At 60.8% G+C, this 57671-nt stretch carries 42 protein-coding genes (1 of these 42 running past the window's edge); 8 read left to right on the forward strand and 34 right to left on the reverse strand.

Features of this window, described 5'->3' with window-relative positions; all coding sequences use genetic code 11:
* Positions 1 to 431 carry the 5' portion of a hypothetical protein gene (locus CLV84_RS07075; protein ID WP_146088741.1) on the reverse strand. The gene continues 73 nt to the left of window position 1, outside the view, so only the first 431 of its 504 coding nucleotides appear in the window; the start codon lies at positions 429 to 431; its stop codon lies beyond the left edge, outside the window.
* Between the two features lie 262 nt (positions 432 to 693).
* Between CLV84_RS07075 and CLV84_RS07080 the strand changes: the two genes are divergently transcribed.
* Entirely contained in the window at positions 694 to 1275 is a 582-nt protein-coding gene (locus CLV84_RS07080; protein ID WP_104419017.1) for a hypothetical protein, read from the forward strand.
* Between the two features lie 25 nt (positions 1276 to 1300).
* Here the strand turns inward: CLV84_RS07080 and CLV84_RS07085 are convergent, their stop codons facing one another.
* From CLV84_RS07085 to CLV84_RS07115, 7 genes are all read right to left on the reverse strand, one after another.
* A complete protein-coding gene (locus CLV84_RS07085) occupies positions 1301 to 5140 on the reverse strand; it encodes a glycoside hydrolase family 97 catalytic domain-containing protein (protein WP_104419018.1) in 3840 nt (1279 codons plus the stop codon).
* Positions 5141 to 5162: 22 nt separating this feature from the next.
* A complete protein-coding gene (locus tag CLV84_RS07090; RefSeq protein WP_104419019.1) occupies positions 5163 to 7088 on the reverse strand; it encodes an alpha/beta hydrolase-fold protein in 1926 nt (641 codons plus the stop codon).
* Between the two features lie 29 nt (positions 7089 to 7117).
* Positions 7118 to 8266, reverse strand: coding sequence for an alpha/beta hydrolase (locus CLV84_RS07095; protein WP_104419020.1), 1149 nt, complete (start codon positions 8264 to 8266; stop codon positions 7118 to 7120).
* Positions 8267 to 8283: 17 nt separating this feature from the next.
* The gene (locus CLV84_RS07100; RefSeq protein ID WP_104419021.1) at positions 8284 to 9366 is read right to left on the reverse strand and encodes an alpha/beta hydrolase; all 1083 of its coding nucleotides are present in this window, start codon (positions 9364 to 9366) and stop codon (positions 8284 to 8286) included.
* On the reverse strand, positions 9363 to 10535 hold the full coding sequence (locus tag CLV84_RS07105) for an alpha/beta hydrolase (RefSeq protein WP_104419022.1): 1173 nt from the start codon (positions 10533 to 10535) through the stop codon (positions 9363 to 9365). The genes CLV84_RS07100 and CLV84_RS07105 overlap by 4 nt, the downstream gene beginning before the upstream one ends.
* A gap of 2 nt (positions 10536 to 10537) precedes the next feature.
* Positions 10538 to 12109, reverse strand: a complete 1572-nt coding sequence (locus tag CLV84_RS07110; RefSeq protein ID WP_104419023.1) for a glycoside hydrolase family 43 protein — start codon at positions 12107 to 12109, stop codon at positions 10538 to 10540.
* Between the two features lie 342 nt (positions 12110 to 12451).
* The gene (locus tag CLV84_RS07115) at positions 12452 to 15094 is read right to left on the reverse strand and encodes a DUF7133 domain-containing protein (protein WP_104419024.1); all 2643 of its coding nucleotides are present in this window, start codon (positions 15092 to 15094) and stop codon (positions 12452 to 12454) included.
* Positions 15095 to 15270: 176 nt separating this feature from the next.
* On the opposite strand from CLV84_RS07115, the gene CLV84_RS07120 reads away from it, so the two are divergent.
* Both CLV84_RS07120 and CLV84_RS07125 read left to right on the forward strand, forming a co-directional pair.
* Positions 15271 to 15744, forward strand: coding sequence for a (2Fe-2S)-binding protein (locus CLV84_RS07120; protein ID WP_104419025.1), 474 nt, complete (start codon positions 15271 to 15273; stop codon positions 15742 to 15744).
* A gap of 10 nt (positions 15745 to 15754) precedes the next feature.
* Positions 15755 to 18010: a xanthine dehydrogenase family protein molybdopterin-binding subunit gene (locus CLV84_RS07125; RefSeq protein ID WP_104419532.1), complete on the forward strand. Its 2256-nt coding sequence runs from the start codon at positions 15755 to 15757 to the stop codon at positions 18008 to 18010.
* A gap of 31 nt (positions 18011 to 18041) precedes the next feature.
* On the opposite strand, the gene CLV84_RS07130 is transcribed toward CLV84_RS07125, so the two are convergent.
* The 6 genes from CLV84_RS07130 to CLV84_RS07155 all read right to left on the reverse strand — a co-directional run bounded on the left by CLV84_RS07130 (position 18042) and on the right by CLV84_RS07155 (position 25997).
* Positions 18042 to 19616: a carboxylesterase/lipase family protein gene (locus CLV84_RS07130; protein ID WP_104419026.1), complete on the reverse strand. Its 1575-nt coding sequence runs from the start codon at positions 19614 to 19616 to the stop codon at positions 18042 to 18044.
* A 2-nt stretch (positions 19617 to 19618) separates the two neighbouring features.
* Positions 19619 to 20518: an alpha/beta hydrolase gene (locus CLV84_RS07135; protein WP_211295190.1), complete on the reverse strand. Its 900-nt coding sequence runs from the start codon at positions 20516 to 20518 to the stop codon at positions 19619 to 19621.
* 72 nt (positions 20519 to 20590) lie between these two features.
* A complete protein-coding gene (locus tag CLV84_RS07140) occupies positions 20591 to 21784 on the reverse strand; it encodes an amidohydrolase family protein (RefSeq protein WP_170067603.1) in 1194 nt (397 codons plus the stop codon).
* Positions 21785 to 22103: 319 nt separating this feature from the next.
* Entirely contained in the window at positions 22104 to 23414 is a 1311-nt protein-coding gene (locus tag CLV84_RS07145; protein ID WP_104419029.1) for a TolB-like translocation protein, read from the reverse strand.
* Between the two features lie 52 nt (positions 23415 to 23466).
* Entirely contained in the window at positions 23467 to 24849 is a 1383-nt protein-coding gene (locus CLV84_RS07150; RefSeq protein WP_104419030.1) for a glycoside hydrolase family 88/105 protein, read from the reverse strand.
* Positions 24850 to 24968: 119 nt separating this feature from the next.
* Positions 24969 to 25997: a hypothetical protein gene (locus tag CLV84_RS07155; protein WP_104419031.1), complete on the reverse strand. Its 1029-nt coding sequence runs from the start codon at positions 25995 to 25997 to the stop codon at positions 24969 to 24971.
* A 263-nt stretch (positions 25998 to 26260) separates the two neighbouring features.
* Here CLV84_RS07155 and CLV84_RS07160 point away from each other — a divergent pair, with 263 nt between their 5' ends.
* Entirely contained in the window at positions 26261 to 26935 is a 675-nt protein-coding gene (locus CLV84_RS07160; protein ID WP_104419032.1) for a hypothetical protein, read from the forward strand.
* A gap of 374 nt (positions 26936 to 27309) precedes the next feature.
* Here CLV84_RS07160 and CLV84_RS07165 read toward each other — a convergent pair whose 3' ends face one another.
* Together CLV84_RS07165 and CLV84_RS21805 are read right to left on the reverse strand one after the other, a co-directional pair.
* Positions 27310 to 28335, reverse strand: coding sequence for an amidohydrolase family protein (locus CLV84_RS07165; RefSeq protein WP_104419033.1), 1026 nt, complete (start codon positions 28333 to 28335; stop codon positions 27310 to 27312).
* A gap of 106 nt (positions 28336 to 28441) precedes the next feature.
* Complete coding sequence (locus tag CLV84_RS21805; protein WP_170067604.1) at positions 28442 to 28600, reverse strand: hypothetical protein; 159 nt, start codon at positions 28598 to 28600, stop codon at positions 28442 to 28444.
* A gap of 176 nt (positions 28601 to 28776) precedes the next feature.
* On the opposite strand from CLV84_RS21805, the gene CLV84_RS07170 reads away from it, so the two are divergent.
* A complete protein-coding gene (locus CLV84_RS07170; protein WP_104419034.1) occupies positions 28777 to 30006 on the forward strand; it encodes an adenylate/guanylate cyclase domain-containing protein in 1230 nt (409 codons plus the stop codon).
* Positions 30007 to 30249: 243 nt separating this feature from the next.
* Here the strand turns inward: CLV84_RS07170 and darG are convergent, their stop codons facing one another.
* From darG to CLV84_RS07240, 14 genes are all read right to left on the reverse strand, one after another.
* Complete coding sequence (gene darG / locus CLV84_RS07175) at positions 30250 to 31275, reverse strand: type II toxin-antitoxin system antitoxin DNA ADP-ribosyl glycohydrolase DarG (protein ID WP_104419035.1); 1026 nt, start codon at positions 31273 to 31275, stop codon at positions 30250 to 30252.
* A 12-nt stretch (positions 31276 to 31287) separates the two neighbouring features.
* Positions 31288 to 31941, reverse strand: coding sequence for a DUF4433 domain-containing protein (locus tag CLV84_RS07180; protein ID WP_104419036.1), 654 nt, complete (start codon positions 31939 to 31941; stop codon positions 31288 to 31290).
* A gap of 576 nt (positions 31942 to 32517) precedes the next feature.
* Positions 32518 to 32946 (reverse strand): hypothetical protein, encoded by a 429-nt coding sequence (locus tag CLV84_RS07185; RefSeq protein ID WP_104419037.1) that lies wholly within the window; start codon positions 32944 to 32946, stop codon positions 32518 to 32520.
* A gap of 137 nt (positions 32947 to 33083) precedes the next feature.
* A complete protein-coding gene (locus tag CLV84_RS07190) occupies positions 33084 to 33911 on the reverse strand; it encodes an arylamine N-acetyltransferase family protein (RefSeq protein ID WP_104419038.1) in 828 nt (275 codons plus the stop codon).
* A 507-nt stretch (positions 33912 to 34418) separates the two neighbouring features.
* Positions 34419 to 35015, reverse strand: a complete 597-nt coding sequence (locus tag CLV84_RS07195; RefSeq protein WP_104419039.1) for a GNAT family N-acetyltransferase — start codon at positions 35013 to 35015, stop codon at positions 34419 to 34421.
* An 83-nt stretch (positions 35016 to 35098) separates the two neighbouring features.
* A complete protein-coding gene (locus tag CLV84_RS07200; RefSeq protein WP_104419040.1) occupies positions 35099 to 35899 on the reverse strand; it encodes a nitrilase-related carbon-nitrogen hydrolase in 801 nt (266 codons plus the stop codon).
* A gap of 244 nt (positions 35900 to 36143) precedes the next feature.
* On the reverse strand, positions 36144 to 37865 hold the full coding sequence (locus tag CLV84_RS07205) for a GH39 family glycosyl hydrolase (RefSeq protein ID WP_104419041.1): 1722 nt from the start codon (positions 37863 to 37865) through the stop codon (positions 36144 to 36146).
* A 101-nt stretch (positions 37866 to 37966) separates the two neighbouring features.
* Positions 37967 to 38485 carry a hypothetical protein gene (locus CLV84_RS07210; RefSeq protein WP_104419042.1) on the reverse strand — a complete coding sequence of 173 codons (519 nt, stop codon included), beginning with the start codon at positions 38483 to 38485 and terminating at the stop codon, positions 37967 to 37969.
* 334 nt (positions 38486 to 38819) lie between these two features.
* On the reverse strand, positions 38820 to 39728 hold the full coding sequence (locus CLV84_RS07215) for an ABC transporter substrate-binding protein (RefSeq protein ID WP_104419043.1): 909 nt from the start codon (positions 39726 to 39728) through the stop codon (positions 38820 to 38822).
* 133 nt (positions 39729 to 39861) lie between these two features.
* Entirely contained in the window at positions 39862 to 40152 is a 291-nt protein-coding gene (locus tag CLV84_RS07220) for a hypothetical protein (RefSeq protein WP_104419044.1), read from the reverse strand.
* 221 nt (positions 40153 to 40373) lie between these two features.
* The gene (locus CLV84_RS07225) at positions 40374 to 41057 is read right to left on the reverse strand and encodes a hypothetical protein (protein ID WP_245911401.1); all 684 of its coding nucleotides are present in this window, start codon (positions 41055 to 41057) and stop codon (positions 40374 to 40376) included.
* A gap of 373 nt (positions 41058 to 41430) precedes the next feature.
* Entirely contained in the window at positions 41431 to 42282 is an 852-nt protein-coding gene (locus CLV84_RS07230; protein WP_104419045.1) for a methyltransferase family protein, read from the reverse strand.
* A gap of 156 nt (positions 42283 to 42438) precedes the next feature.
* A complete protein-coding gene (gene katG / locus CLV84_RS07235) occupies positions 42439 to 44736 on the reverse strand; it encodes a catalase/peroxidase HPI (RefSeq protein ID WP_104419046.1) in 2298 nt (765 codons plus the stop codon).
* Between the two features lie 149 nt (positions 44737 to 44885).
* Positions 44886 to 45599 (reverse strand): hypothetical protein, encoded by a 714-nt coding sequence (locus tag CLV84_RS07240; protein WP_104419047.1) that lies wholly within the window; start codon positions 45597 to 45599, stop codon positions 44886 to 44888.
* Positions 45600 to 45760: 161 nt separating this feature from the next.
* On the opposite strand from CLV84_RS07240, the gene CLV84_RS07245 reads away from it, so the two are divergent.
* Positions 45761 to 45925, forward strand: a complete 165-nt coding sequence (locus CLV84_RS07245) for a DUF1328 domain-containing protein (RefSeq protein WP_104419048.1) — start codon at positions 45761 to 45763, stop codon at positions 45923 to 45925.
* Positions 45926 to 46436: 511 nt separating this feature from the next.
* Positions 46437 to 48488, forward strand: a complete 2052-nt coding sequence (locus CLV84_RS07250; protein ID WP_104419049.1) for a prolyl oligopeptidase family serine peptidase — start codon at positions 46437 to 46439, stop codon at positions 48486 to 48488.
* A gap of 303 nt (positions 48489 to 48791) precedes the next feature.
* Here CLV84_RS07250 and CLV84_RS07255 read toward each other — a convergent pair whose 3' ends face one another.
* From CLV84_RS07255 to CLV84_RS07270, 3 genes are all read right to left on the reverse strand, one after another.
* On the reverse strand, positions 48792 to 49373 hold the full coding sequence (locus CLV84_RS07255; RefSeq protein WP_211295198.1) for a P-loop NTPase family protein: 582 nt from the start codon (positions 49371 to 49373) through the stop codon (positions 48792 to 48794).
* Positions 49374 to 49724: 351 nt separating this feature from the next.
* The gene (locus CLV84_RS07265; protein WP_104419051.1) at positions 49725 to 50363 is read right to left on the reverse strand and encodes a CatB-related O-acetyltransferase; all 639 of its coding nucleotides are present in this window, start codon (positions 50361 to 50363) and stop codon (positions 49725 to 49727) included.
* A gap of 127 nt (positions 50364 to 50490) precedes the next feature.
* Positions 50491 to 54009: a T9SS type A sorting domain-containing protein gene (locus tag CLV84_RS07270; RefSeq protein WP_104419052.1), complete on the reverse strand. Its 3519-nt coding sequence runs from the start codon at positions 54007 to 54009 to the stop codon at positions 50491 to 50493.
* Positions 54010 to 54506: 497 nt separating this feature from the next.
* Here CLV84_RS07270 and CLV84_RS07275 point away from each other — a divergent pair, with 497 nt between their 5' ends.
* The gene (locus tag CLV84_RS07275; RefSeq protein WP_104419053.1) at positions 54507 to 56396 is read left to right on the forward strand and encodes an amidophosphoribosyltransferase; all 1890 of its coding nucleotides are present in this window, start codon (positions 54507 to 54509) and stop codon (positions 56394 to 56396) included.
* Between the two features lie 130 nt (positions 56397 to 56526).
* On the opposite strand, the gene CLV84_RS07280 is transcribed toward CLV84_RS07275, so the two are convergent.
* Positions 56527 to 57642 (reverse strand): adenylate/guanylate cyclase domain-containing protein, encoded by a 1116-nt coding sequence (locus CLV84_RS07280; RefSeq protein ID WP_104419054.1) that lies wholly within the window; start codon positions 57640 to 57642, stop codon positions 56527 to 56529.
* Positions 57643 to 57671 lie beyond the last annotated feature (29 nt).

Below are 57671 nucleotides of genomic sequence, written 5' to 3' on the forward strand. Positions count from 1 at the left end.
TGGGCTTTGGTCATGACCAGTAAATTGGCATCCCGGGCCAGATCTGTAATTATGAGTTCCGCCGGGGCCAGTTCGTAGGTCCGTAGCACCTCCAGCGCGGAACGCTGTGCCGAATACAGTCCCCACTCCAGGGGTTCCTCGGCTTGTTCGTTCACCGAAGCGTAGCTGCCGATCGGTAGCAGGTGGGGGTACGAGAGGCTCTTGCGCAGACTACCGTCGGCGACGGCCCGGGCGATGAAATCGGTGAATTGCGCTTCGTAGCTCGGAAATCCCCTCGGCGGGCTGGGGGCGGTGATCGTATCCTGGTCCGAGGGGGCACTCCGAAAGGGGAAGGGAGTGCGGTCGAGAGGCCCGGCATCACCGCAGGCGAAGGTCAGCAACACGGTGGTCACGATCCACACCGCAGCTGAGCCACAGATGCATGGTAGCATGCCCCGAAGATAGAAACCGTTCGGTCGCTCCGGCGGGATAAAGTATGCCCCGCACCCGCCGGCGGGCACCGGGCTGAAGTCAAGCGTACGGGCGGTTCGCGCCCCGGGGAATAGCTCCCCTTTGCCGCGAAAATGCGTAGGCGAAACAGGCGAAAAATATTTCTTCCGCTTTGCAAAAAGCGAAATAATTTTGGATACCCACCCCGGCCATCCTGACGTCGTAGGTGCGATTTTGATCACTCACCACCTTAACGTTTCACCGATGACCAACTCGATTGTTCGGCTCGCGGTTTTTGTATTGTGTTTCATCCCTTTTTGTCTGGCGGGCCAGAACACGCCCTTAGCTCCTACGGTGCGCATGCTGCTCGAGGGGAACCTGGAGTACGGCGGAGATGACCTCGTCACCGTTTTCTTCACCAATGGAGAAGATCAGCGAATGACCGCCGGGCAGGGCGGTACGCTGGCCGTCGGCGGCGAGTATAAACCCACGGGCGTACCCCTGCTGCTTCGGGCCACCATTGGCATCAAGTACAATACCGAAGCTGCCGACAATGCCAACATCAATTTTGTGCGTTACCCGCTTAATGCCCTGGGCTACGTCACCTTTGCTAAAGGGTTCCGCGCCGGTGCCGGCCTAACCACGCACCTGGGGGCCAGACTCAAGGGAGACGGCTTCGTCGACGACGTCAAGTTCGACACCTCCCTGGGTACCCGCTTCGAGTTCGGTTGGAAATGGGTCGCCGTGACCTATACGCGGTTGACCTACGAGGCTCCGTTCGCGGGCAGCTTCGACGGCGGGTCGTTCGGCGTGTCCTTTTCTACGACGATTCCCGGCAGCTACTAGATACGGTGGCCGCCGACGGCGTCCGTTACTCCTCGAACACGAGTACGAAGCCGTCTTTCGGTCCCACCGATACGTTCCAGCTGCCCGCTGCCGGCACCTGAATCTCCTCCTCCCGGAAGGAGGGATCGTCCGCGGTGCCCCCCGGGCCGGCCGCGATCAGCGTGCCCGTCCGGCCGCCGAGCCAGCCGAGGTCAAGCTCGAGGTCTTTGGCGGAGTCCGCGCCGTTCAGCCCCGCTACGTACCAGCGGTCACCGTGGCGACGGGCCACTACGTAATGGCTGTTCGGGTCGCCGTCCACGAAGCGGACGTCCTCCCAGTAATTCGGCAATTCCCGCAGGAAGTCCCGGACGTACTCCGGTACTTTCTCCATTCCCTCGGGTTGCTCGGCGTAGTGCTGGATGCCGCTCAGCATCGCCACCGCCGTGGCCAGCTCGTAGGCCGCGGTAGTGGTGCGTTCCACCCGCCCGGGGATGCCGCCGAGGTTCACGGGGGTAAAGTCCATCGGGTCGTAGACGTTCCGGATCATGGCCGAGAGCACCATGTGCATCGGCGCCCGGTCGGCCGCCCCCTGCCCGAAGGTGATCATCTCGTAGCCGAAGACGGCTTCCGCCGTCATGTAGTTGGGGTAGGTACGGTGCAGTCCGCGGGGCAGGGTAGCGCCGTGGAAGTTGCACAGCAGGCCGTTGGCCGCCGCATCCTCCAGGACGCCGTGGTAGTAGGCGATCATCGACTGCCCGTCGCCGCCGAAGAAGTCGACCTTGATCCCCCGGACGCCCATATCGCGCAGCTTACCGAATTCCTCCATCCGGCTTTCGTGGGTCAGCAGCTTGTCCTTGGGCGTGAAGGGCACCGTGTTCCAGCTGCCGGCGCTGTTGTACCACAGCAGCAGTTCGACGTCTTTGGTCTTGGCGTAATCGGCCAGCAGGGCCACCGAGTCGTAGCCGATGGTCTGGTCCCAGCTGGCGTCGATGAGGCAGTACTGCCAGTCCATGTCGGCGGCGAAGTCGATGTAGTCGCGCTGTACGTCGTAGACCGTCCCGCCGTCCTTTTTCAGGATCCAGCTCCAGCTGGCCTTGCCGGGTTGGATCCAGTCGGTTTCCGTCGTCACGGCCGGCGCGGCCAGGTCGGTACCGAGGGTGGATTCCTGTACGGTGGCCAAATCCCCCAGGGCGATGATGCGCCAGGGCGTCCGCCACGGTAGGCTGCTTTCCGGGTTCAGGGTCGGCACCCCATTAGTGAAGACTTCCGGCTCCTGCGGGAAGTTGATCGCGTACTCCCCGTCGGGGCTGTACTGCTGCAGGGCCGTACCGCAGTAGGTGGTCCCCAGGTCGGCCTCCGTCAGCAGGATCCAGGTGTCCTGGTAGCGGAAGAGCGCCGGGTACACCCAGCCGTTGTCGCCGGGGGCGGGGGTGCCGACCGGGATGTCCGACATGTAGTGGGCCTCGTAGCTGGGGTTGGTATGCTCGAAGCCGCTCTGTGCCTCGGTCTTCGGCTGCAGCCAGGCCCGCGTACCCGCGCGGAAGGGGAAGGTCGTCGCCTCCCGGGTGATCTTCTTCACTTCCGTGGTCGTATCCGGGAAGACGTAGCGGAAGGCCACCCCGTCGTCCGCTACCCGGAAGACGATGTCCATGCGCTGTCCGTCGGCGTTCGCGGCGTGCCACGTCCGCTCGTTGGCCACGTAGCTGATTTGGTACTTCTTGGCGTTTTTGCTGGTGTAGCTGTCCCGCACTTCCCGTTCTTCGCTTTGGGCGACGGAGCGCAGGAGAGAAGCAAAATCGCCATCCTCGCGCACCACGCCCAGTTTACCTGCGTACAGCACCGGCTCGCCGTCCACTTCGATGGTGTAGGTGGCCGCTTCCAGGTCGACGATCGCCCGTATCCGGCCGTCCGGACTGCTCACCGCGCCCGTCTCGGCCGCGGCTTCCGGGACGTCGGTGCGGAACGGACGCGCGGGCAGGCCCGCCGCGTTATAGAAGTTGATGTCCTCCGGGGCGTCCGCCCAGGCGTAGCGGACCGCTTCCGGCGCCGCCACTTCCGGACTGCTCACGACGACCGTCTCGCCTTCGATGCGGGCCTCCGCCCGGACGAATTCACCGTCGGCGCCGGCGATGGCGAAGTGCCGCAGGGGAGTGCCGTCGGAAGACTCGAGTCCGCCGCCGACGTGGTCGAAGGACAACACCGCCGTGTTTCCCTTCACCGCCATGCTGCTGTAGACGGGCCCTTCGGCAATGACTTTGGCATCCCCGTATACGTCGCGTTGCGCCAGCAGGGCCAGGCGCTTGCCCACGTCCAGTTTATTGAGCGGGTGGATGTCGTTCCACTCACCGATGTCGATGGTGGTGGCCAGGCCCGTGTTGTTCAGGGATAAGATTTCCTCCTGCGCTTCGCGCATGCGTGCCCAGCCGCTCTCACCGGGTTGCTCCTGCGGCGTGCCGAAGTTGGGCAGCTGCACGGCCAAGAAGGGCAGGTCGGGGTCTTCCATTTCCTCCCGCCAGTTTTCGATCAGCCCCGGAAAGAGGGTAGCGTACTGCCGGTCGCGGCCGACGTTCGATTCGCCCTGGTACCAGAGCACCCCCTTCAGCGCGTAGGGCAGCAGCGGGGCGATCATGGCGTGGTACAGTCCCGTGGGCTTCCACTGGATGAAGGTAGGGCCCCGCAGCGGGTCCATTTCGCCGCCGCGGCGGTATTGCCATTCGCCGCTGAGGTCCACGGTGGTGGTACCGTCGGTAAGGGCGTAGGTCTTCTCGGGGATGAAACCGCCGCTGCCGCCGGAACTGACGACCCGCACGGCGATGGTATTCTCGCCGGTCTGCAGGATGCCGGCCGGGACGGTGTAGTTGCGCGGTACGTAGCGCGAGCCGAAGCCGCCGACGAAGGTGCCGTTGATCCACACCGAGTCCGCGTCGATGAGGTTGCCGAAGGGTAGTTGTACCTCCTTGCCGGTCAGGCCGGCGGGCACCTCGAAGCTGCGGCGGTACCATACCGAGCCGGGGGTGTCCCCCGCCTCCGTGTCGTTCCACAAAGCGGGCAGGGTGGTGGTGGACCAGTCGGCGTCATCGGCCGCCGGATCGCTCCAGGGGGTAGCGCCCGTGTAGCCGGCATCTTGGTCTTTCAGTTCCGCGTACCAGCCGCCGATGCGTTCGCGGTCGCTGCGGCGCACCTGGCTCACGTAGGCCGTATCCCGGTAGCGCAGGGCATCGTCGTAAAGGCCGGTGTAGTCCCGCAGGGCCTCCGGCGTCATCCAGGCTTCGGCCGGTGAGCCGCCCAGGCTGGCGTTGATGAGTCCCACCGGCACGTCGTAGCGTTCGTTGATCTCGCGGGCGAAAAAGTAGCCCACCGCCGTGAAGTTCCGGACGCTCTCGGGGTCGGCGCTGCTCCATTCCCCGCCGCCGTAATCCTCGCGCGGCCCCTGAAAATCGAATTCCTTCGGCACGTTGAACTGCCGGATGCGGTCGTTCGTGCTGGCGGCGATCTCGTCTTCGTATAGGCTCGCAACCATCCCCATGCTGTATTCCATATTCGACTGGCCGGAGCACAGCCATACGTCGCCGAAGAGGATGTCGGACAGCTCGATGGTGTTGCTGCCCGCTACGGTCATCGTGTAGGGACCGCCGGCGGGGTGGGCGGGCAACGTTGCGTGCCAGCACCCGTCGGCCGCCGGTTCGGCCGGGTAGGTTTTTCCGTCGAAGGTCACCGTCACGGTCTCCCCGGCGTCGGCCCAGCCCCATACGTCCACCTCGGTGTCGCGCTGTAGCACCATGCCGTCGCCGATCAGGCGGGGCAGCCGCACTTCCGCCCGCAGCAGGGGCGCGCAGAGCAGGAGCAATAGAAAAAGAGAAAGGCGGTGCGGGGTAGATCCGTACATAGATCGGGGAATTGGGAAAGGGCTACTTAAAGAGTTTCTGGGCGAATCCGTGCAGGTCGTGGCGCCAGACGGGCCAGGCGTGACCGCCGGCGTACTCGCTGTATTCGTATTCGACGCCGAGGTCGTCGAATTTCTGCATCATCACCTGGTTGTTCTTCCAGGCGATGTCCTCCTGGCCGCCCTGCGACAACCAGAAGACGTCGAGGTTCTCGTTGATCGCGTCGGCGTGTTCTTCCATGAAGGCGTATTCCGGCCCCGAGAGCTCGGTGTTGTCGGCCCACCAGCCGGAGCTGAAGACCCCGAGGGCGCTGAACAGGTCGGTGTTGCGCAGACCGGCGTGCAGCGTCTGCAGACCGCCCATGGACAGGCCGGCCAGCGCGCGGCTGTCGGCCTCGCCCTTCACGCGGTAAGTTTCCTCCACGAAGGGGATGACGGCGTTCTTCAGCTCGGCGGCGAAGGTCTCCATACTGCGGGTACCGAAGCCACCCGGACCGCCCGGACCGGTCACGTTGCCGTCCATCATTACGATCACCATCGGCTCGGCGTCGCCGGCGGCGATGAGGTTGTCGAGAATGAGGTCGGTCTTACCCTGGGTGGCCCAGCCGCGGTGATCCTCGCCACCCCCGTGGAGGAGGTAGAGGGCGGGGTATTCCGCGTCGCTATCGTCGTAGCCGGGCGGGGTGTAGACGTACATTTCGCGCCACCGGTTCAGGACGCCCGACCAGTACTTTTTAATGCGGATCTCGCCGTGGGGGACGTCCTTCAGGGCGTAGTAGTCGTCGTCGGGAAAGGGGATCTCGATGCCGCTGGCCATCCGCCCCATGCCGTAGAAGGTTTCGCTGGCGGGGTCCGCCACCGCCTTGCCGTCGATGAGCAGGGAGTAGTAGTGGAAGCCGCGGGTAATGGGCTCGGTGGTCACCGTCCAAAAGCCCTCCGCGTCTTTTTCCATGTCGTACTTCTGGCCGAGGTCCACCTGCACCGTTTCCGCTTCGGGCGCCTCGACCCGGAACATCACCCGGTTGTCGGGCAGGATCTGGGGGTAGCGGGCCCCGCGTACGTTCGTCTCGGCGGGGGTGCCGAGCAGGCTGTACTGGTCCAGGGTCGACTCGTCCACCGGCTTCCACAGGAAGCGGGAAAACATATACAGGCCGTTCTTCCACACCTTGAAGTCGTGGCCCCCCGGCTCGATGTAGTACACGTGGGGCACCTCGTTGCGGTAGAGGTAGTCGTGCAGCCGCTTGCTGAAGGTGATCAAGCCGTCGGTGTCGCCGCAGGAGATCCAGAGCAGGTTGAGCTGCTCGTCGGTTTTTTCCGGTTCCGGGACCAGTTCTTCCGGCGTCTTCGTGTTCGGGGCCGAGGAAAAGCCGCCGACGTACGAGAAGACATCGAGATTCTGCAGACCGAAGTTCAGCGACTGTCCGCCGCCCATAGACAGGCCGGCGATGGCCCGGTGCTCGCGGTCGGCGATGACGGGGTACTTCTTCTCTACGTAGGGGATGAGGCTACCCAGCAGGTCCTCCTCGAAGTCGGCGAAGGCCTGCACCTTGTCCGGCGCGAAGACGTTGCCCACCGCCCGGTCGTCTTCCATGGCGCGCCCGTTCGGCATGATGACGATCATCGGCTCCACCGCGCCCTCGGCGTAGAGGTTGTCCAGGATCACCTCGGGGTGACCGCCGTTGTACCACTCCATTTTATCGCCGCCGATGCCGTGCAGCAGGTACAGTACGGGGTACTCCTTTTTCTTGTCGTAACCCGGCGGGGTGTAAATGAGGGCCTGCCGCTTGGTGCCGACCGACTCCGATTTATAGGTAAAGGAGTCGACCACGCCGTGGGGGATGTCGGTGCGGGGCACGTCGAAGCCCGCCGGGGCCTCCATGACCAGGTCCTGGGCGAAAGCGCCCGTAACCGTCAGGAGAAGAAGGGAAAGTAGGAGCGAAAAGCGTTGCATACGGTTTCGTTTAAGCTTGCGGGGGGAGGTTATTCAAAGAGGAGGCTCGCGAACTGCCGCAGGGAGCGGCGCCAGGTCTGCCATTCGTGGCCGGTACCGGGCGATTCGTAGTAGACGTGGTCGATACCGGCGTCCTCCAGCATGCCGTGGAAGGCGTTCACCCCCTGGTACATGCGCTCGGGCTCGTCGGTGCCGATGCTGACGTACATGACCTTGACACGGTCGTTGAAGGCGTCCGCGTCGGCCCATACGCCGTCGTACATCTCGGTGAGGTTGCCGTCGCGCACGAAGGCCGCTCCGCTGAAGCCGCCGACGTAGGCGAATTTGTCGAGGTTGGTCATCGTGGTCTGGAAGGTCTGGAAGCCGCCCATCGACAGGCCGGCCATGGCGCGGTGCTCGCGGTCCGGGATGGTACGGAAGGTGGAATCCACCATCGGAATGATCTCCTCCACCAGTACTTCGGAGAAGACGTTGCCGCCCATGAAGCCGGCGTTCGGGTCCACTTCCCGGTCGGGGTCGGTGGCGTAGCCGCGGTCCATGACCACGATCATCGGTTCGGCCTCGCCACTTGCGATGAGGTTGTCCAGGATCAGGTCGGCCTTGCCCTGGTTCGGCCAGCCGGTCTCGTCCTCGCCGCCGCCGTGCTGCAGGTAGAGGACGGGGTAGCGGGTGTCCGTGTTATTGTCGTAACCCGGCGGCGTGTACACGTAGGCGCGGCGCCAGGCCTGGGTGATGTCGCTGTGGTAGTTTACCGAGCGGATCTGCCCGTGGGGCACGTGGTGCGGCTGGTAGTAGTCCATGTCCGTATCCGGAATGTCGATGCCGCTGGCCATGCGGCCCATGCCGTAGAAGGTCTGGCTGTTGGGGTCCATGAGCGGGATGCCGTCGGCGATCAACGAGTAGTAGTGGAAGCCTTCCACCACCGGCTCGGTGGTCACCGTCCAGTAGCCGCCGGTGTCCTGCTGCATATCGTACTTCTTCATCAGGTCGATCTGCAGGCTTTCGGCCTCGGGGGCGTGGATGCGGAACTTCACGCGCTTATCGGGCAGGATGCGGGGGTATTCCCGGCCGGGGATATTGGTGGAGGCGGGTACGCCTGCCTCTTCCGTCTGGGCGCCAAGAGTGGCGGATGCGAAGGTGACGAGGGTGAGTAGGAGGATAAAAATTCTGTGTTGCATAGTGATCGAGTTGTAGGTTAGCGGGCCGGCTGAAAGATTTGCCGCAGGGTGGTGGCCAGGTATTTTTTGCAGTTCATCCAGGTGTGGCCGCCGTCGGTGATGTGGGTTTCGAGCTCGATGCCCTCCGCCCGGAAATCCGCGATGTTCTGGAGGACGGATTCGTAGAGGAAGTCGTCGGTGCCCACGCTCAGGGTGAACAGCCTGAGGTTCTCGTTGATGGCTGCCGCGTCCGGTTCCCAGTCGCCGAAGTTCCGTTGGAACTCTTCGGTCCGCGTCCACGGCGCGTAGGAGCAGACGTAGGCGAATTTGTCGGTGTTCATGAGGCCGATGTTCAGGGTCTGCCCGCCGCCGACGGAGAAGCCCGCCACGGCCCGGTGTTCGGCGTCCCCTACGACGGGGAAATTCGCTTCGATGTAGGGAATGATGTCGTCGATCACGTCGCGGGTGAAGTCCGCCATCGGCGCCGGGCGCACGTTCCCGTAGGGCATCACGATCAGCATGGGCTCGGCCTGGCCGGCCGCGATGAGGTTGTCGGCGATGAAGTTCGCCCGCCCCACCTGGTACCAGGTTTCCTCGGTATCCGACCCGCCGTGGATGAGGTAGAGGACGGGGTAGCGTTGGTTACCGTTCATCTCGAAGCCGGGTGGCGTGTACACCAGCATCCGTCGCGTGGTGTCGAGCGTGGCGGATGGGTAGTATTCGTAGCGGACCTGCCCGTGCGGTACGTCCTGTAAGCTATGCACCTGCGCCCCGTCGCCCCGTACTTCCACGATGCTGCGTTTGAAGCGTTCGTTGGCGAATACGTGGGTGTTGTTCGGGTCCGCGAGCTGCACGCCGTCCTGCTCGAAGAAGTAGGGGTATATGTCGGGCTCGATGTCGGCTACGGTGGCCGTCCAGACCCCGTCGGCATCTCGGTCCATTATTTGAGGCGCGGCGAGGAACTCCCCGTGCAGCAGCACCGTGTCGGCATCCGGGGCGTAGTAGCGGAAGGTGTAGCTGCCATCGGCGTTCTCGTCGGGGGAACTCAGCCGCGGGGGGCGCTGGGCCGCCAGGCACCCCGAGAGGAGCAGGGTCAGCAGGATGGTCAGCGGACGGATCATTGGAACAGGAGTTGGGCGGTACGGGCGAGGTAGTCCTTGGTGTTCATCCAGGTGTGGCCGCCGCCGGAGATGTACTTGCGGTAGTCTACGCCATGTTCGTCCAGGTAGGCCATGAACTCCCGGACGTCCTCGTACAGGAAGTCTTCGTCGCCCACGCTCAGCCACAAAAGCTTCAACGAGTCGTTGGTCTGCGCGGCCTTCCCGGCGATGTCCGGAAAGCGCGATTCCATCAAATCGGTGTCCAGGTAGGCGCTGTAACTGCACACCCAGGCAAAGGTGTCCATATGCGAAAAGGCGGTTTGCAGGGTCTGTCCGCCGCCCCGCGAAAAGCCGCCGATGGCGCGGGATGTCCGGTCGGGACGGGTGCGGTAAGTAGCGTCGACGTAGGGGATCACGTTCTCCGTCAGGTCCTCGCCGAACTGGTCGATGCGCGCCACGGCCGCCTCCGTTTCCCGCGGCGGGTCGTCTGGTTTAGGCTCACCCCGCTGTTCGGCCACCGTGGCGGCGGGGTTGCCGTAGGGCATGACCACGATCATGGGCTCGGCGCGGCCTTCAGCGATCAGGTTGTCGAGGATGAGGTTGCTGCGCCCCGCTTTATACCAGGTCTCTTCGGTATCGGTGGTGCCGCTGATGAGGTAGTAGACCGGATAGCGGCGGTCCGGTTCCTCGTCGTAGCCCGGGGGCGTGTACACCAGCAGGCGGCCGGTGCTGCCCGCCACGGAGGGGTAGTAGGCGTAGGTGACCGTACCGTGGGGTACGTCGCGCAGATCGTGGATGAGGGAGGTGTCGGCGGGCACGTCCACCAGGCTGCCCCGGAAGCGCTCGTTGGGGAAGTAGTGCGGGTTGGCCGGGTCCTGCACCAGCACGCCGTCGACTTTGAAGGCGTAGGGGTAGATGTCCGGTTCGATCGGTCCGTAGGTGACCCGCCAGATGCCGTTACTGTCTTGCTCCATGGGCAGGTCGCGGGCGCCGAACTGCCCTCCGTCCAGCAGGACGGATTCCGCGTCGGGGGCGAGGTATTCGAGGGTAATCGTTCCGTCGGCGTGGACCTGCGGCGAGCGCGCCTGCGGGCCCCGCGGCGGCTGGGCGAAGGCATCGGCGGTCGCCGTGAGCAAAGCCGCGACCAGTAGGTTGCGAGGGGAAAGGAATCGATTGCGTAACACTCCCATTTTTAGCGTGCGGTTTCGTACGTATCGGTGATGCGGAACCAGTCGAAATCAGCGTAGCCTCCCGGTTCCTCGGTAGCGAAGGTGAAGAGCGCGAAGCGGTAGCCCATGAAGTGGGGCAGCGTATAGGGCATCTTCAGCGGTTCGCCGATGGCCGTCCACTCCTTGCCGTTCAGACTGTAGTAGAACTGGGCCTCGTCCTTGCGGTCGCGGAAGTCGCAGCTGGCACGGAAGTAGACCTTCTTGCCGGTGAAGGGCACGCCCTCCGTTTCCTCGGTGCCGTTTTCGGTGGCGCGCACCATGACGATCCGCTGCTCGCCGGCGTCCTGTTTGACGGCCACGTAGCCGTAGTTTTTCTGCAGCAGGCCTAACCCGGCCACGTCGCCGTCGTGGAGGTGGGAGACGTCCACCACGATGGAGCCGGTGCTCGTGGGACCCAGGGTGCGCTGGGTCAGGGTGTTCCGCGTCCGTACGAAGGTGGAGTCGGTTCGGCCGGTGCGCAGGCGCAGGTAGCCCTTGCGGTCCGTGACCGACCATAGGTCATTGACGGGATTGTGGTTCCACTGCCAGACGAGCCCCAGGTCCGGATCGTTCTTTTTTCGCTTGAACTCGTCGGAGGCCGCGATACCGGGGATCAGGCTGCGGTTGGCCGGGAGGTCCAGGGTGTCGGGCACCACGCCGTCGGTACCGAGCACCGGCCAGCCGTCTTCCCAGGTCACGGGTGTCAGGTAGGGGATGCGGCCCACGCCGCCGTTGTCGCGGAAGAGGTAGGCGTACCAGTCGCCCTCGGGGGTGTCGATGAGGCCGCCCTGGGCGATGCCGCGGTCCTGGAGGGCCACGCGTCCCTCCCAGGGTCCGGTGATTTGGTCAGCGCGGTGGATCACCACCGTCCGCATCCCGCCGCGCGGCCAGGTGATGTCGAAGAGGTAGTACTTCCCCTCGTGCTTGAAAAGCTGGGAGCCCTCCGCGCCGAGCATGATGTTGCCGCCGGCCGGGGCGCTGGCGTTCTCGAGGAGCACCGTGTCGAGGCCGCCGGATAAAGGCCCGCTGAGGTCCGGCCGCATCTCCTTCATGTACAGGGTACCCTGGCCCCAGATCATATAGGCGCGGCCGTCGTCGTCGAAGTACATCGTCAGGTCATGGTGGGAGGGGGTGAAGGTGGTTTCCTTCCAGGGACCGTTCTCGATATCCGGGGTGGAGTAGACATGCGTAAGCCCCGAGGTGGCCGAGAAAGTAGCCACGTAGTAGGTGCCGTCGTGGTACACCAGGCTACTGGCCCAGGAGCCGCGTCCGTAGGTGTTCTCGCCGTTCTCCAGGTTCATGGCGTCGTTGCTCACCAGGGTGTCGTAGGCGTAGCTGACGAGTTCCCAGTTGCTCAGGTCGGTCGACTTCATGATCGGCACCCCCGGGCTCATGTGCATCGTAGTGCTGCTCATGTAGTAGGTATCGCCCACCCGGATCATGGACATGTCGGGCACGTCGGCGTAGATCAGGGGATTGGTAGCGCGGTTGGGCTGCGCGGTCAGGCAGGCGGACAGGAGTAGCGGTGCCAGGAGGCCCAGGAGGTGTTGTTGCATAATCGATACCGGTTCCGCGCCGGCCGGGGCCTATCCGGGTGTACATACCTGCGTCCCTCCGATCGAACCCGGAAACCGGGCGGGGGGCACGCACGGTCGGCGCTCTTAATTGTCAATCTGACAAAAATACAAATTCGCGTACGAATGCAGTCGGGTGATTCCGTACGTGATTGGCATGATACCAAAAATGCGTCTTGATTCCTTACCGTCGGCCGCAAGATGCTCCGCTTTTCGACAATTCGGCATAATCGGTATACGGTTCGGAGCAGGGGACAGGGCGCCGGGCGGCATTTCCTTGCTCCTGCGCGCCGGCGCAACACTGCGCGTAGCCGGGTAGGAGCCCTACTTCTGCCGTTCCAAAAAGGTGACCAACGACGCCAGCTCCTCCATGGACAGCCCGTTCACCAGCCCCGTCGGCATCATCGACTGGTCGAGTTCCTCCCGGCTCTTGATTTGCTCCTTTTTCAGTTCGGTCGCGTTGCCCCCGATGTCGCGGAGGGTCAGCGCGTCGGCGGACTCGGCCGTCACGAAACCCACGTAGGCGTTATCGGCCGTCTCGACCAGGTAGGTAGAAAAGCCCTGGGAGATGGAAGCATTCGGCTTGATGATGGATTCCGTGATTTGGTCGCGGGTCATGATCGAGCCGATCTGCCCCATGAAGGGGCCCTTCTGCACCTCCCCCTTGTCGATGGCGTGACAGGCCACGCAGCCCTGCTCGGTGAAGAGTTCCTCGCCGCGAGCGGGGTTGCCCTCCAGTTCGGCCATGGCCAGGATGACGTCCTCGATCGACGCTTTGCCGACCTCGCCCTCCTTGCTGGTGATGGCGTCGAGATCCACGTTGCTTTCCTCGGCGAGCTGGGCCTCCTCCACGGTGCCGAGTTCGGGCAGTTCCAGGCGGTTGCGCTCGTTGAGGCGGGCGAAGAAGGCGCCGCGATCGCCGGCCTCCGCCTCCCGTAGCAGAAATTCCTCGATGCGCTCCGATCCTTCCCAGTCGACGGCCTTGTAGTAGGGGCCGTGGGTGTCCGGGCGGGTGCTCCACCACCAGTCGCCCTCGTAGGGCGCCTCCTCGTGGTACAGCCGGGCCAGGGTGGTGAGGATGCCCTCCTTAATCTCGGCGTTGTCGGTGGCATCATACGCCGCGATCAGGCCCTCGACGGCCTCCGTGTCGTGCATGTAGCGGAGCGCCCAGAGGGCTAAGTCGGGGTTCGATTCGATGGCGCTGACCGTCGCTTCCACGGCGCCGATCTTGTTCAGGGACTGCACCGCCAGGTGGGGCAGAATGATGTCCGCGTTCGGGGTAGCGTGGGGCCCTTCCTCGTCGAGCCCGGGGGCTTCGACGGATGCGGGAACTTCTACCGCCAGCAAGGTCTCGGCGGCTTCCGCGCGTCCGAGCCGGCCCAGTCCGACGATGGCGGCGGCCCGTACCCGCGGGTTCGGATCGGTTACGGCCGTCAGGAAGGGCTCCAGGGGTACGCTTTCCAGACAGGTCTTACGGTCGGCCAGCGCGCGCAGGGCGAATTCTCGCATCCGGGCTTCCTCGGTCAGGGTGACCAGATTGTCGACACCCTCGCCGCAGGTGATTTGGGCATAGGTGTACACCCCGGCTACGCGGGCCTCCAGCGGCAGCCTTTCGTCGCCGGCTACTTCCCAGGCAACGGTGGCGGCTGCTTCGGGCGCCGCGCGCAGGAGCCGTTGCTGCGCATGAAAACGGGTCACGGAATTCCGTGCCTGCAGCATTTCCCCCAGTTCCTCCGTAGTTGCGCTTTCCAGGTCGGGAAAGGCCTCGTAGGACCAGTCTTCCGGTACCACCTTCACCACGAAGCCCTTGGAGTCGCTACCGCGGTAGCCGGCCCCGTCCCAGGCGGAGAGAAACATGCGGCCGGAGCCGTCGAGGTCGATGTCGGTGATCTGGGGCAGTTCGATGAATTCCTCCTCCTGCTGTACGAAGCCGGGGCCGTCGCGTTCGACGCGGTGGAGGTAGAGTTGGTTGCGGCCCCAGTCGGCCATCATCGGTACGTGGTTGTAGCGGGCCGGCCAGCGGTCGTCGTCCATGAAGTAGCTGCCCACGCCCGAGCCGCCGCCTACGTCGACCAGGGCGGGGAGGATCTCGTCGGTAAAGTGCTTGAAGAGGGTCGGGTAGCCGTACTCGCCGCTCTGGACGTGGTGCAGGAAGCGGATGTTCCAGCCACCGCCGTCGTTGGTGTTGCCGCGGGTGTAGACGTTCATGAAGGGATCGATGGCCACGTCGTAGATGTTGCGGGTGCCGTGGGTGTAGACCTCCATTTCGGTACCGTCGGGGCGTACCCGTACGATGCCGCCGCCGAGCATGGTCAGCTTCGTCCCGTCGCGGTCGGTGGCGTCGTGGAAGCCGAAGTCGCCCACCGCCACGTAGATCCAGCCGTCAATGCCCATCCGGATGCCGTTGGTGGAGTGGTCGGTACCGCGGTCCTGCAGCGGGGCGGGGGAGCTGATGTTCTCGATCAGGGGCTGGGAGGGGCCGTCGGCCACGCCGTCGCCGTCGCCGTCTTCAAAGACCACGAGGTCCATCGTACTCGCTACCTCGGCGCCTTCCTCGAAGCGGGTGTGGAGGACGTACACCTTGTCGCCCACCGGCATGATGCCCCGGGGGTTATCGACCGCGGCGAAGGTGTTGTGGGATTCGTAGGTGCCGTCATTGTCCGCGTCCACCAGCCGCACGATGCTGCCCTTGCCGGGGTCTTTTCCAAGCGAGCCCATCATGTCGACGCCGACGAATACTTCTCCCGTAGGCAGTACGGCCAGGCAGGCGGGGCTGGGCACGATCTCGGGGCCGGCGATGGTGTCCAGCACCAGGTTTACGCTGGCGGTGGAGACGGAATCGAAGGAGCCGTAGTAGGCGTCCAGCTCGGCGAGGTCGGCCACGGAGCTGGCTCCATCGTCGGAACAAGCGGTGAAACCGGCGAGCAAGGACAGTCCGAAAAAGAGGTGGCAATACGTTTTTTGCATGGGGTCGGGGGACGTGACCCGCCAAGATACTGCGGACCGGTAGCCGAACCATCCGGTAGTGTCGGGGTAGAACCGGTAGGAAAGGAAGGAGGTCGAAAGGAAGTGATTTCTGCCAGCCTCCCGCCAGCGAGATCGCTCCGGGTCAAACCCTTACGTCCCTCTCCCGTTGTGCAAGCATGTCCCAACCTATCCGACTGCGCGTAAACGGCCAAACCCACCAGGCGGAACTGGAGCCGGAAATGCCCCTGCTCTACTTCCTCCGTAACGACCTGGCCCTCAACGGACCGAAGTACGGTTGCGGGGTCCGGCAGTGCGGGGCGTGCATGGTCCTGCTGGACGGAAAAGCGCAGCCGTCCTGTGTCATTCCCGTCGACCAGGCCCAGCAGCACGACATTGAAACCCTGGAGTCTTTCGGTACGCCGGACGACCCGCATCCGCTCCAACGGGCCTTCGTGGAGGAACAGGCGGCCCAGTGTGGCTACTGCCTGAACGGCGCGATCGTGTGCGCCCAAGCCCTCTTAGCCGTAAACCCCGCTCCCTCCGATACCGAAATCCGGGAAGCCCTGGAGCGGGTGCTCTGCCGCTGCGGTACGCATAGCCGTATCGTCCGGGCCGTAGCGCGGGCGGCCCGTACCCAAAATGCCGATTAGCCCGAATACCATGCCCACCCCGACCCGCGATACTTCTCCTTCCGCTCCCGATCGGCGGGATTTCCTGCGCCAGTCGGGCTACCTGGCCATCGGTTTCAGCCTGCTTGGTCTGGAGAGCTGTTCGGGTGAGGCGGGCGCCACCGGTTCCGACGGTACACCGAAACAGGCCACCGCCTGTCCGCCGGATACCGACCGAATAGATGCCTGGCTCCGGGTACACGAGGATACTACGGTGACGGTGCTGACCGGCAAGATTGCCATCGGGCAGGGCATCCTCGTCGCCCTGCGGCAAATCGCCGCCGAGGAACTGGATCTGCCACTCGATAAGGTGAAGATCATTATGGCCGATACCGGCCACACTCCCAACGAACGCTACACCGCCGGCAGCGCCTCCATCGAGGGCAGCGGTACGGCCATCCGGAGGGCGGCGGCCACGGCCAGACAGCAACTGCTCGAACGCGCGGCCGACGAACTCGGTGCCGCGGTAGTAGACCTGACCGTCACCGATGGGGTGATCGGCGCCACGGCACGCGGCGAACGCACCTACGGCGAACTGGTAGCCGGTAAGCAACTCACTGCCCAGGTCTTCCGCGATGCCCCGCGGAAAGATCCCTATGACTACCGGATCGTCGGGCAACCGGAGCCCCGCCCGGAGATCCTGGGTATGGTCACCGGCCGGCCGGTCGACGACCGGGACGGTTACGTGCAGGACATGCGTCCGCCCGGAATGGTGCACGCGCGGGTGGTCCGACCGCCCGTATACCGGGCCACCCTCCAATCTTTTCCGGCCGACGGGGTGGAAGCCCTCCCGGGCGTCCGGCAGATTGTACGCGACGGCAATTTCCTGGCGGTGGTGGCTACGGACGAATACGCCGCCATCCGGGCCTGGCAGATGTTGCGACGCCAAAGTAACTGGGAGGTCGATCAATCCCTCCCCGACCCGGCCAACCTCTTCAACGACATGCCCGGCCGGGTCACGAACAGCGAAGTGGTCACCTCCGCGCCGAATGCGCACAGCGACTGGGAAAGCGCCACCGCCCGGCTGGAAGCGCTTTACACCCGGCCCTATCAGATGCACGGCTCCATTGGGCCGTCGTGCGCGCTGGCCGAATACCGGGACGGGCAACTGACCGTCTGGACCCACTCCCAGGGGGTTTATCCGTTGCGGGATTCCCTGGCGGCCATGCTCGATCTATCCGCGGACAATATCCGGGTGATTGGCGTACGCGGCTCGGGATGCTATGGCCACAACGGAGCGGACGACGTGGCCGCCGATGCCGCCCGCCTGGCCCTCGCGGAGCCCGATCGGCCGGTGCGGGTGCAGTGGATGCGAGAAGACGAGCACGGTTGGGAACCCTACGGCTCGGCCATGCGGCTCCAACTGCGGGCTGCCCTGGACGGCGACAACCGTATCGTATCTTGGGTGACCAACCTTTGGACCGACGTGCACAGCCACCGTCCCGGCGGCGACGCGGCGGAATTACTCACCGCGCAATACCTCGAGGGTGGCCCCGAAGCCCCCACCGAAGGCTACCTCGGCGGTGGCTACCGCAACAGCCAACCGTTGTACCGGATCCCAAACCTGCACATCGAAGCCCACCGCATCGAGGGGCCGCTGCGGGTTTCCGCCCTCCGCAGTTTGGGGGCCTACGGCAACATTTTCGCGATCGAGTCCTTCCTGGACGAACTGGCCGACCGGGCGGGGGAGGACCCGGTCGCCTTCCGGCTCAAGCACTTGGATGACGAGCGTGCCCGGGCGGTGATCGAGGAGGTCCGTCAGCAGGTTGAATGGCCGGTGTACGATGCGGAAGACGGCCGGGGCTGGGGCTTTGCCTTCGCCCGCTACAAAAATGAGGCCGCCTACTTCGCGGTGGCGGCCGAAGTCGCCTACGATGCGGAAACTGAATCTTTGCGTGTCCTACGGCTAGTCGGCGCCATCGATGCCGGTCAGACGATCAACCCCGACGGCCTCCGGAACCAGACCGAGGGCGGCATGATCCAGTCAGCCAGCTGGACCACCCTGGAGGAAGTGAAATGGAATACGAACGGCATCGTCAGCCTGGACTGGGAAACCTACCCCATCCTGCGCTTCCCGGAGGTGCCGGAGGTGTCCGTCTCTATCCTTGACCGGCCGGGTGCGCCCCCGCTGGGGGCCGGTGAGGCCGCGCAGGGGCCGACCGCCGCCGCGATCGCCAATGCGGTCTTTCGTGCCACCGGGACCCGGGTGCGGGACCTGCCGATCACGGCGGCGAAGGTGGTGGGGTAGGGGTATGTGGGAGGCCCTCCCCGGGGGCGGCTCATTCCATCCCCGGCTCCCCGCCCTCCAAAATCCGCCACCGGAAATACCCATCCAGTACCCGCAGCGACTCCGCACTCGGCACCGGCCCGGTATGCGGCTCCTCCGTCAGGTACAGCACCTCCGGGTCCGAAGCGGCGTACGGCGGCCAGCGCGGCACCCCCGCCCCGTTGGGGTCGCCGGATTTAGCGAAGTTCGTCCAGTAGGTGACCATGGCTTCGGAGACGGCGCGATCCGCCGCGGTGGCATCCGGCTTGTCAGTGCCGAGGGTCCCGAAGGCGTAGATCACCTCCTGCCCGTGGGGGGAGCCGTGGCCGTACCGTGGCGAGTCTTCCGGGTAGTCCGGATGCTGATCGAAGTAGTAGAGGTATACGTCACCTTCCCCGGTTTCCGACTGCAGCTCGGCCCACGCCCAGGTGTGCCAGCCGAAGGCGGCGTCGCGGTTGAGGTCCCGGGCGGTCTTGGGGATAGTGTTCTCCGCCACCGGATAGGCGGCGAGCAGGCGATCGGCAAACTTGCCGTAGCGTTGCCGCACGTTCGTCCGGAATTCTTCCGGGCTGCTTTCCCGGGTAAAGCTCAGTCCTTCGTCGGAGTTGTAGCCGATCAGGACCGGGACGTCGTTGTAGTCGCCTTTCTGATACAGTTTGTACTGGTTGTCCGGAATGACGTGGCCGTCCACGATGGGCCAGGCGCTCCCCAATCCCATCCCGAGGGGAAGGCTGTCGGGGGGCAGGGCCCGCAGCTCCGCCAGCGAGGCCGCACCCGTCGAGGCGGCGTAGCGTTCGCCGTCCGCCTCGGCCTGGGCCAGCGTTTTCATGTTCTCGCCGGGATAGGTGGTGGCGCGGGTAGGACCGAAGGAGCCGCCGCTCTGGGAAATCGCGCCGTGGAAAAGCCCCTTCGCCAGCGGGGAGGCGCAGAGCATACTGACGCTGATGCCCCCGGCCGATTCTCCGAAGATGGTCACCCGGTCGGGGTCGCCGCCGAAGGCCGCGATGTTGTCCTGGATCCACTGCAGGCCCGCGATCTGGTCCAGCAGGCCGTAGTTGCCCGATACGCCGTCGGGGTTCTCCGCACTCAGCGCCGGATGGGCCAGGAAGCCCAACTGGCCCACGCGGTAGGCGACGCTCACCACCACGACGTCCTTCCGGGCCAGGTTACTGCCATCGGTACCCGATCCGGAGGTGGAGCCGAAGCTGAAACCGCCGCCGTAGATCCACACCAGCACGGGGAGTTTCACCGCGGGGTTCAGGTTTGGGGTCCAGACGTTGAGGTAGAGGCAATCCTCGCTCTTTCCCGAACCCGGATTGCCCGGCTGGTAGGGGGAAGCGGCGAATTCGGTGGCTTCCAGAGTGCCCTCCCACGACAGTGCCGGCCGGGGGGCTTTCCACCGCAGGTCGCCTATCGGCGGCGCCGCGAAGGGGATGCCCTTGAAGACGGCCAGGTCGCCCTCCCTGGTGCCCCGCAGCATACCCTGTTCGACGCGCACCCGGGGGGTGTCGGATTGTGCGTTGGCCGAGTGGCTGAAAGTGAACGTAACGAACAAGGGAAGGAGCAAATATTGGATACGGATCGACATGGCTATTTGGTAAAGTGTTTGGATTTGACGGTCCAGTCGGGGTATTCGTCCAGGTCGCCCCCCAGGAAGGTCGCCGAAGTGTCGCTACCCTTAAGCTGCCAGTCCAGCCAGTCGAGGGCCATGCGGGCGAAGGATCCGCCGTTGGGCTCGGCGAAGGTGCCGCCGTGGCCGGCGGTCGCGTGGTTGGCGAAGGCTACGGGTACGTGGTCGATGCGGTCGTAGTCAATCAGGGCATTCTGGTAGGCCACGTCGGTCTCGCCACCCAGGACGTACAAAATCGGGCCGTGCAGCGCGGTTAGCGAGGCGTTGCTGGCCCCGGCCATCGTCATATCTCCCATTCCGGAATTGAACATCAGGTAAGTGGTTGCCCGCGGTTCGCCGGAAATGCGCATCACCTGCGCTCCGCCGCAAGACATGCCCGCTACGGCAACCTTATCCAGGTCTACCTGCTGGAAGTAGTCGCTGCGTTCCGTTTCGGCCCGTTCCGCGATCCAGTCCAGGCCCCGCAGCAATTCGTCGTCCGGCGTATGCTCGTGGGTACGGTCTTCCACCTTCATTTGCAATTCCCCGATGGCCACGATGACGTAGCCGTGGGAGGCTACCTCGGAGAGCAAGCGCTCGTGGTGAATGGAGCTGTTCATGCACCCGCCGTTGGCCCAGATGACGACCGGCAGTTTGCCTTCCGCTTCCACGGCCTGGTCCAGGTCCTGGGGCCGGTAAACCACGAAATCGGGCAGGGTTTCTTCCGTGACCGCCACGGCGGCGTAGGGGCCGCTGCCCCCTTCGTCGACAAGTTTATTGGCTACGATCTGGGCCTCCCCGGTACTCCAGAAGAGGAGAAGGAGGGCGGTAAACACGATGCGATGCATGACCGGAATACTGATGAAAGAATGGGTACGCAATCTAGCGAAATCTCTTGTCCGAATGACCTGGCCGCGGACCATCCCCCCGCTCCGCTCGACGGAACGTCCGAATCAATCGATGCGGCCGTTCTTCCAGATCCGCTCCACGCTTCGGAGGTGGTCGATTTCCTCGAGGGGGTTGCCGGACAGGACCAGGAAAGTAGCCGGGCCGCCCTCCTTTAGCTCGCCGACCGGCAGGCCGAAGGCTTCCGCGGCATTGCCGGTGGCGGCCCGCAGAATGGTTTCATTCGGTAGCCCCGCCATGCGGTACAGCTCCAGTTCAAGGAAGTAGTCGTCCCCGAAGTTCATCTGCCCTTCCTGGGCGTCGGTGCCGGCTACGATGGGAATCCCGTTGTCGTAATAGCCGCGAATGATCTCCGCCCGCTGGTCCGCGTCCAGCAGGTTTTCGGTGACCCATTCGGCCACGAAGGGTGGGGCACCGTCCAGCGGTTTCAGGGCGATGCCGCCGGTGGTGACGACAAAGGCCCCGCTTTCCCGCAGGGTGGCGTAGTAATTTTCCGGGACGGGGTAGTTATCCCGGAAGTCCGGCATATGGACAAAGCCATCCGGACGGTAGGGCGCGATCTCCATCATTTCCTCCACGGAGGTAGCGTGTACGACGGCTTTGTAACCGCGGGCGTGGGCGGCCTCGATGATCTCCCCGATTTGCGGGTACGACAGCGAGGGCCCGGGGGGATCGCCCATCCACCCCCGTTCGGTGTGGATGATCTTGATGTAATCCGCCCCCGCCGTAATTCGATGGTCGATCCAGGTACCTACGGAAACGGAGTCGTTGATCGTCTCCATATCCGGACTGAAGGGCGTAGGATGGCCGCCCGGTACCGTAGCCGCGTGTCCCGATCCGTAGAGCACCGAACTGCCCGCCGCATCCCGGGAATTGCGTTTCCAATCCGCTTCCCTTTCTTCCATCCCGGTGTGCATATTGAGCAGGTACAGGATCCCCAGCTGGTAGCCTTCCCGTAGCTGCTCGGGGCGCGACACGTGGACGTGGGCGTTCACCAGGCCGGGCATAACGAATTTACCCGCCGCGTCGACGATGGAGTCGCCCGTCAATACTGTTTCTGAAATGACCGCGATGGTATCGGCGTTGATGCCGATGCTCACCGTCCCGCGATCTTCGTGACCGTCGAAGAGATGCACGTTTTGCAGCACGAGCTCGTAGCGGGGCGGGTCCGTGCAGCCCCAGAACAACAACAGGCAGAGGGATAACGCGGCGCAGGGGCCCGGGTACCAGGGAAGACGCATGTGTAAACGAGTGTAGGTAAGCAAACCGAGAAGGCTCTCTAAAATACGTATTCCCTGCCACAACCACCCACAGATCAGGCATCGCTTAACGCGGAAGGCACCGCCGTGTGGTTGGCCCGTTCGTGTCGTACCCATAGGAGCCAACGCGCGGACCTTTTGCGCCGGGGCGCAGGAGAAAAACACGACAACCCGCTTTAACATTCGGGAACCCGACGAACGCCAGCCACCATATCCTCACGTTGCGGCGGCAGCGATCCTCGAAACTTTCCCAAGCCGACTCATTGGCAGACCAGCTGGCGCCGGGCGGACGACTGATGATTTACCGGCTCAACCACTCCGCCGGCACCGGAATGACGCAGATACTCATTCGCCGGCCGTCATCGGACCGCATGGCGGACTGAATCTCGATCTTCGTACCGTCCGGGCTGAAAGTAGGGTGGGGGTGATCCGCCGCGGTGGTCAAGTGGCCCGTGGAGAGGAGCATCATCTCGCGCGTAGCCCGGTCGATGAGGTAGAGGCTGCGGGAAAAATCGTCGCCCACGGCGAAGCGGCCGTCCGGCGAGCCGTGGACGTGCCAGAGGCCGCTGCCCTCCTCCGTCTGCCCGGCGATGCGCATTTCCCCGGTGCTGATGGTCAGGATGCCCAGGCCGCTCGGCTTGGCGCGGGTACCGCTGGGGCCCCATTCCGTCTCCTGTCCCGGCCCGTCTGCCGCACCACCGCCGATTTCCCGGTGGCCCATGATGGCGAAGGCGACCTCGTCGGGGCCAATCACCGCTTCGTGGGTGACCCATTCGTAGTCGGCTTCGGGGTAGAGGGGCGCCAGGCCCGAGCCGTCGGCGTTGACGATCCAGGTGCGCTGGGGGGACTTGCCGCCCGTTTCCCAGGAGAAGACGATCTGGCCGGGTACCCAGGGGTTGGTCTGGACGTGTCCGACCTGGAAGGGCACCGAAACCACGTGGCTCAGTTCCCCGGAAGCGATGTCCAGCTGCCCGATGCCACCGGGTCCCGCGCCCATGCCCCGGGGGCCGAAGTCTTCCTCGAGCACGGTTCCCTCCGGCAGGTACCCCGCGGCGTGTTCGCTACCGGTACGGAAGTAGATCACCTTCTCGTCGGCGTCGAGGGCCATGTCGCTGTGGGCCCCCCAGGATTCGGGGATGACGCCGATCACCCGCTGGTAGGTCTCGGCATCCTGGAGATCGCCGGCTTCGCTGTCGGTGAAGAGGCGGTCGAGATCCACGGCCACCACTTCCATGGTGCCGTCCGTATTCTCCTGCGCTCCGGCGCGCATCACATAGAGCTGCATGGACTGGCGCGCGACCGTCAGCATGCCGGCGTAGCCGCCTTCGGTTACCTGGACCATGTTGCCCGTTTGCTCGTTAACGGCCATCGCTTCGCCCGCAACGCGGTCGGAGCGGAAGATTAGCCATTTCCCGTCGGAGGTCCACTGGTTATGGGTGGGGTAGATCTTGGAATCGCCGCCCCCGTTGCCGGTGAGGAAGATGAGCTCGTGGCCGGTGACCGGGTCTTTGACGACCTCCCGCTCGGAGGGGAAGCGCTGGCCGATCTGGGCGGTGGCTTGCGCGGTACCCAGGAGGAGGATAAAGAGGAGTAGGTGTTTTGGATCGACCATTTTTAGCGGATAGGTAGTCAGGGAATAAGTATAGCGGGCAGGGCCGGTCGCCTTAATGCTCCTCGAAGATGGGCGCGTCGCCGGGGATCTCGTGGTCGTAGAACTGGACGGCGCTGTCGTTCATGCGGGCGAAGGAATTCTCGAGCAGGGTGATCATCTCCGCGCCGGCCAGCAGGACGGGGCCGTAGCCGTGGGCCGCGTACACGTTCACCGGGCGGTAGTAGTAAAAGGCCGGGTCGAAGCCCATGCCGGTACCGACGCAGGTGCCTTCCACCTGGCCGCGGTCGTTGACCTTGGTGGCCAGGGCGTTCCAGGCCAGGGTGACCACCGGACCGTAAGAGCGGGCATCGACGTAGCCTTTATTGATGGAGCGGGCGATGGCGTAGGTGAAGATGGCCGTGGCGGAGGTTTCGAGGTAGGAGTCGTTGCGGTCGAGGAGCTGGTGCCAGAGGCCTTCGGAAGACTGGTAGGACGCCAGGCCCCGGATGTGCTGGCGGAGGTAGACGAGGACGTCCTCCCGGCCGGCGTGGTCTTCGGGGAGTACGTCCAGGAGTTCGACCATGGTCATGATGGCCCAGCCGTTGGCGCGGCCCCAGTGGTACTGCGGGTGGGCGGGCGTGCCTTCGATGTAGGCGTGCAGGTAGAGGCCCTTTTCTTCGTTGAACATCCGCTCCGAGAACTGCAGCACCTGCTTGACGGCGTCGTCGAAGTAGGCGGTATTGCCGGTGTATTCGCCCCCCTGCGCGAGGGCGGGTACGCTCATGAAGAGATCGTCGAGCCAGAGCGAGTTCGTCATGGGGCGGTTACGGGCCAGGGTGCCGTCGGGGAGGCGGAGCTGGTCGTTGCTGATGTAGTCGAGGAAGTTTTCGATCATGGGATCCAGGTCGCCCGGGAAGCCGGCGCGCTTGGCCTTGATCATGGCCGCGCAGATGGCCCCGGCGTCGTCCAGCGCGTGCGGGTGCAGGACGGAGGCCATCGGGTGCCGGAAGTCGGGCGTGCTTTGCTCCAGCTTCGTCACGACGGGGTGGAGTTCGGCGAGCAGCGCCATGCGGTCGGTGACGTAGTCGGCGTACTTTTCCTCGCCGGTACTGGCCGCGGCGGAGAGCATGCCTGCGTAGGTCACGCCCCACTCGTAGCTTACCAGGCGGAAGTCGGCCTGCTGGAAAGCAATGTTCCGCGACCCGTCCAGCTCCGCCGGATTCGTGATGATCTTACCGCTTTCGGTATCGACCACCGCGGCGGGGGAAGCTTCCTCCAGGTAGGTGTAGACGCGATCCAGCACGGTGCCGATCTCCCCGACGGTGGGAATACCGTAGGGGATTCGGTAGTCGGGCCGGGAGAGGTGGAGGGGGGTGTTGGCGTCGGTCTGCTGGGCCCGGGCGGGCGGGGTGCAGGCCAGGAAGGCCAGTAGGAACAGGGTTAGCTGGTTGCGCATGATCGGGACGATAAAGGGTCGGAACGGTATTTCGGACCAATATATGGCTCCGGGGGCAGGGGGGTATCCGGGTGTGTCGGCCCGCTAAACCCGCTACGGAGCCGGTTTGCCGCCATTGGTTACCGATCGGTAAGGGAGGGATACTTCCGTATGACTTCAAGCGCGTCGTCGAACGTCCGTTCCCCCGGTTGTCCCTCGTAGTACTGGTTCCAGAAAAGGTAGTTCACGTACATGGAGTCCCGGGCGTAAAGAAAAATTTCTTCCATGCTCAGGTAGCCTTCCGGATGTACGGGGGCGTCGATCCCCCCGCGGGTATCCTGCTTATGGTGCTTGTAGGAGTCGTCCTGGGCCGAGCCGAACAGCAGCAGCGCATCTTTATACTCCCCGTAAATTTTATACGTGTTCCGGAGCCAGGTGCGGTGGGGGAGAATATCCGGACCGCCCATTGCGATCCGTGACCCGGAGATGGAATCGGCGATCTGCCGCAGGTGGCCGTCGTTCCGGTGCAGCCCGTTCTGGTACCAGAAGACGCGGCTTTGCGGTACGGACTGCTGCAGCCCCCGCAGGATTTCCAGTAGCGCGTCCCGGTATTTGTCCGGGGTATAATCGTATTTCAGGAAGTCTTCCTCGCTCATATCCAGCGACGTTTCCTGGATAGCGACCCCCTCGAAATTGGGGTGGGTACCAAAGCGTTCGCCGATGGCTTTTCCGAGCGCCAGGAATCGCGCCACGTACTCCGGGTGCCACCGCACGGGGTCGAAGCTACCCGCCGCGCTCTGTACTTCCAGCGCTTGCAGGTAAGCCGGCATGGCGCCTTTGATCCAAAACGCTTTATCGATCAGGTAGACAACCAGCTGCTTGCCGTTGCGCGAACAGTATTCCAAGTCCGCTGCGATCGCAGACAGGTCGTACGCGTCCTTTTCCGGTTCGAGTATCCGCCATAAATACCGCTTGTTGACGCCCCGCAGGGCCGGTTCGGATAAGCCGCTAATATCAGCCAGAGGGAACCCCGGCGCTACCGCCACGTAATGACCGGGATTATACTTCACGGCGGGACGCGGTTCGCTTTGGGCCGTCTGCCCCCAGACGATGGGTGAAAGGAACGGCAGTACCGTAATAAAAAGGAGCCGTTGGCAAAGCAAATTCATCCGAAGTAAGGAGAGCTTTTAGTGAATAAAAGGTAGGGAGAATCCGCCGGTTTATTTGGCTAGTGGTCCTCGACCACTGGTGAGTTGCCCTACTGTTGATTTAATCACGGCTGCTTTGCGTACCAACGACTCCGGCAGACCTGCTCCATGCTTTCGAAGCGTAGTGGGGACAACTTTTCGGAATACGTTGTAACACCTTAAATTCCGGGGGTATTAGGGGATACCCGATCATTCCGTGCTAGTCACTCACCAATCAATTTCCCGTGAAAACCGCCCCAGACCGTACCACGACGCGAGAAGCACGATTCGGCGGTGTCCTGCTCGCCCTGGGTGCCTTGGTCATCATGGTGTGCATCCTGCAGGAAGTGGGGGCGGGGTGGGCGTCCCTTACCGCGGATTTAGTGCGGAACAATTTCGAAGCGGGCACCTTCCTGTCGGAACATTGGGGGCGGATGCAATCCATCTGGGGTTCGGCGCTGTTCGGGAACGTTTGTCTCCTGGTTGCCGCCTTACTGCTATTCAAACTACGCCCACGCAGCCGCCGCCTCCCCGAAAGCCTGATATGGGCGGTCTACTTTCTCGGAAACCTATGCATGGTATTGTCCTTTTCCGTCAGTCTGGGTAGCTACCCCGGCGCCTTCTCCGTGCTCGGGGAGCAGCCCTACCTTTTCGAGGCCGTCCGGGGTATTGCCGTGTATCTGTTCCAGCTGGGGATGGTGTGCAGCTTAAGTGTCTTCGTGGTGTATTTTCAGGAGGCATTTCGTACGCGGGGCGTCGTTTCCCGCCGCCAGGCACTGATCGTGTTAGGTCTGCTGGTAGCCACGCTGGGATTGCTTATTGGGGGGTGGCTATCCTTTACGGTGTTTGCCCTGGTCTGTCATTTGGTGCCGATTTTATTGGGAGTGGGATATTTCCGGCACGAGGACAGCCTGCTATAAATCGGGAAACCCGGCGGCGTCCGCCCGGATAATGGCTTCCCCGGATACGATGCGGTCCGGAAACCGCCTGCGTGGCGGACAGCAGGGCGAATAGTAACGGTAGGGGGCGCTTGGGGGAAGGGCTTCTGTAGGAATATACGGTTGCCCGGGACGGCTACCCCAACGCGCCCTCGATATCCCCGCGCAGATTCATTCGTTCAAAGGACAGGCCCCGGGCCGGTACCGCGGCAGTGAAGGGAAAGAAAACAACAGGAGGAAACAGCGCCCGATCGGGTACGTATTGCGGCGGAGCGCAGGAGAACGGCTTTTTGCGAGCCGATCCAGCTACTGCCGAAGGTCGATCGAGGTTCATCTCCCCGTGCTGCATCGTACGCTTAGCGGTTTTCATCCAGGCGTAAAAACCGGGCCGCGTTGTTATAGAATATGTCCGCCTTTTGCTCGGCCGTCAGGATGTCGGCTTCGTTAACGATCGCGATAGATGCTTCGATCAGTTCGGGCCAGAGAAAAGCGTCCGAACCGAACATGATCCGCTTCCCGAAGCCCGCCGCTACTAATTTTTTCAGGTGGTATTCGTAGAAGTATTCCCGGGGGTAGCACCACTGAATTCCCCCGAGGTCGACGTACAGCTGGGGATAGTGGTACAGCATGGTGATCAATTCGTCGATGAAGGGCTCGCCGTAGTGCATGACGGAAATCCGGAGCTTTGGAAACCGCTTCAGTACGTCCTCCAGCAACATGGGATTGGAATGGCTCGGGGAGTAATCCAGGTCGAATAGATAGTTGACGCCGGGCGATCCGCTGCCCAGGTGAATCGCCACGGCCACGTCCAGTTCCTCGGCCAAGGCGTAGTAGGGATACATCCGCGGGTCGTTGGGGGCTATGCCGGCGTACTGGTTGGCAATTTCCCCGATGAGCTGGATGTCGTGTTCGCGCAACAGGGTTTTCATGCTGTCGGGACTCAGGCTGTCGCGCCCAAGCCGAAACGACAGGCTCGGGATGATCCGGTCGCTAAAGCGGGACATCCACGTTTCGTGGGTTTCGGGGAAGCCGCTGGCCACCGCGGTGACGTTGTGCTTCGCGAACTGCGATCCAAAGCGGGTGAGGTACGCCTCGTAGGACTCGGGAGACCAGATCGGGTCGTCGCAGGCGGGGGAGGCCATCGCCCCGAACCAGGCTTCCGCGAAATCCTCGCGGGGATCGTGGTAGGGAATGATGGTGGAAAGCGGAAGGCAGATCCCGGCGCGTCCGGGGGGCAGGTCGCCCGGGGCATCCGCATGGACGTGCATGTCGATAATGGGGCCCCGGTACGGACTCGTTGCGTCGGCTGCGGCCGCTGCCTCCCGTGTGGCCGAACAGCCGACCAGCAGGGAACCCAATAGTACGGTCAGTATGACTTTCATCAACTACTCGGTGAGATTAGAAAAGACTTAATGTCGCAAAAGGAAGATCGGTATTTCCGTATTGGGTAGCCCCGATTTCCCTTCCGTATGGTGCAAGGGGTGCCGCTCACCGGTACCGCCAGATGAGGGCAAACACGGCGTTGCCCAGAAAGAGGAACTGGCTCCCAACGGCCATGGAAAAGAGGATGAATAGGAAGTCATGCAGGGCGGTCCAGTTAGGAAAGCCGAAACCGGGGTCTGAAGGACCGGGCAGGAAAGCGACCACATAGCCACGGTTGACGCTACACGCTGTGTTCGGCGATTAATCATTTCCTGCTGAGTTTTTATTTTGTCCTAACTTCATCAAATATACGCATTACATATTTACCTAAATTACCGTAGCTAGTCACGTCAGAGCCAATTAAAATGCAATCATTAATCTAAAATAAAAGGAGGGCGAAAATGTCGATTGATAATAAATTCGGTTCCCGGTTCTTTCAAAGAATGGTTGATGTTGGCATGAATGAAAACCTTTCCATCATTGAAATCAGGTATCTACGCGTAACGAATATAGCATCTATTTTAGGGGCGATATATAATATAGTGTGGATGCTGATTTCATTTAGCCTCACGGATTCTCCCATAATTTACGGGAGCAATGCATTATTGGGGTTGATGTTTCTAATCGTGTTGATGTTTAATATTTATGGTTGGCGGATTCTGGCCGCCGCATGGCTCGCTATTACATCGTATATATCAATTCTCTTATTTTTTTATTTATTGGGATATTCGTCTGGTGTTGCGTTCATTTGTTTCTTAATAATTATCTTTCCCTACATGACCTTTCCCCGAAAGGCAAGGAAACTAGCTCATGGTTTTAGTGTATTGGCATGCTTGACGTTGATTGTTGCCGTAGTCTTTCAGTCAAATATTCATGCTCATTATGATAAAATGGATCCCTATTTATCACAAGTAGTTAATATCAGCATAACCGGATGCATTTGCCTCGCACTTAGTTGGAGTATGTCGGTGCTGGTGGACAGATCGGAGGAATCTTTACTGGTTGAACAGAAAAAAACCGACCATCTGCTACATAACATTCTACCAGTAAACGTAGCGATCGATCTAAAGGAAACCGGTAGAACAATTCCCCAGAGGCACGAGCATGCGACGATTCTGTTTACTGACTTCGAAGGCTTTACGGAGATCGTAGCAAGCATTTCGGAGATCGCTTTGGTCAATGAACTTAATGACATTTTCGGACGCTTCGATGAAATCATTGACGAGGCAGGGGTTGAAAAGATTGAAACAATTGGGGATGCCTATTTGGCTGCATGTGGCCTTGGGAAAGGAACAGCTGAAGAAAATGCTATTAATTGCATTACCGCCGCACAGGAGATGATCCGCTACCTCGAGGAAAGAAATTCGAAACATGAAATCCAGTGGAAGATGCGAGTTGGGATGCATTCCGGACCTATCGTGGCTGGAGTAGTGGGAAAGAAGAAATTCAGATATGACCTCTTTGGCGATACGATTAATACGGCAAGCAGGATGGAATCATCAGGGAAAGCCGGCGAAATAAATATTTCAGGGCAAACCTATCAACTTGTCAAAAACCACGTCGACTGCGAGTACAGAGGGAAAATTCATGCCAAGGGAAAAGGGGAAATGGACATGTACTTTGTGAAATAAACTGCAGCCTACCAAGTGTATACCGTTCATGCTTCCAATTTGCTCGCACGCCGTATGCGCAAGGAGGTGACCTGTGGAGGTGTGTTGTACCTCTATTTGACACGACGGATGCGCCACCGCAGGCCGGCTACCACCAACCAGCACCCGGACCATCACCAGCTTCAAATTAGCTTATAAACCTTTCAGGGACACCCAGAGGCCTCACTGCCGGATTGACGATGGCGCTATGTTGGGCGATGTTTTTTAATTATATGATCTGAGGTGATCCACTGCTATATCTATGTATCTTGAATTTGTGATCATAGATCGTTTACGATCATTCCATTTTGAAAGATGATTGGTGAGTATCTCTTTATCGAGAGAGCATTCTTTTGTCGCGATGTAGTCTAATGAGGACAAGAGTTCCAAGGCGAATTCAGAGTAAAACCCATCAAGAAATTCAGTAGTACGAATTGCTATATCATATAGTTCTTTGTCGTTCTCAACACTTGAGACTACATCTTTGTAGCTTTCACTGATAAGCGTGAGAGGATCAAACGGCTTTTTGTCCATGTCACTAAATCCCATTAAATAGCTACCGTTCAACGCATTCAAAACGAATCGAACTTTACCAGAGTAGGGACCATAAAAGTTTGGCTGGAAATCCAGCTTAAAATATTTTTTTGCGCCGAATTTTTGTAAAAAGTATGCTACTTTCTCACTAGAAAATTCTGAAACATACTCTCCATTCTTCACTAAATCGAACAAAACATAAAGCAGCAAAGAACGAGCTTTTGTCAATTTCACTCTTTCTTTCTTTAAGACTTCCTTTACTGAATAGTTCGGCTCATAAATAGTAATATCGATGTCTAATTCCTGAAGTTTATTGTGTAAAATTCGCTTAACTCTTTCCCATACTAAGCCACCATTTCCAGCGCCAAGAGGAGGAATGGCTATGCTTTTAATATCATGATCTTTGATAACTTTGACTAAATCATCAAGTCCTTTTTCGATGTAAACGTATTCCGAAGGTTTGCGCCAATGCTGTTTTGTGGGGAAATTAATAATAATCTTTTCGCCTATATCAATGTTTGTTTCTTTAAACACAAATACTTGGCCAACTTTCATTTCGCCATTGTCACATTGATCTTTGTATGCTTTGAAGTTGTTTGGAAAGGCTCGTTTGAACTGCAGCGCAATTCCTTTCCCCATTACACCGACCGTATTAACAGTATTGACCAGAGCATCTGCATTACTATCAAATATATTTCCAGTTTCGTATTTAATCATGATCGTTCTGCTTTAATAGTAGCACTTTTTTATAATCTTCACACGTTTATCAGCAATTCCCAGACTTAGCAGTTTGTCTTTAGTAGATTCAGCATAGCATATGAATCCCCGGATACAATCTGGAGGTATGTCTGGTTTGGCCAAGAATTCAGCTTGCTTCTTCCGTTTCAGGTCCAAGTTTTCATTACCAGCCCAGTACCCAGCTTTTACTGATTGCCAATCAACTATATCTGGTAAATGGTCTCGCATTGTCCAGTCATAAAAAGTAGTTAATCGATCTGTACCATGTCCATCAGTAAAATAAAATTCAGGACAAACCTCCAATACCTTGTTTAAACGTAAAACTAAATAAATAATATCCTCAGGTGGCGTTTTGTCAACAAAGTTCCCGCCATTTTGCATTACAAACAGCATTGGCATCTTGATACCGAAATAAAATGGTATATAGTCACCAAGGACGATTTCATTGTGATCATCATTATAGCCTTGACCATTATCGACTGCGATTGTTATACTAGTCCTTTTATTGATTAGGCTTCGATCTCCAATTGGAACGTAGTTTGTGTTTTTGTTTGGTGAATCAACGTGGGTAATACCATGCTGAAGAATATGTCGAATATTTGAAACATGCACCATCCGGTATAAATGAACTTCATCAAGTTTCATGACACGTGTTCGGCTTAGGTTCTGGCACGAGTGTAAACCAGATGATGTTAACAAGATACATTATACACATTTTGTTTGATAAGTAGGGTAAAAGTTAAGCCCCTTGATGCAATTTTTACGAATCTAATGCTGCGCTCCCGTCTACAGGTCTGGTTATCAGTTTTTTATGTTTCGCCCAACAAGGAGACAAACGCATCGCGTTAATCCTACCTATAAACGTCAAGTGACCAAATACCAGCCTGCCATCAGCCGACGAGCCAGTAAGTACCAAGACGCATACGTAAAACAAGATAAGTCTCGGGACTGAGAGCAGTACAGCCAAGCGATAACCCTAGCTCCCCAAGTTTTCATTGTTGCGAATAAAGCGAAATGGCGCCGGATACCGACTGCGACAAGGGGATAGGAAACCATTGACGTGGTTACCGATCAATCGCGCTGCCAACTGCCTGTCCGCCACCAGTAGCTTGCTCTCCCGCGCCCCGCCGCCTAAAACCTCCCTTCCGAGTGGCGAGGTAAACCAGTTCACGGCGGTATAGGGTAGGGTAGAGATGGGGATATGCTGGACCCCCGATGGACTTATTCTCCGTCGGCACCCGCCGCAAGCAGATGCTGGTACTTTTTCTTGTTTTTCAGGTGCCTCTTCTTGGCCACCACCCACATCGACTCGTCCTCCAGGTCTTCGATCATGAAGTCGACGGGGGTGCCGACGCCACCGGGATTGTCGTACCAGTAGATCAGGCGCACGTTGTCGCAGTCCAGGAAGTACTCGTAAGAATAGCCAAAAAAGCTGCCCCGCTCGGTCCGTAAATAAAATACGTCGATCATTCCCCCCACCCGGTCGGACCAGTTGCACTCCTCCGTCAGCATCCGGATCTTCTCCTGTAGTCCCCGCCGGTTGATGATGGCCGTATCTATTTTTTCGGCGGGGAAGGAGGTGCTCATTTGGGCGAACGCGGTTCCCGATAAGGTGAAAAGAGCCAGGGCGAGAAAAAGAATAGCGGGCATCTGCAGCAGGTGTTTTTGTGGGTTAGGTACATCCAACCAACGGCATAAATAGTTGCAGATACCGTTTAGCACCCCCATCACTCGACATTGTTGGCCGACAGCCCTTTCGCACCCACGCCGACGCGGGTTACGGAAGCTTAGGTATTACCGGACCCTGCTTTAGCCACCATCAACCGCGCCAGTTCCTCCCCGGGCAGCTCCAGCGGCAATCCAAAGCGTTCCCGCACGAAGGCGATCCACTCCGGTCCGTCGGGGACGGTGCGCTCCGCGACGACCTCGATGCCGCGGCGCTCGGTGAAGCGGTTGCCGAAGAGCCCCATGCGCCCCGTGTCGGTAAACAGCCCGATGAAGCGGTGGTGGAGGAAATGGGAATCCGGGTGGCTGTGGGTGTAGTAGTTGCCGAGTTTAATGTCGGCGGGGACGGCGCGGCGGGTCTCGAAGCGGTATTGGTCCTGCCAGCCGTCCGGGGTGTTCCGCTGCACCAGGTACTCGTCGAAATCCTGCGGCAGGAGGCGGACGGTCCCGTCGCCGTCGTCGACCTCCCCGGCGTCATCCAACCGCAGCGGTACGCGGGAGGCGAGTCCGCCGAAACCCACGTCGGATACGTACCATGCGCCGTCCAGCTCCACCAAGTTGACCAGGTGGGTACGGGGCGGCGTTTCCACCGGATCGCGCAGCAGCACCCGGGCCAGTACCGGCTTGACGGTAAAGCCCAGGGCCTCCAGCAGCGCGCCGTAGAGGGTGTTCAGCTCGAAGCAGTAGCCGCCCCGGCGTTCGTGGACGACCTTCCGGAAAAGCGCTTCCACGCTCAGCACCGGCGCCACGCCCAGGTAGACGCTGAAGTTCTCGAAGGCCACGCGCTGCATGTGCCGCTCCTGGAGTCCGGCGAGCGTCTCGAGGGTCGGCCCGGGTGCCGTGGTCCGGTCGAGGAGGTGGAGGTAGGCTTGTACTTCGGTGGGGGTCATGGCTGAGAGCGGGAAGTTAGGGGAAGTTGGGTTTTTGGGTATGCTAGGCCCCGGCGTGCTTCGCTGGATACGCGAGGCCCCGGCGCGCTGCGCTTGCCATGACCTCGCTAGGGTGGGGACGTCCCTTTCAGGTCCGTTCGTGAACCAGTCGACCAGTCGACAGATTAGCTCCGCTGGGCGGACGACTGGTGGTTCCCCCCGCTGCGCCAGTAGCGCTCTGCGTACCTCCGCGTACTCTGTGGTTAATTTCCCGAGCGAAGCGAGCTGCCACGTGCAGCTTATCCAAGCCGACCCATCGGCAGACCAGCTCCGCTGGGCGGACGACTGGTGTTTCCCCCCGCTACGCCAGTAGCGCTCTGCGTACTTCCGCGTTCTCTGTGGTTCATGTCCCGAGCGAAGCCAGCTACCCCGTGAAGCGTATTTCAATCGACTTATCGGCAAGTAAGTTTCCCGTCGCACGACCGGTTTCCAGCCTCCGTTTCTCCTGCGCCCCGCCGCAAAAAAGATCTACTCTACCCCCTTCAGGTCCGCAAAAACCGTCCCCCGCAGCGCGGCCCACTCCTCCCGGAGGATGCTGAAATACACCGTGTCCCGCCGGAAGCCGTCCGCCATCAGCGTGTGACTGCGCAGGGTGCCTTCCTCGGTCCCGCCGATCTTGGCGATGGCCCGCCGGCTTTGGGTGTTGCGCGCGTCGGTCTTGAATTCCACCCGCCGGTAGTCCAGCCCCTCGAAGGCGTGGCGCAGCAGGAGGAACTTCGCGTGGCGGTTCAGGCCCGTGCCCTGTACCCGCGGGTCGAGCCACGTCCACCCGATCTCCAGCCGCTCGTCGCGGGCCGACACGTTGCCGTAGCTGGTGCTGCCCACGCAACGTCCGTCCGCCCGATCGAAAACGACGAAGGGGTAGCGTTGCGCCCGCTCGCGCGCCTCCAGCGCCGCTTGGAGGTAGTCACGCAGGTGGGCGCCGGTGCGCAGGAGCGACGGACTGTACCGCAGCAAATCCGGATTGGCCTCCACCACCGGCAGCAAGTCGTTGTAATGCGCGGCCTCCAGCGGACTAAGGCGTACGCGCTCGGTCTCCAGGACGATATTTTCTCGAAAATCCATGGGCTAGTGCAGAAACGGCGGATGTTGGGTGAAAGGTAGCGACCCCGGCAAAATATCGACATCCCCGGGCGTGGCCCCGCGTCCTATTCGTACAACTCCGGCCTCCGTTCGCTCAGGGCACGAATGTTTTGCCTGGCACGAGCGGTTTCCGACGGGTCGATGGTGGCCCGCAATAATTCTTCGGCCGACTCCGACCCCTCCGCCAGGAAGTTTCCGTTCGGATCCACGATCAGGCTACGACCGGAGAAGGTAGTGCCCGCATCCGTACCTACGCGGCTGGCGAGGACGACAAATACCTGGTTCTCAATCGCCCGGGCGCGAACGAGCGTCATCAGGTGATCCACCCGCACCAGCGGCCACGCCGTAGGCACGAAGAGTACCTGAATGCCCCGCAGCGTCAGTGCCCGGGCAATCTCCGGGAAACGCAGTTCGTAGCAGGTCATTACCCCGCAAGGCGTACCATCCATTTCGAAGTAGCCGAGTTCGTTTCCCGGCGTGATCGTCCGCTCTTCGTGGATCGGCGCGATGGTGACGAGATGCGTCTTGCGGTATTTGTGGACCAGCTGCCCATCCTTTCCGATCACCGCTACGGTATTGTGTACCCGCCCGTTTTCCCGTTCGGACAGGCCCAGCAGGATAGCGGTCCGCTTCTCCCGCGCCAGTGATTTGATGCGTCGCAGGTGATCCTCGCCCCAGGTGACGGCCCGCTCCGCGATCACGTCCATCGCGTAGCCGGTGTCGCACATCTCCGGGAAGGCGATGATGTCCGTTTCCCCGGGCGATAAACGGGTGAGGATTTCCGCGATGCGGTCCAGGTTGCGATCCACGGCCCCCAATTCGGCGTCGAACTGGTAGGTAGCTAGGTTGAGGCGGGGTGGGGGCATAATTAGGTGCGGCTTGTCGTATAGTAGGTGAAGATAGGGCGGTGGGGTTGGGGCGGGTTGACCTCGCTGCGTGTTGGACGTTCCTTCCGTGGATGGCCGGGCAAGCGACGTTACATCCTGACCCGCGATAGCCGTGTACTGCTCCCTAACATGCAGTATGCAGGAAAATCCGTGGACATCCGTGCCCAAAATCCGTGAAATTCGGGTGACCCCCCGGACCGGCGCAGCCGGGCACACCCAAATCCTAATTCATCTCCCACCGCAGCAACGAGATCCCCTGCCGCGGCAGCACCAGCTCCACCGTCACCCGTCCGTTGCGGACCTCCACCCATTCCGGTGAACCGTACAGGTCGAGTTGGCCGGCCGCCTCGAGCGCGGCGATCTGCTTCGCGCTTGGGGGCTGGGGTTTCCCCATCTCCTTGAATAAAGTATAGGAATTACTGTGCGCCTGGTCGATCCGGTAGTGGGTCAGCAGCGCCGGACCGTCTTCCGTAAAGCCGCTCAATTCCACCCTGACCGGGGTAGCCGGCACGTCCAGCTCATCGTTGTCGTGGTAATTCCAGACCAGCACGGTGGCCGATCCGTCGCCCTTGCTGGCCAGGGCGTTGACGTCGTCGGTTTCCTCCCGCACGCTGCCCTCCACGATCATGCGGGCGTCGTAGTGCAGCGGTTCCTGGTCGACGGCCACCCGGGTCGGCGCCATCATGCCGAACATGCGGAAGGTGTTCAGCACCGGTTTGTCCACGCCGTTCGTTGCCATATCCCGGAAGCCGGCGTACCACGGCTGCTCCTCGAATTCGAAGCCCCAGGTCACGGCGCCCAGTAGGTTCACGCCGTGCTCCCGGGCCAGGTCGTACTTGCGGGCGAAGGAGGCGGCGGTGTAGGCGGCGTACATCGTCCCGTTGCGGTAGGCGTTGTGGGGGTAGTCGGCTTCGGAGCAGGCGGCGCAGCCCTCGGGATCGGATTCTCCGATGATGATGGGCAGGTCCTTCAGTTCGGGGTAGGAGGCTACGATTTCGAAGCCCTGGTCGATGTCGTTCAGCTGAGCGCCCATGTTCATCTGGACTATCCCGTCTACCACCTTCGGGTTGCCCTTCGCGTGGAAGGTGATGAAGTCCAGTGGCGAACCGGTCTCCCCCGTGGCGTAGTTCGTACCCGTCAGCGTGTGATCGAGGAAGGTTCGCAGGAAGGTGGCGGCCTCGTCCCAGCCCGGCCCCGTAGTCTCCGGTCCGCCGATGCGGGCGGTAGGCAGGGCGCGCTTGACGGCGTCGGCGCTGTAATCGTAGAGTTTGATGTATTCCTCCGTAGTGCCCCGCCAGTAGCCGATGTTGGGCTCGTTCCAGACTTCCCAGTACCAGCTTTCCACCTCTTCCCGGCCGTAGCGTTCGACGCAGTGGGTCACCCACTGGTAAATGAGTTCCGCCCACTTCTCGTAGTCGTTGGGGGGGTAGGCCCAGCCGGTAAAGATTTCCTCGTAGCTGGCCCCCGGCGTCCAGTAGTGGCGGTAGGGGTCGGGCTTACTGGAGAGCGCCTCCGGCATAAAGCCGATCTGGGCGAAGGGTTTCATGCCCCGCTCCACGTAGGTGTCGAAGATGCTGTCGACCAGCGTCCAGTCGTATACCGGGTTGCCGTTTTCGTCTTCGGTGTAGGCGTTGGTGCTGCCCCATTTGAGGCCATAGGTGCCTTCCCCCGTCACGAGCAGACTATGGGCGCGGACGTACACCGGCACCTTGCTCAGCTGGGCGATCTCGGTGAGGAGCTTCTTGCCGTCCTTCATGTAGGTGTAGTTCGGCTCGTCGTACCCCCACCAGGCCCAGATGGGGTCGAGCGGGCCCATTTCGTCGCGTAGGTCGACGCGGATGGGGACGGTATCCGGCAAGGTCGTTTGGGCGCCGGCGCGCGGGAGCAATGCACTCAACAACAGCAGGGTCAACAGACCCCCTGGCTTGGTAATTCGGTATGGCATGATCGGAACGTATCGAATGGATGCGTAAGATCGACAAATACCGGCATACCCGCCGTAGCCGATCAGCGCCTCCCGCCGTCTACGCTTACGGGGGTAAGCATTCAGGCTCGATTGACGATCATCCGTTGGGAAGTGGCCAACAGCGGGCGCAGGAAGTACCACCCTCCGCTCACCAGTAGCACCAGCAGGAGGATGGCTACCAACAGGCTTGGTCCGCCGTACAATCCCGCTTCGGCCCGGGCCGTCCGAAACTGCAGGTACGACATGGAAAGCAGCAGCCAGGCCAGCACAAATTGTAGCAGGCGGATCGCATTCCGGTAGTGAACGGCAGCATTGGCGGGGGTGATGCGCGCCGGATAGCTGAACCGGTGCGGGCGCAGGGTGAGGAGTTGCCCGACGGCGTAGACCACGACACCCAAAAAAGGCAGCAGTCCGAACCGGATACGGGAAGGATAGAGGTCCGGCCAGCCGTCCATGCCAAAGCGGAAGGGAATGGTCGTGGGAACCCGTACGAATCCGGAAAAGGAAACAAAGACCAGCAGGAGCAGGCTAGCCAGACTACCGAGTTCCAACCAGTAGTCCGCCGCGGATTTCGGCAGGTGAATTTTGGGGCGTGGCATAGTTAGTGAGCTTGTCCCCTAATTTAAGCATCCCGGCGCCCGCTAAACCGGAATTCGCCGCCATCGGCTAAAAATTTAACATAGGTAATCGACTGATAACAAAGGGGTTAAAACAGCAAAGCGTGGTGCTTTTGTAATAATTGTTTAACCACCTAAATGTATGCGCCGATAAATTTGGCAACCTGCCGTTTCCGCCGCACAAAGCACCGCGGCGCGCTATCCCGATCTTTCCCTTTCGGTTTCGAACAGCTAAATGTTAAAACATTGACAGGCCGTTGCCATCGCACCGATTGCGGCAGGTGGCGACTTATCGGCAAGCGGAATGGTTGGTCCGTTAGGGGATCAACGCATTCGTGTACAGGTCGCTGGCGCGGAGGGGCTGGGTTTCCAGTCCGTGCTTGGCCAGCCAGTCCAGGAAAGTCTGCAACCGGGCTTCGTCCATCTTGCCCCAGGTGTGGGCGTTGCCGAAGTAAGGCGTCGTGTGCTTGAGGGCTTTCTTTACCGAGACCCCGCTGTCGGCCGGGGCGAGCTTCCGTTCCAGGATGCCCTCGGATTCCCCGGGGTTGTGCTGGGTGAACAGGAACCCTTTTTTGGTGGCCTCCACGAATTTCCGGAGTGTTGCTTCTCCCGCTTCGAGGGTCGCCGCGCTGGTGGCGAGTACCGGCGAGTAGGAGTAAGGAATATCGTAGTCCTTCAGGTTGAAGTAGCGCAGTTCCGGCCCCCGCTCTTCCGCCGCCACCCCTTCCCAGTTGCGGAAGACCCAGGTGGCGTCGTAGGATCCGTCGACCAGGCTGTTCCAGATCCCGAGCTTATCGGGGTAGGCGAGCCGGAGATCGCCGGTACCGCCGTCGTTGCGGATCAGTTGTTTGACGATCTCGTCCTCGTAGCGGGCTTCGTAGGAGGCGTAGCTTTTGCCGTCCAGGTCTTTGGGGGAGCGGATGCCGCTGTCGGCCCGCACGGCAATGGCACTCAGGTCTTCCTGCAGCAGGGCGGCGATGGCCACGATAGGGAAGGGTTGAGCCTTCGTCCGGTAGCTGATGAGGCTTTCCGTGGGACAGAGGGCTACGTCCACCGCGCCGGTCTCCAGTTGCTTGGCCGGCGTAACGGCGTAGTTATTGGCGGAGGGGTCGCGCAATTCGACGTGGAGGTCGGCATCGCGGTAAAAGCCCTGGTCTTCGGCTACGAAAAATCCGATGTGGTTGATGTTGGGGGTCCAGTCTAGGGCTAGGCGTATGGTTTGCATGGGGGGGGCGGTTGTCGGGGTTTCGGTTGTCGGGGTTTCGGTTGTTGGGGTTTCGGTTGTCGGGTGTCGGGTGTCGGGTGTCGGGGTGTCGGGGTGTCGGGTGTCGGTTGTCGGGGGGGGGGGCGGGTTTCGGTTAGGTGAAATCTAGGGACAGATCCGGCGGAGAGCCGATAAGGCTGCGGAAGGTGTTCTCCGCCTTATGGCAGCTTACTTCCGGGGGCAGGTCGGTAAGGACATAGTGGAAGGTGCCCTTCTCCGCCCGGTAGCTACCGGCCACGGCTCCGTGGGCAGTAGGAATAGAGAACCGTCCGCCCTTTTCCTCGACCGTGAAGCTGCCGCCCTTGGCCTCTACGGCGGCGGCAATCCGCTCGGTCAGTTCGCGGATGGGTTGGTGGAAGGTGATGGGGAATTCGCAGCTTGACATGGATATGGGTTGCTTGGGTGGTTGTTGGAGGTTTATTCGGGGTAATTTGTTCGTTACCATTCCCGCAGCGGGTATTTCACCCCGCCATCATTTCCACCCGTACGCCAACGATTAGCTCGTCCGGAGAACGAACGTTGGGACCCTATGCCGCCAGGAACCGGGGTCCGTTTAGCAACAAATCCGTCCGGAATGCGGACCGCTCCCGCGCCCCGGCGCCCGACTTATTCTCCCGCCAGCGGCGAAATCATGATGTGCGCCCGGTGGGTCCCCGGGTCCATAATCCACGGATGGTTGGGGGCTACGGGCGCCTCCGGCAAGCCCGTCGACGCGGCGGTAGCGTAGGGCATGTAGACCACGTAGCGGTAGCGCGCGCCGGGCACTTCTCCGGTGGCGGGGTCGTAGCGGGCATCGTCGCCGTAATAAATGTGGAGGGTGGAGCCGGCCGGTCCCATGGCGAGTTGCTTGCTCTTCACTTCTTCCTCGCGCATCGCGAAAATTTCCTGGGCGCTCTTGCCCTCGTCGCGCAGTTCCCGGCCGCGGGCCATGAAGGGCTCGAGGTCCTGGTGGTAGCAGGCGGCGTTGAATCCTTCCTTTTTGGGGTCGTCGGCCAGGCAGATAAACTCGTTGCTCCCCTCGCGGAGGGTCACGAATTCGCCGGCGGTGTTGTAGCCGATGACTTTCGCGCCCGCACGGCTGGCCTCGGGAGCGGCCAGCAGAGCGGTTTCGATCAGGGCCTCGTCCGTATCGATCTGCCGGTAATCGCCCGCGGCGGCCGATGGATTGGCCGAAGCGTTGGTGGCCTCGACGGTGGGGCGCTCCACTGTCGCTTCGGGCGCGGCGGTCTCGTCGCAGGCGGCCAGGCCGAGGAGCAGCAATGAACTTAGGAGGAAGGAGATTACGCGCATGCGGTTTCGAATTGTGGGCTTCGTCTAAAGCTACGGCTTCGGGCGGCTTGCCGCAAGTGGCGTGGGAGCGGGCGCCGCGATTCCCACCGGTCCGCGGTTGGTATCGCAATAAAAAAGGCCCCATCCGCTACTGGAATGGGGCCTTAGGTAAAAAGTACACTTGAGTTAAATAGCCTCGAAAATGTGGATGTTCATTTCATAATGTCTGCAGCTAAAACGGGGAAGGGTAGGGCGGAGTATCGCGTTAACGTATTTTTTACACTAAGTAGTTGGCGTAACGTGTGCTCCCGCAAATTAGGGGGCAAAAGGGGCGCCGAAGCGCAGGAACGGACAAGCCGACGGTGATTTCCTGTGCGACAACCGCCAACCCGGGTTAGTGCCTGATTTTGGGTATCCAGCAGGGGGTATGTCGAACGTATTCCTCGTAGGCCCTCCCGAAGCGTTTGCGCATATCGGCCTCCTCCGCCGGCCGCACCGTTACCTGCCACAAAAGGGCTCCTAGTAACGCGTAGGCAATCACCGGAGGGGAGTGAAACAGCATACCCACCGCCACTCCCTGCGCCACGCCGGCTACGGCCATGGGGTTGCGCAGGTAGCGGTAAGGACCGGAAACCACTAACCGGTTCGTCTGGTCCAACGGTAGGGGGGTACCCTCTCCCCGGCTGACCAGGTAGTAAGCACTGAAGAGATTGAGCAAACTGGCCAGTACGAATAGCGTGCCTCCGAACCACGTTCCGGGCGAAAGGGTAACGGTCATATCGTTCCCGAAGGCTTCCAGAATAAGGAGGGGAAGGCCCACGAGGGTTATGGTCCAGACGGCCCCTATTTGGATCAGCGTCTTTACCACGTTTACGTAGAGGCTGGCCGTACCGCTCGGGCGAAAGGTTCGCTCGCCGCCGATGAGCCAACCATTAAAGGCCAGGCCCAGTAACATAAGCGCAGTGGGTAAGTAACCACTCGCCGTCATGACCGTGGCCTGCAAGCAGTACAGGCTGGCGTACCCGAAGCCGCCCAGTATGACGTACTCCAGGGCCGGACGAGCCGTATACGCGCGCAGCACGGAACACAGCACGATCACCCCTACGTCCGGCAGAAAGAAAGCCAGGAAGGCCGTCGATCCGATACCGTCGAACTGAAAAGCCCAGTAGAGAGCATGATTAATCGCCATCCCGAGCCACCACAGGACGACCAGGCAGGCTTGGAGTAAATAGGCGGTCGATTTCATAACGGATGGCTAAAGTGAACGTACCTACTTCCTATCAACGGAAGCAACATCAAATTCCTTATCCCCTGCTTCCGTCGGAAATCACCCTTTCCGACAACAAAAAGGGCCGCCACGACGAAGCATGGCGGCCCTTCGGCGGTTCCGTAAAGCAGACAATCAGCTATCCTTCACGTCGTAGCGATCCAGCATCATCACCTTATCCCAGGCGGCGACGAAGTCCTTCACCAGGCGCTCGTGGCCGTCGTCGGCTCCGTACACTTCCGCGATGTTCCGCAGCTGGGCGTTGGAACCGAACACCAGGTCGTAGCGGGTAGCGGTATAGGTGGTTTCCCCGGTTTTGCGGTTGATGATTTGGAAGGTCATCTCCCGGCTGTCCGTAGGTTCCCACTTATAGTCCATGCTGGTGAGGGTACGGAAGAAGTCGTTCGTTAGTTGTCCCGGCCGGTCGGTGAAGACGCCGTGCCTGGAGTAGTCCCAGTTCTGGTCCAGTACCCGCAGTCCGCCCGTCAGGGCCACCCATTCCGGTGCCGAAAGGGTCAGCAACTGGGCGCGATCCAGGAAGATCCGCTCGGGCTGCACCCGGTAGCCGACGGTATCGTTGTGGTAGTTCTTAAAGCCGTCGGATACGGGTTTCAGCCAGTCGAAGCTTTCCTCGTCGGTCAGCTCCTGGGTGGTGTCCATCCGTCCGGGGGTGAAGGGTACCTCGATCTCCACGCCGCCGTCGCGGGCGGCCTGCTCCACGGCGGCGCAGCCACCGAGCACGACCAGGTCCGCCAGGGTCACTTGCATATTGCCCGATTGTCCGCTGTTGAAGTCGCTACAGATTCCCCGTAGGGTGCCCAGTACTTTGTTTAGCTCCTCCGGCCGGTTGAGTTCCCAGCCGTTCTGGGGCTCCAGGGCAATCCGGGCGCCGTTCGCTCCGCCGCGCTTGTCGCTGTCGCGGTAGATGCTGGCGGCCGACCAGGCGGCCGATACTAAAGCCGGTACGCTCAGGCCGCTATCCAGGATACGCCGCTTCAGGCTGGCGATCTCGGAGGCGCCGATCGGCTCGTGGTCCAGCTTGGGCACGGGGTCCTGCCACATCAGGTCTTCTTCGGCTACTTCCTGACCGAGGTAGCGGTCCTTGGGGCCCATGTCGCGGTGGGTCAGCTTGTACCAGGCCTTGGAGAAGGCTTCGGTGAAGTAGTCAAAGTCGTTGAGGAACTTCTCGCAGACCTTCCGGTATGCGGGGTCCTCCTTCAGGGCGATGTCCGAGGTCATCATCATCAGGTTGTTCATTTGCCCCTCGACGTGGGCGTCCGGCGTCTTGGGGGCGTTGGGGTCCACGGGCGTCCACTGGCCGGCACCGGCGGGACTCTTGGTCTGCTTCCATTCCAGTCCGAGCAGGTTCTGTAGGTAGGTGTTGTCCCAGGTGGTCGGATTAGGCGTCCAGGAACCCTCGATGCCGTTGGTCATGGTGTCCTTGCCGTTGCCGTTCCCGACGGGGTTATGCCAGCCGAAGCCCTGCGCCTGGAGGGGGGCGGCTTCCGGGGCCGCGCCGATCTTCTCGGGGTTCACCATGCCGTGACTCTTACCGAAGGCGTGGCCGCCGGCGACCAGGGCGACGGTTTCCTCGTCGTTCATGGCCATGCGTTTAAAGGACTCGCGGATGTCGCGGGCCGAATCCAGGGGGTCCATATTGCCGTCCGGTCCTTCGGGGTTGACGTAGATCAGCGATTGGTGGGTGGCCGCCAGGGGAGCTTCCAGGTCGTGGAGTTCTTCCTTTACGCCACCCATCCAGCGGAGGCCGCGGTTGACCATCTCCTCGGGCTGGCCGGGGCGGGTTTGGCCGGCCATATTCTGGTCGTAGGGCTTGCCCTCCCAGAATTCGGGGCCCCAGTAGGTGCTCATGTCGGGCTCCCAGGCATCGCGCCGACCGCCGCCGTAGCCGAAGGTGGGGAAGTTCATGATTTCCAGGGCGCAGTTGCCGGCCAGGATGATCAGGTCGGCCCAGCTGAGCTTGGCGCCATACTGCTGCTTGATCGGCCAGAGCAGGCGGCGGGTCTTGTCGGTGTTGCCGTTGTCCCACCAGCTGTTGATGGGGGCGAAGCGTTGCATGGCCTGGGCCGCGCCGCCGCGTCCGTCGGCGATCCGGTAAGTACCCGCGGAGTGCCAGGCGGTGCGGATCACCTGGGGGCCGTAGTTGCCGTAGTCGGCGGGCCACCATTCCTGGGAGGTGGTCAGCATTTTCTTGATGTCCTGCTTAAGTTGCGGGAAGTCGATGCTGAGAAAGGCGGCTTTGTAGTCTTCGTCGCTGAGCGGATTGGCCAGCGGGGATTCCCGGTGTAGTGCTTCGACCGGTAGGCGGTTGGGCCACCAGTCGTTTACCTGGGGGTGGGTGCCGATGGCGCCGCCTACGCGGTTGCCGCGGAAGGGGCACTGGGCCAGGTTGTCGGTGTTGGCGAGTGTCTGCATGGTAAATCCTGGTTATGCTTGGTAGAAAAGGTGATCACTGGGCGCACCAGGGCGGCGTTCGCGTTCCGGCGGTGCCCCGGCCTAATGGCAGTGTCCGATTATTGTTTAAGCAGATGCAGGTTTATCCGTGCCCCGTCCGCCGGGTAGCGTTACGGGAAGGTGCGACGCAGTCCCAGAGACACTCCTCCGGCGTACAGCCGCTCCCGTACCGGACCGTCCGCCACCGGGCTCAGCTGGTAGCGCAGGTTGGATTGCACGAAGAGGCGGTACCGATCGGATAGCACGCAGTCGGTGCCGACGGCAAAGGCGGCTCCCAGGTGAAAGCGATGTACCCCTCCCTGGCGCTCGTCGAAATAGAAGACCTCCTCCCGGGACGGGTCGGAGAGGCGGCTTCTCGTGGTCAGGTAAGCACCGGGCAGCAAGCCCGCCTCCAGGAAGGGTATCCACCGGCCGCCGCCGAAGGTGCGGTGTACGAGCAGCGGCAATTCCAGGAAGAACAGGTCCTTTCGTGCCGCCAGGCTTGCGGGCAAGGTCGGATCCAAAGCCGGATCATAGCCCACCGCCCCGTCGTGTTGGCTACCCCAGCGCAATCCGGAGTGGTGGGAAGCGTACCCCAGTGCCGATAGGCGTACGCCGAAACGCAGGAAGAGCCGCTCCGCCAATTGCCGCCGGTAGTGGATACCTAGGTGGCCGGTCAGGATCCCGTTTTCCTGTTCGTTCGGATTCGCAACGTTGCCGTCATCCTGATCCGTCGAAAGCGTGCGGTAGGAGTAGTGCACCCCTCCCGCGACGTCCACGGAAGATCGCTGGGCGAAGCCCGTTGCGGAAAAAACGAGTAGGAGCAGCGAAGCAAGCAGACGCATGGGGTGCGGGGAGGTGTACCATCAGAACGGTTTCCCCACCGGCACCGAGGCCCCGTCGGATGAGTTTATTATCTCCCCGTCCGCCCAACCTCTGCCCGCCGACCCGGTTGTAGCCAGTATTCGGGGCAATAAGCCCGGGATGTCGCTAAACCTGTCCCGCCATGCTGCGCTACGCCCTCATCTTCTTCGTTCTCGCCCTCGTCATGGCCGTTCTCGGCTTCGCCGGAATTGTCGTGGTCTTCGCCGAGATCGCCAAGATCCTTTTCTACATTTTCCTGGCCCTGCTGGTCTTTAGCCTGGCGAGCCACTACCTGCGCAAGGCGTAGTTTTTTGGCGCCGGGGCGCGGGTGGAACGCTGCTTTCAAAACTGTGGTCATCCTGGACTTTGGCGATCGGTCAGCTGCTCCCCGAGGATCCCACATTTAGCCCTTCGACCGGAACGCCTCAACCTTTTACTCAACTAAATGGACGCGATATTCCAAGGTCGAGTGGTCTCCGACCCGAGACTATTTCGTGTAGCCTTTCTACCCGGAGGGTCTCGACCTTGGACTTTGGTGGCCGGTTGGCTTTTTCTCGAGGCTGCTGTGGTTAGCCCTTCGACCCGATCTAGGTCTTCTCCACCCGCAGTGCCCCAACCACAGATCGGGAACCGGGGCTGGTCCCTTCGCCTGCATCCACTGAAAACGGAAAAGTATCCGGAATAGAACGGTGCTTTTCCATCCACCACTAGTTGAGCCCGGTAGCAGGATTGTATCCCAAAATTATGTTTTCCAGAATTTTGTTGGGTAGGCTGCGTTTTTAGGGCATTCCACTTATCACCCTGTCTATCCCTTTACTTTGATTGTTGATCTCGTTCCTTTTGGCCCGGTAGCTGCCCGCTACGTGGTGTTTGTCCTGTCGTGCTTCGTCCTATGGCCGCTTTCCGCTCAGCACAGCGGTGATGCCAACGGTTGGTTGGAAAACGTGGATTCGCGGGACGTCGATCGGTGGGTAGACAATCAGAACGACCTGACCGAAACGTATCTGCAGCGAGCCGTGCGGAACCAACGGGGCTACAGTGAGATCAACCGGTATTCAAACGTACACTTCCGGTTTCCCCGTCAGGAGGGCCGGCATTACTATCGCTTGATGTACCAGCGGCTCGGGCAGTCCCCCGCTTTGTACATTCAGACGGAAATCGACCACCCGGGACAACGGCTGCTTTCTCCCACTGACATTTCCGAAACCGACCGAATCACCTTCTACGATTACCGAGAATCGCCGGACGGTGCCCACCTCGCCGTCCTATTCGGGCGCAATGGTAGCGACTGGCGGGAGTTGCGGATCGTCAAGCTTCGCGGTGCGGGCATGCTGTCGGATCACCTGGTCGACATCAAATTCTCCACCGTGGTTTGGGCGGATGACGGACTGTACTACCTCCGGTTTCCCCGTGCGGGCCAGTTCTCCGGAGAGGGAAATCCGACCCTGTACTTTCACCGCCTTGGCACCGACCAGCAGGACGACATCCCGATCTTCCAGCGCGCAAGCAAAAGCCTCGTCGAACTGGACATTGCAGGCACCAGAACGTCGGAACTCCTACTCGTGCGCGAAACGATCGATAACCGGGTGAATAACTTGTACTACCTCGATTTGCGGACCTCCGGGCGTAAGCTGCGGCCCCTGCTTCCCCGTATGGAATACGCTATGGACATCGTCGGAAACCGGGGCGATACGGTCTACTTTACCAGCAACCACCCTAAGGCGAACAATGCAATCAGTTACTTCACCTTGCAGAATCCAACCGTCTGGAAAGTACTGGTGCCACCGGTCCAGGAAGGACACCTTGACTGGTGCCGCTTAATTGGCGGAAAACTGGTCGCCAAGTACCGCGACTTTCTCACCAATACGATCGTGATCTACACCACCGCAGGGGAACCGGCCCACCGTATCGCTATCCAGGAGGGCTACAGCGTTTATGGCTTTTCGGACCGGGGGAACCGCGAGGAGTGCATCTTCGCCTACGCCAACTACTACACGCCCCCGATCGTCAACCGACTGGATCTCCGAACCTACGCCGTCGAACTAACGGAAAAGACCTCCGCAACCTTCGACATCGGGGACTACACGATGCGACAGCTTCGCTACCCTTCCTCGGATGGCACCCTGATCCCGATCACCATCGTCATGAAGAAAGGCCTGCCACTGGATGGTACCCACCCTACGCTGTTAAAGACCTACGGTGGATTCGGAGCCGTCCATCAACCGAATTTCGACGAAGGCATCGTTTACCTCCTGGAGCGTGGCGGCGTGTTTGCCTACGCCCACGTCCGGGGCGAAGGAACGCTGGGGCAGCAATGGGCGGCGGCGGGGCGCGGGAGAAACAAACCTCAGACCGTCCGAGACTTCATCGCTGCGGCCGAGTACCTGATCGGGGAAGGCTACACCAGCGCCCGCCACCTGGGAATTACGGGTGCCTCGCACGGAGGGCTGGTGGTAGGAGCCGCGCTGGTCAGTCGTCCCGATCTCTTCGGGGCTGCCGTATCCGAAGTGGGGGTATACGACCTGTCGATCTTCGAACATCATACGGTCGGCGTGTTCCACACGGACGAGTTCGGAACAATGGCGGATTCACTCGACCGCTCCGTTTTACTTAGTTATTCCCCGTATCACCGGATACGCCCCGGCGTGAACTATCCGACAACCCTAGTGGTCACGGCCCGCAACGACGATCGGGTGCCGCCGTTTCAATCCTACAAGTTTGCCGCCAGGTTGCAGCAGAACCCCGGTCAGACCAACCCCATCCTCCTGCGAACGGAAGCGGATGCCGGTCATTATGGAGACGACAGTGTCGACGGGGAGATCGCGCGCAAAGCCGATATGTACGCCTTCTTGCTCGAGGAACTGGAATAGCTTGCGATTGAGGTAGGGTTAGTGTAATTGGTCGGCTACTTTCCGAGGCTCCTGTGTATAGCCTTTCGACCCGGAACTCATCCACCTTGTATTCAGCTGAATAGTCCCGGTATTCCAGGGTCGTGCGGTCTCTGACCCGAGACTTCCCGCCTGGCCCTTCGACCCGGAGGGTCTCAGCCTGGGACTTTGTCGATCGGTTGGCTACTCCCCGAGACTTCCCGTATAGCCTTTCGACCCGGAGGGTCTCGACCTTGGAATTTGGTGACCGGTCTGCTGCGCCCCAAGCGCGCGTGGTCGCTAACCCTATTCCAGTTCGGTCTTCCTATTCGGTGCTCCTCCACCCGGACCGATCGCCAGGATCGCGTTTTTCACGGCAGCGAGATAGGTGCTTACCTCCCGGTCGCTTCGCAGGCGGACCACTGTTTTCTGGGGGTGGATTCCCTCCAGTTTTGACAAGATAGCCGGCCTTCGCGTCCTGGTATAGCCGTACACGTACGTTACGAACGCCCAGTCGAAGCGTTCCCGGCAGCCCGCCGCCATATCCGCGCGGGTGCGGCCGTAGCTTATGGCCAGTCGCTTCATCACCCGATAGAGGCACCGCCAGCGGCTCCGGTCCAGGAAGATCACCGTATCGGCCCGCTCGATTCGCAGGTCCAGCGTGCCGCCGTAGTTGCCATCCATGATCCAACTATCGCGGGCGGCTAGTGCGGCTACTTTCTCTTCCCATTCCCGCTTTTCGGTTTCTACCCAATCCGGTTGCCAGTAATGCTGATCCAGGTGGATCACCTCGATCCCGGTGAGGGCGTGTAGCTGTCCGGCGAGGGTTGATTTTCCGGCTCCGCCGGAGCCAATGATCAGGATTCGTTGCGGGGTTGGTGTTTGCATTCCGTGCGTGGGCCGAGCTCCCGTGGCGGAGAGGATAAATTGTCTCCATCCGCGGCAACCCGGCTACGAGTCGAGAACCGCGTAGGTATGCTATTTTTATTGGCGTATGGTGTCAAATTCTTTCGGGAGCATCTTCCGGTTTAATTGTGTTATGTCGGGTCTCGCAGTAATGATGCTAGTGCTGGGATACTTCAATTTCTATGCATTAACCCCCTTTTGGCTAGGGTTAATGGCCGGTCAGCTTATCGTGCTCGTCCTAGTTGCTACGATGTATTACTATCGCAACCGTCGGCATTAAGCAGCGGTGGGGCCGGAGGGCGGTAGGTAGGGCGTTGCGGTGGATCGGTTGCATTACCCGGCGGGAACCTTCAATTGGAGCTTATCTACATCGCCACCCGTCAGGGCTTGCAAGTTTGCGGTGATCTTGTCGACGCTCCAGTCCCACCACCGCAGTTCCAGAAGTTTGTCGATCGTTGTCTCGTCGAACCGCTTTTTGATCTCCCGCGCCGGGTTGCCTCCTACGACGGAGTAGGGGGCTACGTCCTTGATAACGGTAGAATTCGTGGCTATGATCGCCCCGTCGCCCACGGTCACCCCCGCCATGATGGTGGCATTATAGCCGATCCACACGTCGTTGCCGATCACCAGGTTGCCCTTCTGCGGATAGGTCTTCCCCTCCATGGCGTGCTCCCAGCCGTTACCGAAGATGGCGAAGGGGTAGGTCGACAGGCTTTTCGTAAGGTGGTTCGCCCCGTTCATGATGAATTTCACGTCCGAGGCGATCATGCAGAACTTGCCGATGATGAGCTTATCGCCGGTGAAGTCGAAGAGGTACTTGACGTTCTTCTCGAAGTTTTCCACGTTCTCGAAGTCGTCGTAGTAGGTATAGTCGCCGACGATAATATTCGGGTTTTTGACGACGTGCTTCAGGAAGCAGAGCCGGTCGTAGTGTTCCAGCGGGAAGGTCTTGTTCTTGTCCGGGCCTGCCATGCAGCGAATGATCGTCGTTCGAGAATAAAGTTAATCATTGGGCGGCGGACCTTTCACCCGCGCGGCGCCGCCCAGACAGCCCACCGCTTCCGTACCACGAAGCATTCGCCCCGAACGGAGTGGATTATCACAGTTTCACGAAGGTGCTCACCGTCACCTCCGTTCCTTCCCGTACGGTCAGGCGGTACATCCCCGCCGGAAGCGTACCTAGTTCGAATTGCTCGGTATGGACGTCCGCTACTTTCTGCAGGTTTCTGCTGCTCACCCGGCGTCCGTTCACGTCGTAGATAGAAACGGACACCTCCCCGGTGTAGGGGCTGGTCAGTTGCAGGGTCACGGCTTCCCGGGCGGGCACCGGGTAAACTAAGGCTTCGTGGGATGCGGCCGCCGGTTGGAAAGCGGGCGGGGTGGGGTGGGACTTCGCCAGGGGCGGGGAAGATTGGTCGCAGTTGGTGGCCTGGCCGCCCAGTCCGTTGGGCGTTCCCCCCAGTTTTGTCAGATGGATTTTATCCAACTCCGTATCCCCCTCCCGAAAGGCGATATCGAGTACGTTGGTACCCGATTGCAGGTAGAGGGCGGTACGAAAGAAGTTCCAGGTGAAGGCCGCTCCCCGCCGCAGGCCGGAAAGCCGGTACCAGGTACCCCCGTTGAGGCGCACCCAGTAGCTGTCACGGTCGGGGCCGCGGGCGCGGGAACGGGTGTAGAGGCGGAAACGACCGGCTTCGGCGTCGTCGATGGTGAACCGCAGGAAATTGGCCGCCGGGTCGCCGGGTGGGTTATCCAGGGCGTTTTGGCCCGGGGCGTAGACGAATTGGTCGCGGGAAACGGTCGGGTCGTTGACCACGACCCAGTTATCCCCCACCATCGCGCATTCCGCCTCCAACCAGTAGCTGGTATTTCCGGAAAGATCGTCGGCGCAGGCATCGCCGATGCCGTCTCCGTCCGCATCCGTTTGGGTTGGATTATAAGTGTAGGGACAATTGTCCTCCCCGTCGAGGACTCCGTCGTTATCGGAATCCGCGGTCGGCGCGGTGACCGCTACTATTACCCGGACGATATCGATGGAACCGTTATTATCCGTTACGGTGAGGAGGATGGGGTAGGTGCCCGGGGGGAACGTCTCCTGGAAGGTCACGCCGCTTTGGGTGTTTTCGTCGTAGGTCCATGCGTAGGTCAGCGGACCGCCCTCCGGGTCGTAAGAGAGGCTGCCGTCGAGCGTTACGGTGAAGGGCGCGACGCCCTCGTAATGGGTTTGGTGGACGGCGGCGATGGGGGGAAGGTTCTCCGGGCCGGCACAATTTTCGCCCGGTTCACCCGGTCCGACGGGCGTGGTTTCCCCCCGGGTGAGGTAAATTTTGTCGAGGAAGGTATTGCTTTCCCGGTAGGCGAAGTCGATCAGGTTCGTGCCCGCCCGCAGGTCGACGGTGACGGGCATGCGGTTCCAGTTGTAGGTGGAGCCGCGTTCGATATCCCGGTTCCAGGCGTACCAGTCACCGCCGTTGACCCGTACCCAGTAGCTGTCGCTATCGCGATTGGCCGCCAGTACGCGGGCGAACAGCTTATAGCTGCCCACCTGAACGTTATAAAGGGTGAAGCTCACCTGATTGTCCGGAACGTCGAAGGGGGGGCGGGTGAGGGAATTGTTGCCCGAAAGAAATACGGCCATATCGGGAAAGGAACCCGGTATGCTGATCCTGCTCCATTCCCGGCCGATGGTTGCGCATTCGGCTTCCAGCCACAAGTCCGATTCGCCCAGCGGGTATCCTTCGCAGGCATCGATGATCTCGTCTCCGTTGGTGTCCACTTGATCGGGATGGGCGACAACGGTTACCGTGGCGGAAGTGGTCGCCTGATTCCCCGCTACGTCGGTAACGGTGAGCACGACGGTATTTTGCCCTAAATCCGTGCAGCTAAAGCTGTCCCGATTAATGGATAGCTGGGCGATACCGCAGGCGTCGGTGGAGCCGTTGTCGAGGTCGGCGGCGGTGATGGTGACCGTGCCGCTCCTGTTCAGTTGAACCGTAATGTCCCGCGCTACGGCCGACGGGGACGTATGGTCTCCGCCGCGGACCGAAATCCATTCCGAGGTCGCGGTACAGCCACCTCCGGATACCGTCACCCGGTAGTTGCCCGCGGGCAAGCCAGTAAAGGTGCCGGTGGTGGTGGTGCGGGCAACCTGTCCGGTAAGCGTATACACCAGGTCCTCCCCGGAAGAACCCGTTGCCTGTACCACGATGGAACCGTCGGAGGCTGCCGGACAGCTTTCCGCAACCACGGTAGGCGAGGAGAGCGAGAGGGAGCAGTCCGCCTGGTTGGCGAAAATATAGGCTGCTCCGGAACGCAAAGTCCGACTTTCAGCCCTCGTCGCTCCGATGAAGGCTAGGTTGTCACTTGCTGCGACGCTCGAAGCAAAGTACTGTTCGGCCGATCCATCCATGGCAACTAGTTTATTGACGAATCCCCACTGGTCCGTCCCACCGACATTTTGGGAAAAGGTATAGGCTGATCCGGAATAGGGACCTTTCTCATCATCAAATGGCGCCGCTACGATGGCCAGGCTGTCGCCTATGGCCACGTCATAGCCAAATCCGGCGCTGGTCGACCCCACCTCGGGAATGAGTTTGGCCACTTGTCCCCAACGGTTGGGCCCGCCCACATCCCGGCCAAAAATGTAGGCCGCGCCCGTATCCGATCCCCTTTCGTCGTCCCATTCATCCGAGACGATGGCCCGATCACCGCTGATGGATACTCTCCGGCCAAAATAATTGGGGTATACAGGGTTGGGGGCAGTTAGTCTGGCAATCTGCCCCCACTGGTCAGCCCCGCCGGTGTTTCTGGAAAATATGCTGGCGAAACCCGCCTGAAGTCCTTCATCACTATTGTTTAGCGCCCCGACGATCACCGTGTCGCCGCTGATGGCTACGTCTCTGCCAAAGTTGTCATAATCTGCCGGGTTCGAGGCGGAAAGTTTGACGATCTGCCCCCACTGATCCGTACCTCCACCATTGCGGGAAAAAACGTAGGCTGCTCCGATTCCAGGCCCGTCGGTAGCGTCACTAAATGCTCCCACGATGACCAGTTCACCATTGGTCGCTACGCTATGGCCAAATCCGTCACCGGCCGAACCATAAGGGGAGGGCAGTTTAGCGATCTGTTCCCACTGGCTTGAACCTCCAGAAATGCGAGCGAAAACATAGGCGGCACCCGGAATGCTTCCTCTCGTATTTCCACCGGGCGCACCCACAACAACCAGATCATCACTTACGGCTACGCTGTAGCCGAAGTAGGTTTCCGCCTGACCGTCCGAGGCGTTGAGCTCAGCAATTTGTTTCCATTGGTTCGCACTTCCGGAATCCCTAGCAAACAGGTATGCTGAGCCGGCATTTGGTGTAGATCCCGTGTTGTCGTGTCCGGGAGCCCCGACGACGGCGAGGTTCCCGGACATTTCTACGCTGCTGCCGAAACGATCACCGACGGCACGATCGGAGGCAAGCAGTTTAGCTGTCTGATAAAACTCCTGGGTGGCGCCGGGCGCGGGAAGCAGGAAGGCCAGCAGCAGCCAGGCGGCTATCCAACGGGGCGGGGTGCGGTGGCCGATGCGTCCGGTTAAAAAGAAGCGGGAAACGGAAGTAGTAGGTAGTGGCATGATTGATAGTGTTTGCAAAGACCAGGAGCGAGTAAAGCGGAAGTGGCGGACACAAAGCGGCCCTTCACCACCGGAAAGGGAAAATCAAGTACGTCAGGGTAAAAGGTGTGCGGATCGCGTTGCTTGGCCGAAGCCAACGTCTTCCGCAATTCCTTCCGCCGGTGCGTAGCGCATACCACCGAAATCGGATTGTACCCAAATTAGCACCCGACGGGGAATTAGTTGATACCTTTTACGCGGAAGGGCGTAATTTCGGTGGGGCAAACCGGTTGTGCAAGGGCTTGAAACCAGCATTCGCTACGACGGCGGATGCCTCATGTTGATCGAGGGAGTTGCTTTATCCTATCCCCCCTCTCCTTGCTACTACCCGTGGAATGGTTTGCCGGCAACCGGAATACATACCGCCATTGGTCAGCCTTCGCGCAACCCGCGCTTCCCCCGCGCTCCGCCGTAAAAACATCGTACCTTTGCCCCTCCCGCAAAACGGGTGCCCCGATATGAGTGAAGCCATCCACCACGAGTGCGGTCTTGCGATGATCCGGCTCAAGAAGCCCCTCGATTACTACCATAAAAAGTACGGTACGCCCCTGCACGGCTTGAAGTGCCTACAGCTGCTGATGCGCAAAATGCGTAACCGCGGCCAGGACGGCGCCGGCATGGCCACCATCAAGCTGGACCACCCGCCCGGCAAGAAATTCATCAGCCGCAAGCGCAGCAACGCCTCCAACTACCTGGACGACCTCTGGCAGGGGGTCTACCGCCGCTTCGACGAGTTGACGCCCAAACAAATGGCCGATTCCAAGTGGCTGAAGGAAAACCTGCCCTACACCGGTGAGGTGATGATGGGGCACCTGCGCTACGGCACCCACTCCACCAACGCCATCGAAACCTGCCACCCCTTCCTGCGGCAGAGTAACTGGAAAACCCGCTGCCTGATCATCGCCGGTAACTTCAACCTGACGAACGTCAACGAGCTCTTCCAGGAGCTGGTGGACCTCGGCCAGTACCCGAAGGAGAAGTCGGACACGGTCACCGTACTGGAGAAGATCGGCCACTTCCTCGACGACGAGGTACAGCGCATCCACACCTGGCACAAGCCCGACGGCCACACCAACATCGAGATCAACGACATCATCGCCGAGGAACTGGACGTGCAGCGGCTGCTGAAGCGGGCCAGCAAGAAATTCGACGGCGGCTACGTGATGGGCGGCATGATCGGCCACGGCGACGCCTTCGTGATGCGCGACCCGGCGGGCATCCGGCCGGCCTTTTACTTCGAAGACGACGAGTTCGTGGCCGTAGCCTCCGAACGGCCGGCGCTGCAGACCGTCTTCAACGTACCCTTCGAGATCATCCGCGAAGTGGAACCCGGCCACGCCCTCATCATCAAGAAGAGTGGCAAGACCTCGATGGAGCCTTTCACGAAGCAGCTGCCCCGCGCGGCCTGCTCCTTCGAGCGCATCTACTTCAGCCGGGGCAACGACCGCGACATCTACCTGGAACGCAAAGAGCTGGGCCGCCGCCTGGCGAAGTCGATCGCCAAGGCCGTGAAGTACGACTTCGATAACACCGTCTTCAGCTACGTACCCAACACCGCCGAAACCGCCTTCTACGGCATGATCGAGGGGCTGGAAGACGAGCTGCGCCACTGGCGGAAGAAGGAGATGAAGCAGCGGGAAAAGAAGGGGAAAGACGGCTTCGGCAAGGTGCTCAAAACCCAGGTGCGCAACGAGAAGATCGTGGTCAAGGACGGTAAGACGCGCACCTTCATTGCGGATACCTCCAGTCGCGACGATATGGTCAGCCACGTCTACGACGTCACCTACGGCATCGTACGCGACCACGTCGATACCCTGGTGCTGCTCGACGACAGCATCGTGCGCGGTACCACCATGCGCGACTCCATCATCAAGATCGTGAGCCGGCTGAAGCCCAGGCGGATCATCATCGTCTCCAGTGCCCCGCAGATCCGCTACCCGGATTGCTACGGCATCGATATGTCCAAGATGGGCGAATTCGTGGCCTTCAAGGCGATGGAAGCCCTGCTGGAGGAGAAGGGGAAGAAAAAGGTCATGAAGCAAGTCTATAAAAAGGCCGTCGCCGAGCTGAAGAAGCCGGACAACAAGCAGAAGAACGTGGTCAAGGAACTTTACGACCAGTTCAAATACGAGGACGTCTCCAAGAAGATCGCCCAGATCATGACTCCGAAGAGTACCAAGCCGAAGGTGGACGTGATCTACCAGACCATCGAGGATCTCCGCAAGGCCTGCCCCGAAAATAACGGCGACTGGTACTTCAGCGGAAACTATCCTACGCCGGGAGGCTTCCGCGTGGTGAACCGGGCCTTTGTGAACTATATGGAGGGAAGTGGGGAACGGGCTTATTAGTCGGGTAGTCTGTTAGTCGGGTAGTCTGTTAGTCGGGTAGTCGGGTAGTCGGGTAGTTGGCTGGCTTCGCCATCCGGGCTAGTAGCTGGATATTCTTTGGGGCGCTGAAGTGGGTCGGGCGGTAGTTGGGTTAGCTGATCATTTTCGGCTTCGGATCGCCCGTGGTGACGGTGTAAAGGCGCAGGGGTTCGGAACGGCCGCGGAGGGGGGGCGTACCGACGTGGCGGAGGGAGTACTGTTCGCCGAGGGGAAGGCGTTCGAGGAGATTGAAGGATACCAGTAGGTCGACCTGGTAGGTGTTGCAGAGGGACTGGATGCGGGCCGTGGCGTTGAGGACGTCGCCGGTAAAGGTGATGTGCTTCTTTATCACGCCCACTTCGCCGGCGGTCACGGGGCCGAAGTGCAGGCCGGCTTTGAATTCCGGGACCAGTCCGAATTCCGTTTCGTAGCGGTCTGTCCGCTGCCATAGTTCGCTCTGCATGGCGAAAAAGCACCGCAGGCAATTGTTGTTACGCAGCCCCTCGGGGAGCGTCCAGGTCACAATCACTTCGTCGCCTACGTACTGGTAAATCTCGCCGCCGTGGCGGTCGATGGCCGCGGACAGGTCGGCGTAATAAGCGCGTAGCAGGTTGAAGTAGCGGCGGTGACCGAGCCGTTCCGTTAGGGTGGTGGAGGAGCGCATGTCCAGAAACAGGAAAATCCGCTCTTCCCGAATGGGTTGGTGGTAGGTGCCAGCCAGATAGCTGAGTAGGGTGGTATGCCCGATCAGCTCGCTGACCTGGGCGTAAACGATCGACAGCCCGATGGTGACGGAAAGCTGCAGGGCGGTACTCAAATGGGTGAGGCTGACCAGGTAGCGGCCGAGTTTAGACCAAACCGCGGGGTCCAGTACGCCGGTGCCTTGCTCCATCGCTGCCGCCAGGGGAAAGGTGGTCAGCACCACCAGGTGAATGAACAGGAGGTAGACAAGTAATTTGTACAGCGCCTTGCGCAAGAACGGCACGTGGCTGAACCGGCGGTTGAGGAAGTAGAGTTCCACGTAGCCGACCGAGAGGCCGATTACGATCATTGCGGCGAGGGCAAAAACAAGAATCCGGAAGTCGGGCAGAATAGCGGTGTCCGTGTCCGGAAAGCGCCCGCCCGCGGTAGTCCATTCGATCAATAGGAAGACCAACGAGGAGGACAGCCAGATCCCGCCGAAGGGCAGGACACGGAGGAAGCGCCGCCGCTGGGTGACCGTAAGCATGCACTAAAGGTAGCGGTCGTGCCCTAGCT

This window comes from Neolewinella xylanilytica (genome assembly GCF_002934605.1).
GTDB classification, from domain to species: domain Bacteria; phylum Bacteroidota; class Bacteroidia; order Chitinophagales; family Saprospiraceae; genus Neolewinella; species Neolewinella xylanilytica.

Coding starts and splice junctions, on each gene's coding strand:
- CLV84_RS07105 (WP_104419022.1), bottom strand. CDS start 10,535: ATGGGAGTGTTACGCAATCGATTCCTTTCCCCTCGCAACCTACTGGTC.
- CLV84_RS07220 (WP_104419044.1), bottom strand. CDS start 40,152: ATGTCAAGCTGCGAATTCCCCATCACCTTCCACCAACCCATCCGCGAA.
- CLV84_RS07130 (WP_104419026.1), bottom strand. CDS start 19,616: ATGTCGATCCGTATCCAATATTTGCTCCTTCCCTTGTTCGTTACGTTC.
- CLV84_RS07180 (WP_104419036.1), bottom strand. CDS start 31,941: ATGAAACTTGATGAAGTTCATTTATACCGGATGGTGCATGTTTCAAAT.
- CLV84_RS07230 (WP_104419045.1), bottom strand. CDS start 42,282: ATGAAATCGACCGCCTATTTACTCCAAGCCTGCCTGGTCGTCCTGTGG.
- CLV84_RS07255 (WP_211295198.1), bottom strand. CDS start 49,373: ATGCAAACACCAACCCCGCAACGAATCCTGATCATTGGCTCCGGCGGA.
- CLV84_RS07095 (WP_104419020.1), bottom strand. CDS start 8,266: ATGCAACACAGAATTTTTATCCTCCTACTCACCCTCGTCACCTTCGCA.
- CLV84_RS07240 (WP_104419047.1), bottom strand. CDS start 45,599: ATGCGTCTGCTTGCTTCGCTGCTCCTACTCGTTTTTTCCGCAACGGGC.
- CLV84_RS07140 (WP_170067603.1), bottom strand. CDS start 21,784: ATGCGTCTTCCCTGGTACCCGGGCCCCTGCGCCGCGTTATCCCTCTGC.
- CLV84_RS07090 (WP_104419019.1), bottom strand. CDS start 7,088: ATGCAACGCTTTTCGCTCCTACTTTCCCTTCTTCTCCTGACGGTTACG.
- CLV84_RS07155 (WP_104419031.1), bottom strand. CDS start 25,997: ATGAATTTGCTTTGCCAACGGCTCCTTTTTATTACGGTACTGCCGTTC.
- CLV84_RS07100 (WP_104419021.1), bottom strand. CDS start 9,366: ATGATCCGTCCGCTGACCATCCTGCTGACCCTGCTCCTCTCGGGGTGC.
- CLV84_RS07265 (WP_104419051.1), bottom strand. CDS start 50,363: ATGGCAGGCCCGGACAAGAACAAGACCTTCCCGCTGGAACACTACGAC.
- CLV84_RS07085 (WP_104419018.1), bottom strand. CDS start 5,140: ATGTACGGATCTACCCCGCACCGCCTTTCTCTTTTTCTATTGCTCCTG.
- CLV84_RS07270 (WP_104419052.1), bottom strand. CDS start 54,009: ATGCCACTACCTACTACTTCCGTTTCCCGCTTCTTTTTAACCGGACGC.
- darG (WP_104419035.1), bottom strand. CDS start 31,275: ATGATTAAATACGAAACTGGAAATATATTTGATAGTAATGCAGATGCT.
- CLV84_RS07280 (WP_104419054.1), bottom strand. CDS start 57,642: ATGCTTACGGTCACCCAGCGGCGGCGCTTCCTCCGTGTCCTGCCCTTC.
- CLV84_RS07110 (WP_104419023.1), bottom strand. CDS start 12,109: ATGCAACAACACCTCCTGGGCCTCCTGGCACCGCTACTCCTGTCCGCC.
- CLV84_RS07225 (WP_245911401.1), bottom strand. CDS start 41,057: ATGCGCGTAATCTCCTTCCTCCTAAGTTCATTGCTGCTCCTCGGCCTG.
- CLV84_RS07275 (WP_104419053.1), top strand. CDS start 54,507: ATGAGTGAAGCCATCCACCACGAGTGCGGTCTTGCGATGATCCGGCTC.
- CLV84_RS07125 (WP_104419532.1), top strand. CDS start 15,755: ATGCCCACCCCGACCCGCGATACTTCTCCTTCCGCTCCCGATCGGCGG.
- CLV84_RS07205 (WP_104419041.1), bottom strand. CDS start 37,865: ATGCCATACCGAATTACCAAGCCAGGGGGTCTGTTGACCCTGCTGTTG.
- CLV84_RS07115 (WP_104419024.1), bottom strand. CDS start 15,094: ATGCAAAAAACGTATTGCCACCTCTTTTTCGGACTGTCCTTGCTCGCC.
- CLV84_RS07165 (WP_104419033.1), bottom strand. CDS start 28,335: ATGAAAGTCATACTGACCGTACTATTGGGTTCCCTGCTGGTCGGCTGT.
- CLV84_RS07150 (WP_104419030.1), bottom strand. CDS start 24,849: ATGCGCAACCAGCTAACCCTGTTCCTACTGGCCTTCCTGGCCTGCACC.
- CLV84_RS07215 (WP_104419043.1), bottom strand. CDS start 39,728: ATGCAAACCATACGCCTAGCCCTAGACTGGACCCCCAACATCAACCAC.
- CLV84_RS07195 (WP_104419039.1), bottom strand. CDS start 35,015: ATGGATTTTCGAGAAAATATCGTCCTGGAGACCGAGCGCGTACGCCTT.
- katG (WP_104419046.1), bottom strand. CDS start 44,736: ATGCAGACACTCGCCAACACCGACAACCTGGCCCAGTGCCCCTTCCGC.
- CLV84_RS07190 (WP_104419038.1), bottom strand. CDS start 33,911: ATGACCCCCACCGAAGTACAAGCCTACCTCCACCTCCTCGACCGGACC.
- CLV84_RS07120 (WP_104419025.1), top strand. CDS start 15,271: ATGTCCCAACCTATCCGACTGCGCGTAAACGGCCAAACCCACCAGGCG.
- CLV84_RS07185 (WP_104419037.1), bottom strand. CDS start 32,946: ATGCCCGCTATTCTTTTTCTCGCCCTGGCTCTTTTCACCTTATCGGGA.
- CLV84_RS07200 (WP_104419040.1), bottom strand. CDS start 35,899: ATGCCCCCACCCCGCCTCAACCTAGCTACCTACCAGTTCGACGCCGAA.
- CLV84_RS07170 (WP_104419034.1), top strand. CDS start 28,777: ATGTCGATTGATAATAAATTCGGTTCCCGGTTCTTTCAAAGAATGGTT.
- CLV84_RS07210 (WP_104419042.1), bottom strand. CDS start 38,485: ATGCCACGCCCCAAAATTCACCTGCCGAAATCCGCGGCGGACTACTGG.
- CLV84_RS07245 (WP_104419048.1), top strand. CDS start 45,761: ATGCTGCGCTACGCCCTCATCTTCTTCGTTCTCGCCCTCGTCATGGCC.
- CLV84_RS07080 (WP_104419017.1), top strand. CDS start 694: ATGACCAACTCGATTGTTCGGCTCGCGGTTTTTGTATTGTGTTTCATC.
- CLV84_RS07145 (WP_104419029.1), bottom strand. CDS start 23,414: ATGGTCGATCCAAAACACCTACTCCTCTTTATCCTCCTCCTGGGTACC.